General features: G+C 33.7%; 52 protein-coding genes (1 of these 52 running past the window's edge). 27 read left to right on the forward strand and 25 right to left on the reverse strand.

Translation table 11 applies throughout. From position 1 onward, the window contains the following. Positions 1–307: 307 nt before the first annotated feature. Positions 308–1,048, reverse strand: a complete 741-nt coding sequence (locus tag IEV72_RS09485) for a uroporphyrinogen-III synthase (RefSeq protein WP_188458872.1) — start codon at positions 1,046–1,048, stop codon at positions 308–310. A gap of 28 nt (positions 1,049–1,076) precedes the next feature. After that, complete coding sequence (locus tag IEV72_RS13750) at positions 1,077–1,721, reverse strand: DUF4271 domain-containing protein (protein ID WP_373284004.1); 645 nt, start codon at positions 1,719–1,721, stop codon at positions 1,077–1,079. 73 nt (positions 1,722–1,794) lie between these two features. Between IEV72_RS13750 and IEV72_RS09495 the strand changes: the two genes are divergently transcribed. Genes IEV72_RS09495 through IEV72_RS09505 form a run of 3 tightly spaced genes read left to right on the forward strand, consistent with a single transcriptional unit; the run spans position 1,795 to position 4,309 of the window. After that, positions 1,795–2,541 carry a polyprenol monophosphomannose synthase gene (locus IEV72_RS09495; protein ID WP_229731867.1) on the forward strand — a complete coding sequence of 249 codons (747 nt, stop codon included), beginning with the start codon at positions 1,795–1,797 and terminating at the stop codon, positions 2,539–2,541. After that, positions 2,538–3,887 (forward strand): dihydroorotase, encoded by a 1,350-nt coding sequence (locus IEV72_RS09500; protein ID WP_188458874.1) that lies wholly within the window; start codon positions 2,538–2,540, stop codon positions 3,885–3,887. The genes IEV72_RS09495 and IEV72_RS09500 overlap by 4 nt, the downstream gene beginning before the upstream one ends. A 2-nt stretch (positions 3,888–3,889) precedes the next feature. Beyond that, the gene (locus IEV72_RS09505) at positions 3,890–4,309 is read left to right on the forward strand and encodes a DUF4296 domain-containing protein (RefSeq protein WP_188458875.1); all 420 of its coding nucleotides are present in this window, start codon (positions 3,890–3,892) and stop codon (positions 4,307–4,309) included. Between the two features lie 3 nt (positions 4,310–4,312). On the opposite strand, the gene IEV72_RS09510 is transcribed toward IEV72_RS09505, so the two are convergent. Continuing rightward, a complete protein-coding gene (locus IEV72_RS09510; protein ID WP_188458876.1) occupies positions 4,313–5,323 on the reverse strand; it encodes an NAD-dependent epimerase/dehydratase family protein in 1,011 nt (336 codons plus the stop codon). A gap of 73 nt (positions 5,324–5,396) precedes the next feature. On the opposite strand from IEV72_RS09510, the gene tyrS reads away from it, so the two are divergent. Beyond that, entirely contained in the window at positions 5,397–6,689 is a 1,293-nt protein-coding gene (gene tyrS / locus IEV72_RS09515; RefSeq protein WP_188458877.1) for a tyrosine--tRNA ligase, read from the forward strand. Between the two features lie 427 nt (positions 6,690–7,116). On the opposite strand, the gene IEV72_RS09520 is transcribed toward tyrS, so the two are convergent. Both IEV72_RS09520 and IEV72_RS09525 read right to left on the reverse strand, forming a co-directional pair. Next, a complete protein-coding gene (locus IEV72_RS09520; RefSeq protein WP_188458878.1) occupies positions 7,117–7,410 on the reverse strand; it encodes an isoamylase early set domain-containing protein in 294 nt (97 codons plus the stop codon). 202 nt (positions 7,411–7,612) lie between these two features. Then, complete coding sequence (locus IEV72_RS09525) at positions 7,613–8,704, reverse strand: aminotransferase class V-fold PLP-dependent enzyme (RefSeq protein ID WP_188458879.1); 1,092 nt, start codon at positions 8,702–8,704, stop codon at positions 7,613–7,615. A gap of 123 nt (positions 8,705–8,827) precedes the next feature. On the opposite strand from IEV72_RS09525, the gene IEV72_RS09530 reads away from it, so the two are divergent. After that, positions 8,828–9,319: a dihydrofolate reductase gene (locus IEV72_RS09530; RefSeq protein WP_229731869.1), complete on the forward strand. Its 492-nt coding sequence runs from the start codon at positions 8,828–8,830 to the stop codon at positions 9,317–9,319. Between the two features lie 9 nt (positions 9,320–9,328). Then, complete coding sequence (locus IEV72_RS09535; RefSeq protein WP_188458880.1) at positions 9,329–10,174, forward strand: fructosamine kinase family protein; 846 nt, start codon at positions 9,329–9,331, stop codon at positions 10,172–10,174. Here IEV72_RS09535 and IEV72_RS09540 read toward each other — a convergent pair whose 3' ends face one another. From IEV72_RS09540 to IEV72_RS09555, 4 genes are all read right to left on the reverse strand, one after another. Next, the gene (locus IEV72_RS09540; RefSeq protein WP_188458881.1) at positions 10,175–12,205 is read right to left on the reverse strand and encodes a M3 family metallopeptidase; all 2,031 of its coding nucleotides are present in this window, start codon (positions 12,203–12,205) and stop codon (positions 10,175–10,177) included. Positions 12,206–12,288: 83 nt separating this feature from the next. Next, positions 12,289–15,435 carry a S8 family serine peptidase gene (locus IEV72_RS09545; RefSeq protein WP_188458882.1) on the reverse strand — a complete coding sequence of 1,049 codons (3,147 nt, stop codon included), beginning with the start codon at positions 15,433–15,435 and terminating at the stop codon, positions 12,289–12,291. A gap of 87 nt (positions 15,436–15,522) precedes the next feature. After that, complete coding sequence (locus tag IEV72_RS09550; RefSeq protein ID WP_188458883.1) at positions 15,523–15,945, reverse strand: hypothetical protein; 423 nt, start codon at positions 15,943–15,945, stop codon at positions 15,523–15,525. Between the two features lie 240 nt (positions 15,946–16,185). Then, the gene (locus tag IEV72_RS09555; protein ID WP_188458884.1) at positions 16,186–18,045 is read right to left on the reverse strand and encodes a M61 family metallopeptidase; all 1,860 of its coding nucleotides are present in this window, start codon (positions 18,043–18,045) and stop codon (positions 16,186–16,188) included. A gap of 154 nt (positions 18,046–18,199) precedes the next feature. On the opposite strand from IEV72_RS09555, the gene IEV72_RS09560 reads away from it, so the two are divergent. The 5 genes from IEV72_RS09560 to IEV72_RS09580 all read left to right on the forward strand — a co-directional run bounded on the left by IEV72_RS09560 (position 18,200) and on the right by IEV72_RS09580 (position 24,823). After that, on the forward strand, positions 18,200–18,715 hold the full coding sequence (locus IEV72_RS09560) for an Xre family toxin-antitoxin system antitoxin (RefSeq protein ID WP_188458885.1): 516 nt from the start codon (positions 18,200–18,202) through the stop codon (positions 18,713–18,715). Then, entirely contained in the window at positions 18,715–19,173 is a 459-nt protein-coding gene (locus IEV72_RS09565; protein ID WP_188458886.1) for an RES family NAD+ phosphorylase, read from the forward strand. The genes IEV72_RS09560 and IEV72_RS09565 overlap by 1 nt, the downstream gene beginning before the upstream one ends. Before the next feature lie 73 nt (positions 19,174–19,246). Then, on the forward strand, positions 19,247–20,356 hold the full coding sequence (locus tag IEV72_RS09570) for a DUF3810 domain-containing protein (protein ID WP_188458887.1): 1,110 nt from the start codon (positions 19,247–19,249) through the stop codon (positions 20,354–20,356). Positions 20,357–20,463: 107 nt separating this feature from the next. Continuing rightward, the gene (locus tag IEV72_RS09575; RefSeq protein WP_188458888.1) at positions 20,464–23,508 is read left to right on the forward strand and encodes an amidohydrolase family protein; all 3,045 of its coding nucleotides are present in this window, start codon (positions 20,464–20,466) and stop codon (positions 23,506–23,508) included. A gap of 10 nt (positions 23,509–23,518) precedes the next feature. Continuing rightward, positions 23,519–24,823, forward strand: coding sequence for an amidohydrolase family protein (locus IEV72_RS09580; protein ID WP_188458889.1), 1,305 nt, complete (start codon positions 23,519–23,521; stop codon positions 24,821–24,823). A 173-nt stretch (positions 24,824–24,996) separates the two neighbouring features. On the opposite strand, the gene xerD is transcribed toward IEV72_RS09580, so the two are convergent. Then, the gene (gene xerD, locus IEV72_RS09585) at positions 24,997–25,893 is read right to left on the reverse strand and encodes a site-specific tyrosine recombinase XerD (RefSeq protein ID WP_188458890.1); all 897 of its coding nucleotides are present in this window, start codon (positions 25,891–25,893) and stop codon (positions 24,997–24,999) included. Between the two features lie 77 nt (positions 25,894–25,970). Here xerD and aroQ point away from each other — a divergent pair, with 77 nt between their 5' ends. The 6 genes from aroQ (at position 25,971) to pyrF (ending at position 31,296) form a co-directional block, all read left to right on the forward strand. After that, entirely contained in the window at positions 25,971–26,384 is a 414-nt protein-coding gene (aroQ, locus tag IEV72_RS09590) for a type II 3-dehydroquinate dehydratase (RefSeq protein WP_188458891.1), read from the forward strand. Between the two features lie 85 nt (positions 26,385–26,469). After that, on the forward strand, positions 26,470–26,997 hold the full coding sequence (locus tag IEV72_RS09595) for a hypothetical protein (RefSeq protein WP_188458892.1): 528 nt from the start codon (positions 26,470–26,472) through the stop codon (positions 26,995–26,997). A 74-nt stretch (positions 26,998–27,071) separates the two neighbouring features. Then, positions 27,072–28,253, forward strand: a complete 1,182-nt coding sequence (locus IEV72_RS09600; RefSeq protein WP_188458893.1) for an AIR synthase related protein — start codon at positions 27,072–27,074, stop codon at positions 28,251–28,253. A 9-nt stretch (positions 28,254–28,262) separates the two neighbouring features. After that, positions 28,263–29,318: a DUF3078 domain-containing protein gene (locus IEV72_RS09605; protein ID WP_188458894.1), complete on the forward strand. Its 1,056-nt coding sequence runs from the start codon at positions 28,263–28,265 to the stop codon at positions 29,316–29,318. A 56-nt stretch (positions 29,319–29,374) separates the two neighbouring features. After that, complete coding sequence (gene prfA / locus IEV72_RS09610; protein ID WP_188458895.1) at positions 29,375–30,454, forward strand: peptide chain release factor 1; 1,080 nt, start codon at positions 29,375–29,377, stop codon at positions 30,452–30,454. 2 nt (positions 30,455–30,456) lie between these two features. Next, positions 30,457–31,296, forward strand: a complete 840-nt coding sequence (gene pyrF, locus IEV72_RS09615; protein WP_188458896.1) for an orotidine-5'-phosphate decarboxylase — start codon at positions 30,457–30,459, stop codon at positions 31,294–31,296. On the opposite strand, the gene IEV72_RS09620 is transcribed toward pyrF, so the two are convergent. The 7 genes from IEV72_RS09620 to IEV72_RS09650 are packed head-to-tail and all read right to left on the reverse strand — an operon-like array spanning position 31,297 to position 35,870. Further along, a complete protein-coding gene (locus IEV72_RS09620; protein WP_188458897.1) occupies positions 31,297–31,713 on the reverse strand; it encodes a YkvA family protein in 417 nt (138 codons plus the stop codon). Next, on the reverse strand, positions 31,697–32,740 hold the full coding sequence (locus IEV72_RS09625; RefSeq protein ID WP_188458898.1) for an AI-2E family transporter: 1,044 nt from the start codon (positions 32,738–32,740) through the stop codon (positions 31,697–31,699). Before IEV72_RS09625 ends, IEV72_RS09620 begins: the two co-directional genes overlap by 17 nt. Beyond that, a complete protein-coding gene (locus tag IEV72_RS09630; protein ID WP_188458899.1) occupies positions 32,737–33,162 on the reverse strand; it encodes a VOC family protein in 426 nt (141 codons plus the stop codon). The genes IEV72_RS09625 and IEV72_RS09630 overlap by 4 nt, the downstream gene beginning before the upstream one ends. Positions 33,163–33,197: 35 nt before the next feature. Continuing rightward, positions 33,198–33,917: a pseudouridine synthase gene (locus IEV72_RS09635; protein ID WP_188458900.1), complete on the reverse strand. Its 720-nt coding sequence runs from the start codon at positions 33,915–33,917 to the stop codon at positions 33,198–33,200. Positions 33,918–33,927: 10 nt separating this feature from the next. After that, positions 33,928–34,767: an alpha/beta hydrolase gene (locus IEV72_RS09640; protein ID WP_188458901.1), complete on the reverse strand. Its 840-nt coding sequence runs from the start codon at positions 34,765–34,767 to the stop codon at positions 33,928–33,930. Between the two features lie 4 nt (positions 34,768–34,771). After that, on the reverse strand, positions 34,772–35,314 hold the full coding sequence (locus tag IEV72_RS09645; protein ID WP_188458902.1) for a hypothetical protein: 543 nt from the start codon (positions 35,312–35,314) through the stop codon (positions 34,772–34,774). After that, positions 35,301–35,870, reverse strand: coding sequence for a hypothetical protein (locus IEV72_RS09650; protein ID WP_188458903.1), 570 nt, complete (start codon positions 35,868–35,870; stop codon positions 35,301–35,303). The genes IEV72_RS09645 and IEV72_RS09650 overlap by 14 nt, the downstream gene beginning before the upstream one ends. Positions 35,871–35,983: 113 nt before the next feature. On the opposite strand from IEV72_RS09650, the gene IEV72_RS09655 reads away from it, so the two are divergent. Then, the gene (locus IEV72_RS09655; RefSeq protein ID WP_188458904.1) at positions 35,984–36,616 is read left to right on the forward strand and encodes a 7-carboxy-7-deazaguanine synthase QueE; all 633 of its coding nucleotides are present in this window, start codon (positions 35,984–35,986) and stop codon (positions 36,614–36,616) included. A gap of 122 nt (positions 36,617–36,738) precedes the next feature. Then, positions 36,739–38,676: a hypothetical protein gene (locus IEV72_RS09660; protein ID WP_229731870.1), complete on the forward strand. Its 1,938-nt coding sequence runs from the start codon at positions 36,739–36,741 to the stop codon at positions 38,674–38,676. Positions 38,677–38,736: 60 nt separating this feature from the next. Here the strand turns inward: IEV72_RS09660 and IEV72_RS09665 are convergent, their stop codons facing one another. Next, a complete protein-coding gene (locus IEV72_RS09665; protein ID WP_188458905.1) occupies positions 38,737–39,276 on the reverse strand; it encodes a pyridoxamine 5'-phosphate oxidase family protein in 540 nt (179 codons plus the stop codon). A gap of 69 nt (positions 39,277–39,345) precedes the next feature. On the opposite strand from IEV72_RS09665, the gene guaA reads away from it, so the two are divergent. Both guaA and IEV72_RS09675 read left to right on the forward strand, forming a co-directional pair. Continuing rightward, the gene (guaA, locus tag IEV72_RS09670; RefSeq protein WP_188458906.1) at positions 39,346–40,875 is read left to right on the forward strand and encodes a glutamine-hydrolyzing GMP synthase; all 1,530 of its coding nucleotides are present in this window, start codon (positions 39,346–39,348) and stop codon (positions 40,873–40,875) included. Positions 40,876–40,877: 2 nt separating this feature from the next. After that, complete coding sequence (locus tag IEV72_RS09675; protein WP_194428400.1) at positions 40,878–42,815, forward strand: LysM peptidoglycan-binding domain-containing protein; 1,938 nt, start codon at positions 40,878–40,880, stop codon at positions 42,813–42,815. A 227-nt stretch (positions 42,816–43,042) separates the two neighbouring features. Here IEV72_RS09675 and ccoG read toward each other — a convergent pair whose 3' ends face one another. The 5 genes from ccoG to ccoS all read right to left on the reverse strand — a co-directional run bounded on the left by ccoG (position 43,043) and on the right by ccoS (position 48,044). After that, positions 43,043–44,455 (reverse strand): cytochrome c oxidase accessory protein CcoG, encoded by a 1,413-nt coding sequence (gene ccoG, locus IEV72_RS09680; protein WP_188458908.1) that lies wholly within the window; start codon positions 44,453–44,455, stop codon positions 43,043–43,045. 105 nt (positions 44,456–44,560) lie between these two features. After that, positions 44,561–45,448 carry a cbb3-type cytochrome c oxidase N-terminal domain-containing protein gene (locus IEV72_RS09685; RefSeq protein ID WP_188458909.1) on the reverse strand — a complete coding sequence of 296 codons (888 nt, stop codon included), beginning with the start codon at positions 45,446–45,448 and terminating at the stop codon, positions 44,561–44,563. Then, entirely contained in the window at positions 45,445–45,639 is a 195-nt protein-coding gene (locus IEV72_RS09690; RefSeq protein ID WP_188459000.1) for a CcoQ/FixQ family Cbb3-type cytochrome c oxidase assembly chaperone, read from the reverse strand. The genes IEV72_RS09685 and IEV72_RS09690 overlap by 4 nt, the downstream gene beginning before the upstream one ends. 9 nt (positions 45,640–45,648) lie before the next feature. After that, on the reverse strand, positions 45,649–47,850 hold the full coding sequence (gene ccoN / locus IEV72_RS09695) for a cytochrome-c oxidase, cbb3-type subunit I (protein ID WP_188458910.1): 2,202 nt from the start codon (positions 47,848–47,850) through the stop codon (positions 45,649–45,651). A 2-nt stretch (positions 47,851–47,852) separates the two neighbouring features. Further along, positions 47,853–48,044: a cbb3-type cytochrome oxidase assembly protein CcoS gene (gene ccoS / locus IEV72_RS09700; protein WP_188458911.1), complete on the reverse strand. Its 192-nt coding sequence runs from the start codon at positions 48,042–48,044 to the stop codon at positions 47,853–47,855. Positions 48,045–48,213: 169 nt separating this feature from the next. Between ccoS and IEV72_RS09705 the strand changes: the two genes are divergently transcribed. From IEV72_RS09705 to IEV72_RS09715, 3 genes are all read left to right on the forward strand, one after another. After that, positions 48,214–49,278 carry a Fic family protein gene (locus IEV72_RS09705; RefSeq protein WP_188458912.1) on the forward strand — a complete coding sequence of 355 codons (1,065 nt, stop codon included), beginning with the start codon at positions 48,214–48,216 and terminating at the stop codon, positions 49,276–49,278. Between the two features lie 349 nt (positions 49,279–49,627). After that, positions 49,628–50,839 (forward strand): T9SS type A sorting domain-containing protein, encoded by a 1,212-nt coding sequence (locus tag IEV72_RS09710; RefSeq protein ID WP_188458913.1) that lies wholly within the window; start codon positions 49,628–49,630, stop codon positions 50,837–50,839. 154 nt (positions 50,840–50,993) lie between these two features. Beyond that, entirely contained in the window at positions 50,994–52,649 is a 1,656-nt protein-coding gene (locus IEV72_RS09715) for a M1 family metallopeptidase (RefSeq protein ID WP_188458914.1), read from the forward strand. A gap of 32 nt (positions 52,650–52,681) precedes the next feature. Here the strand turns inward: IEV72_RS09715 and IEV72_RS09720 are convergent, their stop codons facing one another. Both IEV72_RS09720 and IEV72_RS09725 read right to left on the reverse strand, forming a co-directional pair. Then, positions 52,682–54,418 carry a DUF6029 family protein gene (locus tag IEV72_RS09720; protein ID WP_188458915.1) on the reverse strand — a complete coding sequence of 579 codons (1,737 nt, stop codon included), beginning with the start codon at positions 54,416–54,418 and terminating at the stop codon, positions 52,682–52,684. Between the two features lies 1 nt (position 54,419). Beyond that, positions 54,420–54,836, reverse strand: a complete 417-nt coding sequence (locus IEV72_RS09725; protein ID WP_229731871.1) for a TlpA family protein disulfide reductase — start codon at positions 54,834–54,836, stop codon at positions 54,420–54,422. A gap of 172 nt (positions 54,837–55,008) precedes the next feature. Here IEV72_RS09725 and IEV72_RS09730 point away from each other — a divergent pair, with 172 nt between their 5' ends. The 3 genes from IEV72_RS09730 to IEV72_RS09740 form a co-directional block, all read left to right on the forward strand. After that, positions 55,009–56,724, forward strand: coding sequence for a T9SS type A sorting domain-containing protein (locus IEV72_RS09730; protein ID WP_188458917.1), 1,716 nt, complete (start codon positions 55,009–55,011; stop codon positions 56,722–56,724). Between the two features lie 8 nt (positions 56,725–56,732). Continuing rightward, positions 56,733–57,275, forward strand: coding sequence for a hypothetical protein (locus tag IEV72_RS09735; RefSeq protein ID WP_188458918.1), 543 nt, complete (start codon positions 56,733–56,735; stop codon positions 57,273–57,275). Positions 57,276–57,437: 162 nt separating this feature from the next. Then, on the forward strand, positions 57,438–57,671 hold the start of the coding sequence (locus IEV72_RS09740) for an Omp28-related outer membrane protein (RefSeq protein WP_188458919.1). 813 nt of this gene lie beyond the right edge of the window; the window shows 234 of its 1,047 coding nt (coding positions 1–234); the start codon lies at positions 57,438–57,440; its stop codon lies off the right edge, out of view.

A 57,671-nucleotide genomic window follows, 5' to 3' on the forward strand; every position in this document is an offset into this window, starting at 1 on the left:
ACAGAGAAGTTAAGCTCATTTGCGCCGATGGTACTGCATTCCGTGGGAGAGTAGGTCGCCGCCTTCCTTATACTAAAAGTCCTTTTAGCAATCACGCTGAAAGGACTTTTTTTTTGTTACTTTTTTCTCTTCCTTAAGATACTGATTCATGTTTGAGCGTCTAGTTAAAAAATATTCGCCATCTTTTAAATACTATCAAAGATTACAAAATAGCTTTTAAATACTCACAAACAACAAAAGCCCTACTTTTTCAAGTAGAGCCATTTTAGCCTATACAATACCCGCTAGCATTAAAACGTGAGTATATTTATTTGTGTTTTTTGATATATTTTTCTAAAGCCATTGTCATAGATGGTGTCTCTGGAGTAGGAGCTTTTATATTTACATTTAATCCATGGTCTTTTGCTGCTTTGATTGTAGTGTTACCAAACACAGCTATTTTCGTATCTTTTTGTTCAAAATCTGGAAAATTTTCAAACAAAGATTTAATTCCACTTGGACTAAAGAATACTAATATATCATAAGTAACATCTTTAAGATGAGATAAATCACTTACCACTGTTCTGTATAAAATAGCTCTAGACCAATTGATGCCCAACTTATCAAGCTGTTTAGGAACAGTTGGTTTTAAAACATCTGAAGAAGGCAAAAGAAAAGACTCTGATTTATGCTTTTTAAGAATATCTATTAAATCTTGGAATGTTCTCTTAGCTACGTAGATCTTTCTTTTTCTGTAAACTACATATTTTTGTAAATAAAACGCAACAGCTTCACTTTGACAAAAATATTTTAATGTATCTGGCACTTCATAGCGCATCTCTTCAGCAATTCTGAAAAAATTATCAACAGCATTTCTACTAGTTAAGATTATTGCAGAAAATTTCTTCAGATCGATTTTTTGTTGACGCACTTCTTTAGTATCAACGCCTTCAACATGAATAAAAGGAATAAAGTCGATTTTTACTTTAAGTTTGTCTTCTAGTTCAGCATAAGGTGAATTTTCAACTTTGGGTTCAGGTTGTGAAATTAAAATAGTTTTCACTTTCATAGACTAGGATTTAGTACTTTTTAAAGACCTATTTCATATACCATATTAGCAGAAATATAGGTAATATTTCAAAGCTGCAAATGTACAAAATAAAATAGAACAAATGATTTGATATTAAACTTCTTGATTTTAAATAAAATAATATAATACGTATGACGTAAAAGCTAGTCAGTATAACAATAAAAATATTAATATAAAGTTCTGATAAATCTGAATAAACTAGAAGTATGAGAGGAATGTAGCTTAATATACTTGCGTAATATAGCAAGCTAAATTTAAAACATAAATATTGGGTAATTATCTTATCAATTTGAAATATGAAGCCTATAAACTTTTGAGTTAAAAATCTAAAAATAAGATATGATGATATTAAAATCAACACTTTTAGTAATAATTCGAAATTAATTTCGTTTACATTTCCTAAGTAATTTGTATAATAGGTGATAAAAAAGAGGGCAACACAAAAGCTAGATAAAACAACTAGTAATCCAGAAAAGTAAAAATCACTTTTCGGCGAGCTAAGCACATGTTTAATGTATTGGTTAGACCAGCCTAATTTGAAAAGATTGGTAAATCTATATGAATTAATTTGCTTTAAAGCAACAATTGCAACAAATACGCCAATTAAAATGTATGTTAGCCAAATGTCTGAATTTGAAAATCTTTCAAGCATTAATCTTCTATATAGCTGCAAATGTAAACTATTCAAAAGATTAGTGTAAGACTTTTGTTCCAAAAAGTTACCTTTGCAAAAATTTAAAATATTGAACTTAGTTGTTATTCCAACGTATAATGAATACGAAAATATCTCGAAAATAATAAACGGGGTACTTTCAAGATATGAAGACTTTCATATCCTTGTAGTGGATGATAACAGTCCAGATGGAACTGGTGAGCTTGTAGAAAAACTAATTGCTGAAAAAGCTAATTTTGAAAGATTACACTTATTAAAAAGAGCTAAAAAAGAAGGTCTTGGTGTAGCATATATTTCTGGATTTAGATGGGCGCTTCAACGCAACTATGAATATATTTTTGAAATGGATGCAGATTTTTCACATCATCCAAAAGACCTAAAGCAATTGCTTTCAGCTTGTAGAGATGAAGGGTATGATATGTCTATCGGGTCAAGATATGTTAAAGGAGTAAACGTTGTGAATTGGCCCATGAAACGCATCTTGATTTCGTGGTTTGCTTCAAAATACGTTAAATTTTTAATGCGTATACCTATTAACGATAGTACCGCAGGCTATGTTTGCTACCGTAAAGAAGTTCTTGAAAAAATTAATCTAGATAAAATTCAATTTATAGGTTATGCCTTTCAAATAGAAATGAAATTTAAAGCTTTGGCCTTAGGTTTTCAATTAAAGGAAGTTCCTGTTATATTTACCGAACGAAAACATGGCAAATCAAAAATGGATGGAAGAATTATTTATGAAGCTGTTTTTGGTGTTATAAAATTGAAATTGAAAAGTATATTTGGAAAAATACAATGAAAACATTAATTAAAAATGCTAAAATAGTCAACGAAAATAAAATTTTTGAAGGTGACGTCTATATTGAAAATGAAATGATAAAAGAAGTTTCAGAATCAATAAGCTTGAAATCTAATACAGTAAAAGTAATTGATGCTGAAGGAAAATACCTTTTACCAGGTTTAATCGATGATCAAGTTCATTTTAGAGAACCCGGATTAACGCACAAAGAAACTATAAAAACTGGATCTATTGCTGCCGCTGCTGGCGGAATTACTTCTTTTATAGAAATGCCCAATACACAACCACCAGCAACCACCTTAAATTTGCTAGAAGAAAAATTTGACATTGCTCAAATAGATTCCTTGGTAAATTTTTCATTTATGTTTGGTGGCACAAATGCAAATTTATCTGAAATTAAAAAGATAAATCCAAAAGAAATTGCTGGTTTAAAGTTGTTTTTAGGTTCTTCAACAGGAAATATGCTGGTTGATGATGAAAAAGCTTTAGAAGAAATTTTTAAAAATTCACCTGTAATTATTTCTACTCATTGTGAAGATGAAGATACCATTAGAAAAAACACACAAGCTTATATCGAAAAATATGGTGAAGACAATATTCCAATTGAAGCTCATCCAGAAATTAGAAGCGAAGAAGCCTGTTATTTATCATCGTCTAAAGCCATAAAATTAGCCAAGAAAACAGGAGCGAGATTGCATGTTTTTCACCTTTCTACAGCAAAAGAATTAGCGCAGTTTTCAAATAAAAAACCTTTAAAAAATAAAAAAATAACAGCAGAAGTCTGTATACATCATTTATGGTTTAATGATAGTGATTACGCAGAAAAGGGAACGAAGATTAAATGGAATCCAGCAGTTAAAACTAAAAAAGACCAAGATGCTTTGCTGAAAGCTTTAAACGAAGATTTTATTGATGTCCTTGCTACTGACCACGCTCCACACACTATAGACGAAAAAAATAACCCCTACTTAAAAGCACCAAGTGGTGGCCCACTTGTACAACATGCGTTGGTTGCTTTATTAGAAATGTATCATCAACGGAAAATTACGCTAACCAAAATTGTAGAAAAAGCTTGCCACAATCCTGCAATTTTGTTTGAAATAAATAAACGCGGATATATAAGAGAAGGATATTTCGCAGATTTGGTTCTAGTAGATTTAAATGCACCTTGGACCGTTCAAAAAGAAAATATTTATAGCAAGTGTGGCTGGTCTCCTTTTGAAGGAAACACATTTCGATCTCGTGTAACACATACTTTTGTCAATGGAAATTTAGTGTATGAAAACTTTAATTTTCCTAAATTAGATAAAAACTATAAGGCAAAACGGCTTACATTCAATAGATAATAATGTTTAGAAATATACTCATCATTTTCATCCTGTTAGTTTTTGGATCTTGCCAAGATGTACAACTTGCTCAAAAACCAAACAACTTACTTAGTCCAGAAGAAATGGAGAATGTCTTAACAGATATGGTTCTTTTAGATGCTATGATTAGTGTAAATAATTTTAGAATAGATAAACATAAAATTGATGTTCGTAATTTTGTCTTTGATAAATATGAAATCGATAGTTTAACGCTATCAAAAAATATTGAATACTACAACGAGCAATATGAAGTTAATACTGAAATATATAAAAATGTAAAGACCAAAATTGAAGAGTTAAAACTACGAGTTGAAAATGATAAAAAGCTTCAAGATAGTATAGAACGAGTTAAAAAAGAAGCCAAAAGATCTACCGATACTTTGTTGAAAAGGAACAGATAAAATCTACTTTTTATAGTCTTTACAACATTCTTTTATTACTTTTTTTATGGGTGTAAATGCTAAACTTAATTCGGTTTTTATTTTTTCATTGCTGTAGGCTCTATCTTCCAATAAAGTTGGAATAACATCAAAGCTTAGCTTCCTTTTTTTTCGAGTTAACAAACCAATAACTACATCAAAAAACCAATACAAATAGAGCATCCATTTTTTTAGTGTAATTTTTGGTTGCTGTACACCAAGATTTTTGGCTATTTCTATTTGTACTTCACTCATTTTTAAATTTTCACTAACAAGAATAAAACGTTGATTTTTAACTTTGCTTTCCATCCCAACCAACATTGCATCAACTACATCTTGTACTCCTATAAATCCAGTTTGTTTATTTATTTTAAAAGGAAAACCATTTGCAGCTTGTTTAAATAGTTCACCTGAGCCATCTTCATAGAAGCCTTGGCCTAAAATTACACCAGGGTTTATAACAAGTACATCTAAGCCTTCCTGGGAACCACGCCAAGCTTCCATCTCACCACCATACTTTGCTATACTATAATAACTAGAATTATTTAAATTTTCTCGATAAGAATCTTCATTTACAATGCCATTGTCTTTGCTTTTTCCTAAGGTAGCAATAGAACTTACATGGCAAAATTTATTTACATTGTACTCTATAGCTAGGTTAACAACATTGGCTGTGCCTTCAATATTTACTTTTCTTAAAATACTTCGCATAGAAGGGCTATTGCTTATTAAACCAGCGCAATGGTAAACAAATTCAATATTTTTAAATGCTTTTTCTAGCTCAGGAATTTCCAGAATATCTGCTTTTTGCCATTCAATATCTAGTGCTAAATCGGCAATTTTTTTACCATAAACCCGATCAATTATAGCTATGCTAAAATCTTTTTTTTCTGAAGACCTAAAAATTCCCCGAATTTGACTAGGTTTCGTTTTTTCTAGCAATTTTGCTAACAAATGAGTGCCTACTAAACCAGTAGTTCCTGTAATTAAAATCATTCTGTAAATATAATTAATTCACCACCCTGAAAGAACAAGCTTTATAATATCTTTGCACGAAAATTTGAAATCGATGAAAAAAGATTTTTTTGAAGAAGTAAACTGGCGTGGAATGGTTCACGATGTAATGCCCGGATTACAAGAACATTTAAATGAAAATATGCGAACTGCCTATGTTGGTATTGACCCAACAGCAGACTCTTTACATATAGGTCACTTAGTTGGGGTTATGCTTTTGAAGCATTTTCAACTTTCGGGACACAAACCCATAGCTTTAATAGGCGGTGCAACAGGAATGATTGGCGATCCATCTGGGAAATCTAAAGAACGTAATTTGTTAGATGAAGAAATCTTACAGCACAACCAAAATCAAATTAAAAATCAATTACAGAAGTTTTTAGATTTCAATGCTGAAAATAATGCTGCCTTAGTAGTTAATAATTACGACTGGATGAAAGATTTCAGTTTTATTGATTTTATTCGTGATATTGGTAAGCACATTACAGTAAATTATATGATGGCTAAAGATTCAGTTAAGAAAAGACTTTCTTCAGAATCTACCGAAGGTATGAGCTTCACAGAATTCACCTACCAATTAGTGCAAGGCTATGATTTTGTTCATTTAAACCAAACCCAAAAATGTACTTTACAAATGGGTGGAAGCGATCAGTGGGGAAATATTACAACTGGAACAGAAATGCTTCGGAAAATACACAACCAAAAAGCATTCGCTTTAACTTGCCCGTTAATAACCAAGGCAGACGGAACAAAATTTGGTAAAACCGAAGGTGGTAATATTTGGCTTGACCCTAATCGAACTTCACCCTATAAATTTTACCAATATTGGTTGAATGTTTCAGATGAAGATGCTGCCAAATTCATTAAAATATTTACGCTTTTAGATAAAAAACAAGTTTCAGATTTAATAAGCGAACACAATGAAGAGCCGCATTTAAGGAAGTTGCAGAATGTTTTAGCAGAAGAAGTAACTTTAATGGTTCACTCTAAGGAAGCTTTAGATAATGCTAAAGATGCATCTAAGGTGTTGTTTGGAAAAAGTACATCTAAGGATATTGAAGCTTTAGATGAAAATACATTTTTAGAAATTTTTGAAGGAATACCGCAAGCTAAAATTTCCAAATCTGAATTTGCTCAAGGAATTGACATGGTAGGTGCACTAGCTGCAAAAACTTCTTTTTTGCCATCCAATTCAGAAGCAATTCGAGCGCTAAAAGCCAATTCTATTTCAGTAAACAAGAATAAAGTTACACAAGATTATAACTTATCAGATACCGACTTGCTAAACCAGAAGTATGTTTTAATAAATAAAGGAAAGAAAAATACGTACTTAATTATAGTAGAATAAAGCAAGGGATTCTTATAAAAACAAAAGCCCAAACTATAAAGTTTGGGCTTTTGCATTAACTAACCAATCTATATGAAAAATTCATATGCTGCAAATATAGTTTTAATGTTGTTCTGTTTGTAATAAGTGGGGTTAAAATACCTATAATGTTATATAAAAGTACCTAAAAAAAGAAAGCTCTGAACGAGCGTTCAGAGCTTTCTAACCAATCTATTATGAAAAACTTCATCCACTACAAATATAAAACTGATTTTGAATTTACCAACATGATGACTGTTAAACAAAAGTTAAAAATAAATTCCATTTAAAAAAATAAGCTTCAAATATTAGTTTGAAGCTTATAAATCATATTGTTATATAAATTTATTCTTTTGTAAAAATCTGATATTTGTTTCAACTAATCCCGAGTTGAATACCTAGCTAAATATTATAAAACAAGTATGCTATTTTCTGTTGCATATTCATTAAATACTTTTGCATCTGCTTCATCATCGTTAGCCCAGTGCCCATCAATTATGTATTTAAATTCGTATTCTTTGTCCTTTTCAAGATTAATAGATCCTTTAAAGACACCATTTTTTAACTTTCTTAATTCAAAGCTGTTTTCATTCCAATTGTTAAAATCTCCAGCAACTACTACTTTCTCAGCTTCTCGTTGAGTAACATGAAAAGTTACTTTACAAATTGGTTTTGTCTTTAAATATTGTTTTTTAATTGCCATAATTTTTGGTGTTTAATTACGACACAAAAATAAATCTATAAATCACTAAAACAAACAAAATAAATAACTTAGCTTAATTTTTATGAAATTAAAAACAATATGCATTTAGGATTGAATTAAAGGAAATACGAAAACGTTATACCAATTGTACTTAGTAATCAATTAGCAAAATAATTATTTTCAAAAATCTATTTTTCTAAATTTATTGGTCTAAACAGTTTAGTAAATTTGCTAAATCTGCCTGGTTATTAAAATATTGAAACCCAACTCGAATACCATCACCACGTTTTGCACATATTATTTTTTGTTGCAGTAATCTTTCTAAAATTAGTTCATCTCCATTTATATTGAATATACAGGAATGTATTTTCCTATTTTGCACATCACTGCTCAATAAGTTTCGACTTGAAAATTGTTTTTTTGCCAAAGCAGAAATACTTTTTATTTGTTTTTCAATTCTATGAATTCCAATATCACTATAATGGAAATCTAGTGCAACTTCCAAACTTTTTAATGAATGCATATCAAAATGTCCAGGTTCTAAAAATCCAATTTTTCGTTCAGGTCCATCTGGTTTAGAAATTAAAGAATTACTTCCTAAAGATTTTGGCTTTAACCCTTCTATGAAATCTGGCTTGAGCATAAAAAAAGCGTTGCCAGTCCCTGCATTAAACCATTTGTATCCACTGCTTCCTATTACCGAAAATGCAGATTCATCAAAGTTGAAATCTTCCGTCCCAAGATATTGTGTTGCATCTCCTATAATGTGAATATTTGGGTATTTAGTTTTTAGTTCTTTCAAAAAATTAAAATCAATCAAAATTCCACTGATAAACTGAACAAGACTTAAAGCGATGAAATCCGGTTTAAAAGCTTCTACTTTTTGTAGGATGTTTTGCTCTAGATGTTCATTGATTTCTGCATAGCACAATTCAAATTTTCGATGTGTAAACGGATAGTTTACCGATGGATAATCACCTTCTAATAAAAGTATCTTCGAATTTTCAGGAAGCGCTTCTACTATTAAATTCATTCCTGTCGAAAAGTTGGCTAGTAAGGCAACTTCAGCTGTTTTAGCATAAAAATAAAGTTGTATTTTATCTCGTAAAACATTAATTTTTTCATCTTCCAGATAATCAATTTTAGTGTAATCATGATGTATACCTTCATTATATTCTCTCCTAAATTCTAGTACTTTTTTAGAAATTAATCCTGAAGATGGTGTATTAAAGTAAGAGCAGGTTTGCAGAATAGGGAAGGAGTTGCTCAATAATTTTTGAAAATCGATAGACATAAAAACATTTTTACCAAATGTACAAAAAGCCTTTATCCGTTTGAGCTTTTCTTGTTTTTTTAGCGAATAATTTAGCTGTTTTCTTACAGTAAAATCTGTACTTTTGATTTTTTAAACTAAGTTATGAGTCAGAAAATAAGTATGATTGCGGCAGCTTCAGAAAACAATGGATTAGGTAAAAACAACGAATTAGTGTGGCATTTACCAGACGATTTTAAACGTTTTAAGCAAATTACATCAGGACACTACATTATCATGGGGCGCAAAACCTTTGAGTCTTTTCCCAAACCTTTGCCCAACCGAACGCATATTATTATTACTCGTGATAAAAAGTATACCGCAGAAAACTGCTTGATTGCTCACTCACTTGATGAAGCTTTCGTTTTGGCAAAAGCAGATAAAAATCCGTTTGTTATTGGTGGTGGCGAAATTTATCATTTGGCTTTACCTTATGCCGATGAAATTGAGCTTACCCGAGTACACACAAAAGTAGAAGCTGATGCTTTCTTTCCTGAAATTCCAGAAAATGAATGGGAATTAGTTGCTGAAGAATTTCATCCAGAAGATGAAAGACACAAACATAGTTTTACATACCAAACTTTCAAACGAATTTAAACCAGTTAAATGCAACTTTTATTTGAAATTGCTGAACAAGAACATTTTCAACTAAAAGGCTACCGAAGATTAACAGGTGGCGATATTAATGCTGTTTTTTTGTTAGAAACTCCAACTGAAAACTGGGTTATTAAACTCAACGATAAATCTGCTTTTCCAGGCATGTTTCAAAAAGAAGCTTTTGCACTTGAAGAATTAACAAAAACGAATAGTTTTAGGATCCCAAAAGTAGTTTGTTCAAGTGAACTAAATAATCATGCTTGTTTAATTCTAGAATACATTGAAACTGGTACAGAAAATGCTAAATTCTGGAAAGATTTTGGTGTTTGTTTGGCAAACTTACACAAAAGTACAAAGCTTCATTTTGGTTGGAAAAGCAAAAATTACATCGGTAGTTTAACACAATACAATTCCTATTGCGAAAGTTCTGCTGAGTTTTATATTTCTCAACGCTTACTGCCGCAATTTAAATTAGCCAGCCAAAATGGATTTCGTTTTCTAAACTTAGATTCTTTTTTTAAAAATGTAAGTGAGCTTATTCCCAAAGCTGAAAAGCCAGCGCTTATTCATGGCGATTTATGGTCTGGTAATTATATGGTAGATGCTCACCAAACTCCCGTTTTAATAGATCCTGCCATTTGTTTTGCATCCCGCGAAATGGATTTGGCTATGATGCAACTTTTTGGTGGTTTTCCAACAGAAGTCTTTGATGTTTATCAAACGCATTTTACATTAGAACCCAATTGGAAATCTCGCATTAAACTATACCAACTCTATTATTTGTTAGTGCACCTAAATTTGTTCGGGAAATCCTATCTAAATAGTGTTCAGCAAATTATCAGGAATTATACCTAACTAATCTACTTTTTCAAGTAATCCAGCACGTTTCAATAAAGCATCTGGATCAGGTTCTTTTCCACGGAAAGCTTTGTACAATTCCATCGGGTCTTTAGTGCCACCTTGGGTTAAGATATTGTTTTTGAATTTTTGCGCTACTTCTTCATTAAAAATTCCTTTTTCTTTAAAGAAAGCAAAAGCATCTGCATCTAAGACTTCTGCCCATTTATAAGAATAATATCCAGAAGAATAGCCTCCTTGAAAAATATGGCTGAAAGCTGTGCTCATACAATTTTCAGCTACACTAGGACACAACTGTGTTCCTTCAAAAGCTTCATCTTCAAATTGTTTGACACCTTCAATATGTTTTGGGTCATTACTGTGCCAAGCCATATCTAATTTTCCAAAACTCAATTGGCGTAGAGTTTGCATTCCTTCTTGAAAATTAGCACTCGCTTTTATCTTTTCAATAAATGCTTTTGGAATTTTTTCGCCAGACTCAAAATGCGTTGCAAACAAAGCTAAAGCTTCATCTTCATAACACCAGTTTTCTAATAATTGACTAGGGAGTTCTACAAAATCCCAATACACATTGGCTCCAGATAAACTTGCATAAGTAGTGTTGGCTAACATTCCGTGTAATGCATGACCAAATTCGTGAAACAAGGTAGTTACTTCGTTAAAAGTAAGCAAGGAAGGTTTGCTAGAAGTTGGTCTAGTGAAATTGCAAACTATAGAAATATGCGGCCGTTCATTATTACCGTTTTTAATTTTCTGATTTTTATAAATAGTCATCCAAGCGCCATCTCGTTTTCCAGGTCTCGGATGAAAATCTGCATAAAAAATAGCAACTAAATTTCCTTTTTGGTCGGTTACTTTATAGGTTTCAACTTCTTTGTGATATACATCAATATCCGTTACTTTTTCAAAATTGAGTTGATATAGTTTTTGGGCAATAGTAAACACACCGTCAACTACTTTGGTCAATTCAAAATAAGGTTTGAGTTGCTCTTCATCTAAATCAAATTTTTTCTGCTTCAATTTTTCTGAATAGTAAGCAACATCCCATTTTTGTAATTGGTCTATTCTGTCTAATTCTTTAGCAAATTGGCTAAGTTCTTCAAATTCTTTTTCAGCCGCAGGTTTTGCTTTTTCCAACAATTCATTTAAAAAAGAATGTACTTTTTCTGGGTTTTTTGCCATGCGTTGTTCCAAAACAAAATCGGCATGTGTTGTGTAACCTAATAAATTTGCTCTTTCGTGTCTTAGTTTTACAATTTCCAACACAATGCTTTCGTTGTTGTTTTTGTTCTCTTGAAATCCTTTTGCTCCAAAAGCTAAAGCCATTTTTTTACGCAACTCCCTGTTTTTGGCATATTTCATAAAAGGTAAATAGCTAGGATAATGCAAACTAAATAAGTAGCCTTTTTTATTCTCATTTTGTGCTAATTGCGCTGCTGCTTCTTTGCTGCTTTCAGGCAAGCCTTCTACATCTTCTTCTTTAGTAATATGCAATTGAAATGCGTTGGTTTCAGCTAAAACATGTTCGCCAAATTGAAGCGAAAGCTTAGCCATCTCTTGATCTATTTCACGTAAACGAGTTTGTTTGTCTTCTGGAAGATTGGCTCCATTTCGAGTAAAATTTTGATAAGTTTCATTTAATAAACGCTCATCTTCTTCGGTTAAGCTGAAGTTTTCTTTGCTTTTGAAAACTGATTTAATTCGATTAAATAAAGCTTTATTCAACATTAAATCGTTGCTGAATTCACTCAGTTTTGGTGAAATGATTTGCGTTATTTGTTGAATTTCTTCATTGGTTTCAGCAGAATTCAAATTGAATAAAATGCTTGAAATTCGGTTGAGTTGCTCGGCAGATTCATCTAAGGCAGCAAGCGTATTTTTGAAACTGGGCTTTTCTTCATTTTGTGTAATAGCATCAATTTCTGCTCTAGCTTCAGCTAAAGCATTTTCAAATGCTGGTTCAAAATGTTCATTTTTTATTTCTGAAAAAGGTGCAGTATCAAATTTTTGCAATAATGGATTTGCCATAGAAGTTAACTTTTTTCGCAAAAATAAGTAACTTCTTATGAGAAAGCTTTAAAGTTTTGTTGAATTATCTTTTTTCTGAAAAACTACTTTTTTACAATCTTTTTAGTGCTGATTAAATTGCCATTTTCGTTGAAAGCCACCACAAAATAAAGTCCAGCAGTTAAGTTGTTTACGTTAATTTCTAAGTGTTCACTATCAACTTCTATTTGTTTTAGTTTTTTTCCTGTAATATCAAAAAGTTGTATGTTTTTAACTTGTAAGACAACAAAATCAATTTGAATTTCTTTTTCTACTGGATTTGGAAAAATTCGCATTTGGTTATTGTCTTCAAATGCATCTAAACTTAAGGTGTTAATTTCAACTTCTTCACAAAATTCTGTTGTTCCACAAGAGTTAGTTACACTAAGGCAAACTTCAAAAGTTCCAGTTTCGGTGTAAAAAATGTCAGGATTTTCTTCATTTGAAGTGCTTTCGTTTCCAAAATCCCATGTGTAAATAATATCATCTTCGCTATAGTCAGTCAAGTTTTCAAAACTTACTAAATTGTCTACTTGGGTAAATTCGAAATTTGCTTCTGGAGCTTCTTCAGTAGTAATTTCAAAACTCATGTTTTTTACACAGCCATTACTGTCTATAATGTTCACGTTGTAATTTCCTTCTTCTAAATCGGTCAATGTAGTTTCTGTAGATTCATCATCCCATAAAATACTTGCTTCATCTGCTATAATTTGGTCTGCAAAATCTAACGAAATGCTACCTAAAGTTCCATCGCAAGCAATTGGGTTTACATTACCAACTACATCTATATCGCAATCTGAACCAATGTTAACACAATAGTCTTCCACTTCCCCGTACGTGAAATTTTCACAAGCTTCTGCAGGTGGAGAAGGGAAAAAGCCTTCGCTAAAATATTTCATGGCAACACGCATTCGTGTAGTTCCGTTTAGAGCATTTTCTGGGATTTCTATTTGACCATTAAATGTTGATGTTATTGGGTTTCCAGGGTCTACTAATAATTCTTCTTCTGTAAATTCTCCATCTTGGTTAAAATCTATCCAGATTCTTGGATATTCATCATATTCATCGTTTGAGTAGCCAGGAGTAATACTAATATCAAATTCATCTCCCTTGGTTAAAAACAATACTGGATTTCCAGTAAAGTCCCCGTAGCCACCATTGTTTCCAGAATTATTTGTAAAATCGCCCACGGAGAAACTTTCAATCCATTCTTCAGAAGAGTTGCTTGCACTTGCATCGCAGTAGTTTAAGCTTGTACACACATCACAACCAGCTGATGTAAAGTTGAAGCTTTCTGAAAATTCTGGAAGTTCGTTTGCTGCACAAATAGTTTGAATTTGAACTTCGTAAGTTTCACAAGAACCTAAATTTTCTAAAGAAAAATCAAGTTCGCTTAAGTTTTCTTCTAAGATCCAGTTTTCATCGCCTTCTAACCTGTATCTTAAATTATAAGCTTCAGCTGCCAAGATGCTACTCCAGCCAATTTCAACGCTACTATCTCCAAAATTAAAAGCTTCAATTTCTTCCTTTTCAGGAGAAACACAACATCCATCAGTTGTAAATAATTCTATTTCATTATCCTGATTTTCTGTGTCTGCACAAATGGCTCTTACAAAATATTCATAGCTGGTGCAAGCTGAAAGGTTTTCAAAATTGAAATTGTTTTCATCTATATTTTCAATTGTCCAATCGGTTTCTCCTTCAACCCGGTAATGAACTTCCCAAGCATCTTCTAGCCCAAAATCTATCCAGCTTAGGTCAGCTTCAGTATCGGTTATATTAGTTAATTGCACATCTGTTGGAGCTAAACAATCTTCATCACTACAAAAGTTTTCTAATAAATAGTCTATTGCTGCTTCTGCATTTAGTCTCCCACCTGTAATAAAAAAATCTTGTAATTGTGGTTTTTGGTCAACGGAGTTTAGTAATGCGTCGCGAACTAAATCTGCCCCGAGTTGCGGATTGTTATTTACAATAGATATAAAACTTGGACACGGAACAGAGTACATTAAGCCAATTACTCCGGCTGTTAATGGGCTTGAAAAAGAAGTTCCAGTTGTTGTAGTATAACCATTATTGCTTGCTGTAGTTCTCACATTTATTCCTGGAGAAACCAAATCTATAGTATTTAAGCCATACCCGCCAGCAAAGTTGTCGTTGTGATCTGAGCGGCCAACACCAATCATATACGGACTTTCGCAAGCTGTTGGTAAATCGCCTTGGGTGTCTACATTTACATTTGAATTGCTTGTTGCACCGCAATTTAAAATTCCAGCTTCTCCCAAAGTGTTATAAAAATCACACCAAATAGGAGCATCTTCAGGGTTTCCACCGTCTAAACCCCAAGATGCGTTAGTTGCTACCACAAAAGCACCACTATTTCCATTAGTGTCATTATACAATTGACGCATGGTTAACGGATAAGAATAGGCTTCTATAACAGCGGCTTCTTGTAAGCTGTAACCTGCCACAACCATTATTTTAACGTCCCAGTTTGCTCCCGCAACACCTTGGTTATTATTTCCTTTTGCGCCTATCATACCGGCAACACTTGTGCCGTGACCACTAGGAGCCATGCCAATATTATCGTTGTTTTGTTGAATATTCCAACCTTCATAATCGTCTACATAACCGTTGTTGTCATCATCAATTCCATTAGGTGTTTGGCTTTCTGAAGTGTTAACCCATTTGTTATCTACTAAATCAGGGTGGTCTAAATCTGCGCTTTCAATTACACAAACTACAACTTCATCTCCAAAAGCAGTAAGACCGCCGGTGGTAACTTCCCAAGCATTTTCAATTGAAGTGTCTGCTCCAGTGGTTCCGTTGGTTTGTCCAGTGTTTTTATGATGCCACTGTTGTGTGTATTGTGGATCGTCTGGAGAAACTTCATCTCGCATATAAACTTTATGATTGTTTTGAGCGTATTTTATTCCATTTAGTTTGTTTAAGGATCTCAAAACTTCTTCGTGCGTAAAATGATCTGAATTGAATTTTGCTAACCAAATGTTCACAGGTTTAGATAATTCTTTTTCTAAGTTTAATCCGTAGTTTGTTGAAAGTTGATTTAAAACAGTTTCAGGTGAAGCATTTTTTTCGAATTGAATAATTACATCACCTTGTATAAAAGGACTCTCTTCGGTTACTCGATTATTTTGTGCGGTTAGAGAAAATGTGATGAAAATTGAAAAAAGGAATATTATTTTATGCATTTTTTAAATTTTCGTTCGAAAATATAGAAAATCATGAAATAAATTGAATTCTTACTGAAAAATTTCACTTGAAAATGCAATTACATCTTATTGTACAGGTATAACTTTGGTAGGAATTTCATAAGATGCAATAAAATTATCAAGGTCGTCTTGGCTTGTTTCGTCTAAAAACATGGCTTCTATTCTAATTTCTTTATTGTTAAAAACAAAGCTAACATCGCCAGCAAATTTCTTTACGTATTTTGCTTTGGTTAAATCTGTTTGTGAAGCAAACCAGCGATTTTTTTTAAACATGCCATTCTTGATTGTGGCAAACACATGAGATTCTATATTGAGCGCTATTACATGTGAAATTCCAAATATGATGCTATACCAACCCAATTCATTTAGCGTGTTTTCAGTAATAATCTGAATGACAACCATAATCAACCAAAATAATCCCATGTATTTAAAATACTTATGGGTGCCATTAACAGCTTCAGGCTTATATTTTAATTTTACATTCTGCATACACAAATGTACTCTAAATTTGAAAAATTGAAAATTTTCTGTTTGTCTTTTGAAATGAAGCTAGAATAGATGCCATATAACTTTATGCTTTATTCTATCCTAGTTTTCCCTATTTTAAGGCAAGAAAATATGCTGATTTTAGCATTATTTCAATGAAAGTATTTACAAATTAGATATAAAAAATCACCCCCAAACAAAAATTTTGTTTGGGGGTGAAAAGCTAATGCAATTTAAAAATACTTAGTTTTTCAACCAGGCTTGTCTTAGTTGGTAGCGTTCATCAGTTTCTTCTAAATCCATTGCTTGTAGACTTGTTTTAACCGTGGTTGGCTGAGTTGTAGTTCCTGTGAATTCTATTTTTTCACTATCACGTTCAATTACTAAACTCAAATCTTCACCTTCTGTCCAAGCCATAGAAGCTGAAATTAAACTATAAATATTATCTAAATTATATTCAGTTCCATTTACTTTTTTAATAACATCGCCTGGCTGGATTCCCATTTCTGCAAATGTAGAATTTACAGGCATTCCTTTTCTAAAAAAGACTTCTTTTGTAGAAGGATTAGCATCAATAAATGGAGTTTGGCCATCAATAAAATAACCTGTTTTGGTTTCTTTTTCTTGCATTTCGATGCCTACTTGCTTAAAATATTCTTCGTAAGGTATTGGTGAGCTTCCAGCTACATAAGTTTCAAAAAAGTCATTTATTTCTGGATAGGTTTTTTCAACAATTACATCAAATAATTCATCGTCTTCAAATGGTTTGTCTACTCCGTATTCTTCAATTAAGGCTTTCATTAAATCTAAAACGCCCATTTTACCTTCGCTTAATTTTCGTAGTTCAATATCTAATGCCATACCGATTAATGCACCTTTTAGGTATACATTGTAATAGCTTGGCGAATATTTTTCATCTAAAATATTTTCACTCATTACGGTAAACGGCATGGTATCATCGAAAGCTTTAGCCGTTTCAATTTTTTCATTGATGCGTTGGTAAAATTCGTCTTCGCTAATTAAACCTTGGTGAATTTGAAATAAATTGGCAAAATATTCAGTCACTCCTTCATACATCCATAAATGTTTAGACATTTTAGGTTCGTTATAATCAAAGTAATGTACTTCTTCAGAATGAACATTTAGCGGAGTAATTATATGGAAAAACTCATGCGAAACTACATCGGTCATCGTGCTTTCTAAATCTGCAATTGGCATACTTTCGGGTAAAACCACAACGGTAGAAGTGTGATGTTCTAAAGCTCCAAATCCACGTGCGTCGGTTTCTTCCATGTCCGATAAATACAGTAAAATAGCGTAAACATTGGTATTATCAATTTCTCCTAAGAAGTTTTTCTGTGCGTTTACCATTTTTTCAATAGCAGGTTTTAAATCTGCTGTACTATGAACATTGTTCGGCGAATACACACTTAAAACTACTTGCATTCCTGAGATGTCGAAATTGATCATGTCTGGTTCTGCATACATAATAGGATGATCAATTACTCCAAAATAGCGATTGGTGTAAAATTGATCTACAACATAGCTTTCTTCTTCGGTTTGCTTGGTGATAGGTAAAGATGTACTTGCCACAAGTTGTGTAGGGCGTTTGATTTCAATTTGGTAGGCTTCTTCTTTTTTGCCTTCAAAATAACCTACAAATCCGTGTAAATTCAATACAAAATTTTCTCCTTTTTCAATATTTGTTCCAGCTGGCGAAAATACTTCGCCTTCTCCTTCAATATCAAAAGTGTCATTGCTGTAATAGCTCAGTTTATCAAAATTTGTAGCATCATAAATTTCCCAAGTATTTTCGTCAATTCGTGATGCATTCATGGTATTTCCCTTGTAATCGTATGCTACTAAGTCTTCAGAAAATTGACCGTATGAGTTTAAAGCATAAGTTCCAGGAACGGTTTTAGGAATGTAAAATCGTAAAGTGTCTTTTGATATTTTACCTGGATCAACTTCAACTTTAATCCGGTCGTTTTCTACATTTACTAAATCTAAATGAGCAAGCACATAATCTTGTTCTGCTTGCTGAGTGGGTTTACAGCCAAATAATAAGGTAATTATACTAAGGCTTATCCAAATTTTTTTCATAAAATTTAATTTTTTGATAAGTCTGCAATTTCTAAAAATTGTTACAAAATGAAGTCTTACTTTTCCTAATTGCTAATAGATTAGTTTAAAAAAGCTATAAAATAATGTGAGCTCAGGAAAAAAGTCTTATATTTGAAGACAAATGTCTAGAGTTATGGAAGTAGAAAAATATGAAGAATATACCACAAATTTAAAAGGTGTAAATGAAGCAATGCTGAGTTACGTTCTGCAAATTGATAACTCTTCTAAAAAACACATCAACGTAGAAGAATTTAATTATTCAAATTTTTTTGAAGACAAAATGCTTATTATACAAGCTATCAAGAAAGGAATTACCTATTCGTTGTTTAATAAAATAAAAAGAATTACTCCTTTTACTGAAGATGATTGGGCGAGTTACTTAAACGTTTCAAAAAAAACATTACAAAGGCACAGCAATGATGATGATTATATTTTTAAACCAATTCACACCGAAAAAATTATCGAGTTAGCCGAAGTAAATCATTTCGGAAATGAAGTTTTTGATACCAAAGATCAATTTTATCTATGGCTCAGTTCTCCTTCCTTCGCTTTAGGGAATTTAAAACCTGCTGAACTTTTAACTAATTCTTACGGTAAAGAATTAGTCATGGCCGAGTTAAACCGTATAGACCACGGAATTTTTGTATAATGAAGGTTTTTAGATTGTCTAGAAAAAAATATGTGAAAGAGTTTAATGGTCGTGGCGCTTCAAAGTTTGGAAATCGGTGGAATTCTAAAGGAATTGAAGTTATTTATACTGCAGAAAGTAGAGCTTTAGCAATGGCAGAAGTTGCTGTACATCTCAACCTAGCCACATTACCATCTGATTTTATGATGTTAGAAATCTATATTCCTGATGAAATTGAAATAGAAAAATTAAGCTTGAAAAGATTAAGCAAAGGTTGGAATATGCATCCGCATTATTTGGAAACCCAAAAACTTGGTGACGAATTTATCAATTCATTAGAAACTTGTATTTTAAAAGTTCCTTCTGCGGTTGTAAAAGGAGATTTTAATTATTTACTCAACCCACATCATCCAGATTTTAAAAAGATTGATATTGCAAGTGTATCCTATTTTCCTTTTGATAAAAGATTGTTTAAGTAAAATACCTTTTTGGCTTAAAACTTGAATGCAACTGAAATAATAAATAGAATAATAATGGGTTATTAAAACGCAAATGAATAATCAAATAAGTAAACTATTGAAGCCTAAAAAACAGAGAAAAAAGATATCAAAATCAACTAAAATTTGGGTCTACGCTTTTCCTATTTTTTTAGTATTTGTACAAGTTTTATCGAAGTTTCCTGTTGCAGTTGAAGCTTTTTACAGCCAAACTTTATTTGTAGGAATCCGAAATATACTACATTTTTTATTGAGCTGGATTCCATTTTCTGTAGGTGATGTTTTTTACATTTCGTTAGTCTTGTATGTTGTGTTTTTTCTTTCGAAGCTAATTCGAAATAAATTTAGCAATTGGAAAAAAAGTCTAGTTTGTAGCATTGCGTTTGTTTCCAAGATCTATATTCTTTTTCATTTGCTTTGGGGCTTAAACTATTATCGTGTTCCAATGCATGAGCAACTTCAAATTGAAGATGATTATAGCACTTTTGAGTTGATTGACTTTACTGAAAAAGTAATTGTAAAAACCAATCAGTTGCATTTGAATTTAAAAGAAAACGATTCACTTCCTGTAAATTTCAAGTATAATGACCAAGAAATTTCAGATTTGATTTTTGATGGAATTGAAGATGTCAACGAACCCAAATTAAATCTTGATTACGGTAGGAGAAATTTAAAAAAATCTCTTTTTTCAGTTCCACTTACTTATGGTGGTTTTGGCGGTTACCTCAATCTGTTTAGTTTGGAAGCACAATACAATAACAATATCCCGCTATTTAAATGGCCAACCACCTTAACCCACGAAGTAGCACATCAAATGGGCTTTGCTAAAGAAAATGAAGCCAACTTTATAGCTTGTTTGGTAGGAATGAATCATAAAGATGAAACATTTAGATATGCCACTCATGGTTTTGTATTGAAGCAATGTTTAAATGAAATTTTTAGAAGAGAACCAGCCTATTTTGAAGAGTTGAAACAGTGTGTAAATTATGGAGTTATTGAAAATTATAGAGAGCTTCAAGAGTTTTGGAAAGACTACCACAATCCCATTGAACCAATTTTAAAAGTGGTTTACGGTTCGTATCTAAATGTAAACAACCAACCCGAAGGAATGGCCAGTTATTCCTATGTGGTTGCTTTATTAGTGAATTACGATTTTAAATTATAAATCAATTAATTTTCACAATTAAAATTAATGACAAAATAAGTCATAGGTCTTACTTTTAAACCATTTTCATTTACTTTAGTCGAAAATAGAAATCAATACATCATTTTATGCGTAAAATTATTTTATTAATTACGCTGTGTTTTGCATCTACAACTTGGGCCCAGGATTATTTCCCTACCAATTCAGGTGTTAAAGCTACAGCTTCTGGACCCGTTGCTTTTACCGAAGCAACAATACATGTTCATGCCAATCAAGTGCTTGAAAACGCGACTTTACTTGTAAAAGACGGGAAAGTTGTGGAAGTTGGGACAAATGTGAAAATTCCAAAAAATGCAGTGGAATTCAACTTAAACGGGAAACACATTTATCCTTCGTTTATCGATTTGTATTCCGATTTTGGTATGAAAGAAGTAGAAAAAGCTTCGTCTGGTCCGCAATACGAACCCAACCGAAAAGGTTATTATTGGAACGACCACATCCGGCCTGAACAACAAGCGGTAAATCACTTCACATTTGATGAGAAAAAGGCAAAAGCCATGCGTGAAGCAGGATTCGGGATGGTCAACTCGCATGTACAAGATGGTGTAATCCGCGGAACTTCGGCTTTAATTGCCTTGGCTGAAGACGAAAACAACCCCAACAAAACCATTGTTAATGGAACAACAGCACAGTATTTAGGTTTTTCAAAAAGCAAGCAAACACGGCAATCTTATCCGAGTTCCATTATGGGAATGACCGCTCTTTTGCGCCAAACTTATAACGATGCCAATTGGTATGCTAAAGGCAATATGAAGCAGAAAGACTTGGCTTTAGAAGCGCTGAATGCACAACAAAATTTACCACAAATCATTCATGCGGGAGATTATTTGAATGTGTTGCGCGCGGATGATGTGGGAGATCAATTCAACATACAATATACCATTGTAGGTGGTGGCGATGAATACAAACGTATTGATGAAATAAAAGCAACTCAAGCCAGATTTATTCTTCCGGTTAATTTTCCAGATGCTTACGATGTTGAAGATCCATTTATGGCGAACTACGTGAGTTTAGAAGAAATGAAACACTGGCAACATGCACCACGAAATTTACAATACTTAGCTGAAGCAGGTGTAGAATTCGCCCTAACTACAGACGAATTAAAGTCGCCTAAAGAACTGCATAAGAAACTGCAATTAGCGATTGAAAAAGGCTTAGACCCAAAAATAGCTTTACGCGCATTAACGGAAATTCCAGCGCAGATATTGGGTATGGAAAACCAAATTGGAAGTTTGAAAAAAGGAAGTTTAGCCAATTTCATCATCACTTCAGGCGATGTGTTTGATAAGGAGTCCAACATTTACGAAAACTGGATTCAAGGACAAAGAAACATCATCAAAGATGAAGATTTACCAAAAATTGAAGGCGCTTATGAGTTGCGTTTTTCAGATTTAGCAATTGAAATCAAAATCAAAGAAAAGTCAGGAAAATACAGCTTAGAAGCCAAAAAGGATAGTTTGAAACTTGGAACTAAAATCACTTTTGAGAAAAACTGGTTGAGTTTTATGTTGACGGAAACCGATTCAGCTTCCACTAAAATGAATCGTTTTAGTGCCTACGTTCCAGATGCTTCAGATGAAATAAAAGGGAAAGTGATTTTGTTTAATGGAAATGAAACCCAATTCACCGCTACCAAAATAAAAGCTGAAAAGAAAGATAGTGAAGATGAAGCTTCAGAAGAAGAAGAAGATTCAGAAAAAGAAGAAGATTCCGAAGAAGACCATAATAAAGAAGAATATTTAAGTGAAATTTCTTTTCCCAACATGGCATTTGGAAGAAGTACTGCAAATCCTGAGCCAGAGCAAATGCTTATTAAAAATGCAACGGTTATTACTGGTGAAGATGAAGGAACTTTAGAAAATACGGATGTGCTCCTACGTGATGGGAAAATCTACAAAATAGGTAAATCCTTAAGCGACAAAAATGCGAAAGTAATTGATGGAACTGGAAAATATTTAACCGCAGGAATTATCGATGAACATTCGCATATTGCAGCTAGTTCGGTAAACGAAGGCGGACACAATTCGTCTGCTGAGGTAACCATGGAAGATGTGGTTAATCCAGACGATATTTCCATTTATCGTGCTTTGGCGGGTGGCGTTACTACCACACAATTGTTACATGGTTCAGCTAATCCAATTGGTGGTAAATCGGCTATTTTGAAAATGAAATGGGGCGCTTCACCCAAAGACATGATTTACGAAGACAGTCCGAAATTTATCAAATTTGCTTTGGGTGAAAACGTAAAGCAATCCAATTGGGGCAATCGTTCTCGTTTTCCACAAACTAGAATGGGAGTGGAGCAAGTGTTTATGGATTACTTTTCCAGAGCAAAAGCCTATGGTGAGAAAAAAGCTTCAGGGAAAGCTTATCGTTATGATGAGGAAATGGAAACCTTGTTGGAAATCATCAATGGCGAACGCTTCATTTCGTGTCACTCATATGTGCAAAGCGAAATCAATATGTTGATGAAAGTCGCTGAACATTTCGGTTTTACGGTGAATACCTTTACTCACATTTTAGAAGGTTACAAAGTTGCCGATAAAATGAAGGAACATGGCGCTGGCGGTTCAACCTTTTCAGATTGGTGGGCGTATAAATACGAAGTGAATGATGCCATACCTTACAATGCTGTTTTAATGCACAATGAAGGAGTAGTTACTGCCATCAATTCAGATGATGGTGAAATGATTAGAAGACTGAACCAAGAAGCAGCAAAAAGCATGAAATACGGCGGAATGAGCGCTGAGGATGCTTGGAAAATGGTGACTTTAAATCCTGCTAAATTGTTGCACATCGACCACCGAGTAGGTTCAATAAAAGAAGGAAAAGAAGCTGATTTGGTGTTGTGGAGTCATCACCCGCTTTCCATTTATACCAAAGCAGAGCAAACCTTGATTGGCGGAGTAGTTTATTTTGACTTAGAAGAAGACAAAAAACAACGCCAAACTTTAAAAGAAGACCGAGCCAGATTAATTGCAGAACTTTTGAAAGCCAAAAACAAAGGAATGAAAACGCAAGCTGTTGTCAAGAAAAAAGGGCGCGATTTGCATTGCGATAGCCTAGATTCGTTTTTAGAAGGCAATTTTACCGAAACCCAACACCATCACTAAAATGAGAAAAATGACAAAATTATATATCACGCTTTGTACGCTGTTTTTTAGCTTACTAAGTGTTGCGCAGCAAACCCCTGCGCCAGCTCAGGAACAAGAAATTATTATTGTAGGTGCCACAGCACACATCGGCAATGGAGAAGTAATTGAAAATGCGGTAATCGCCTTCAAAGATGGAAAAATTACGGAAGTAGCATCCGCTTCTGAAAAGAACTTAGATGCATCTAATGCAAAAGTGATTTACGCCGAAGGAAAGCATGTTTATCCTGGTTTTATTGCACCCAATTCTACTTTAGGTTTGGTGGAAGTTGACGCTGTGCGTGCCAGTGACGACGAAGATGAAATAGGAAGTTTTTTACCTCATATCCGAAGCATTATTGCTTACAATACTGAAAGTAAAATAGTAGAAAGTATGCGACCCAACGGAGTTTTACTGGCGCAAGTTACGCCACGCGGTGGTCGTATTTCAGGAACATCTTCTGTGGTTCAATTAGATGCTTGGAATTGGGAAGATGCTATTGTAAAAGAAGACGATGGAATCCATTTGAACTGGCCAAATCGTTTTGTGAAAAAAGGAGCTTGGTACGACCCAAAAGTAGGCTACAAAGCCGATGAAAAATACGATGAAAAAGTGCAAGAAATCTTGAGTTTTTTTAAACAAGCAAAAGCCTTTTCAAAAGAAGGAAGTTCCGCATTAAACATTCCATTGGAAGCGATGAAAGGGGTTTTTAGCGGAGAAAAAACTGTTTTCATTCATGTAGATGCTGAAAAAGATATTTTAGATGTACTGCATTTTAAAACGGAAATGCAACTTGGAAATGTAGTGATAGTAGGTGGAAAATATGCACACCAAGTAGCAGACGAATTAGTAAAACACGAAGTCCCAGTTTTGGTAGGAAGAGTACACGCTACACCAGAAGCAGACGATGACGATTATGATTTACCATACAAATTACCTAGGTTACTTCATGAAGCCGGTGTTTTGGTAGGTTTGGAAAACAGCGGACAAATGGAACGCATGAACGCTAGAAATCTTCCTTTTTACGCAGGAACAGTCGCTGCACACGGTTTGAATAAAGAAACCGCTTTGCAATTGATTACCTTGAATGCGGCTAAAATTTTAGGGGTAGACCAAAATTTAGGTAGTTTAGAAGTTGGTAAAGATGCTACTTTGTTTATTAGTGAAGGTGATGCTTTAGATATGATGGGCAATGTGTTAACCCACGCATTTATCAATGGAAGAGAAGTTAGCTTAGAAACGCATCAAACTCGACTTTATGAGCGGTATAAGGAAAAGTATGCGGAGCAGGAGTAGTTTTAGTTTGAGATGAATAAGCAAACCAGCAAGGTTTTTGAAACCTTGCTGGTTTTTTGGTAAAATTTAATACAAAATCCGAACAAATTGCGTAGAAATATATCTTTTTTGCTCTTTTTATATTGTTTTTTTTTAAAACAATATTGCATCTAAAATGTTTTTTATCAAAACAATCAAGCCCTGGGATGATATTTCAATACGGTTTCTTTTAAGTGCGAAGTATCCAAATGCATGTAAATTTCGGTAGTGGTAATGCTTTCGTGTCCCAACATTTGTTGGATGGCACGTAAGTCGGCTCCATTTTCTAATAAATGTGTAGCAAAAGAATGTCGGAAGGTGTGTGGACTGATTTTCTTGTTGATATTGGCTTCCTTGGCTAAGTTTTTCACAATGGTAAAAATCATAGCACGGGTGAGTGGTTTTCCGCGTCGGTTCAAAAACAATACATCTGAAGCCGATTTGGCAATGTCTTGGTGTACCCGAATTTCGTTTCGGTAGATGTTGATGTATTTTACCGTGTGGTCGCTAATGGGTACCAAACGTTGTTTGTTTCCTTTTCCAGTGACGCTGATAAAGCCTTCATCAAAATACAAATCTGAAAGTTTCATCGTTATGAGTTCGCTAACTCGCAAACCGCAAGCGTAAAGCGTTTCGATAATGGCGCGGTTGCGTTCTCCTTGTGGATGGCTTAAATCAATGGCTGCTACCAATTGGTCGATTTCTTGGGTAGATAAGGTGTCGGGTAATTTTCTGCCAATCTTAGGCGTTTCGATTAACTCCGCCGGATTATCTGTTCTAAAATCTTCGATGAGTAAATATTCAAAAAAACTTTTTATTCCGGAGATAATTCGGGCTTGACTACGGGCATTTACTGCTTTCGACAGTTCATGAACAAATTCGTAAAGTTGTTTAGAGTTGATGCTTAACGGACTAGCTTCAATTTGGTAATCTTTTAAAAAGTGAATGAGCTTCAATAAATCTAAGCCGTAATTATTAACCGTGTTTTCAGCTAAACCACGTTCGATGCGCAAGTAATTCTGAAATTCTTTTTGAGCCTGATTCCAATTCATTCTTTATAATATATCAACAAAGAAACAGATTCATATTAAATTATTTTCTATTTTTATGAAATATAAAGCAGCTTCACATGAAAATTCATATAATTAATGGACCTAACTTAAACATGTTGGGAATTAGAGAACCTGAAATTTACGGAAAGACTTCGTTTAAAGACTTTTTTTCAGAATTGCAGTTTCAGTTTAAAGATATTGAATTGTCTTATTTTCAATCTAATATAGAAGGAGAATTGATTTCTGAAATTCATGAAGCCAATGATAACGTAGATGGAATTGTTTTGAATGCTGCTGCTTACACGCATACTTCCATAGCTTTAGCCGATGCGATTAAAATTTTAGATATTCCTGTTGTTGAAGTGCATATTTCTAATGTGTACGCTAGAGAAAATTTCAGAAAACACTCCTATATCGCACCACATGCTTTAGGAGTAATTTCAGGTTTTGGCTTACAAAGTTATGCGTTGGCCATTCAAAGTTTTATTTAATTGTAGATGTAAATCTACAGTTTTGAATTTTTAAAATTTTAAATATTGTCTATCATTGTTGCTATCAATCCACAACAATATAAACATGAAATATGCTAAAATTGCTATTATTCTTATTCTATTAATCACTTCATGTACGGCCAAAAAAATAACTGAATTTGAAAATGGAATAATAAGCTTTAGAAATTGTCCTGATGGAGGAATGTGCAATGTAGAACAAATTAGAGATTCACAAATTAGCTTACAAGAAGATACAACAGGCCAGATGTATCCAAAAATAGATAAATCAAACACCTATCATTTATACAAACTAACGTTTACTAAAGAAGTTAAAGAAGATGTTATGGATGCTGAATACCAAGAAGTAATTTATTTTCAAATTGAAAAAAGTAAAACATTTAGAAAATTAAATAACAAGGCATTAGATCGTGCAAAAGTAATTTACGGAAGACAGTGTCATTGCCCTGGAGAAACAGGCTTTGAAGCTATTTTGTCTGGTAGTTTACTTTTTGAAACTTTTAGGCAAGTTACCGAAATACATCTTGAAATTAAACCTGATACTTTACCTGTTGAGATGAATAAAGCACTAACTAAAGTTACTTTTCACGACTAATTAGTTCAGATTAATCTTACTAACTTTATTTAGTTTACTCGGCTTGATGTATTTTTGCAGCGAAATTCTGTATCATGAGTCAACAACCTAAAGAGCGTTACGCCCAACGAGGCGTTTCTGCACAAAAGCAAGATGTACATCAGGCTATAAAAAATATAGACAAAGGTTTATTTCCTAAAGCTTTTTGTAAGATAATTCCCGATTATTTAACGCAAAGCGATGCGCATTGTGTTGTAATGCATGCAGATGGTGCAGGAACTAAATCTTCTTTAGCTTACATGTATTGGAAAGAAACCGGAGATGTTTCAGTTTGGAAAGGCATTGCACAAGATGCACTGATTATGAATATTGACGATTTGCTTTGTGTGGGTGCAACCAATTCTATTTTACTTTCTTCTACCATTGGTAGAAATAAAAATTTGATTCCAGGTGAAGTTATTTCAGCTATTATTAACGGCACAGAAGAGTTATTAGCCGATTTAAAAAAATACGGAGTAGAAATTTTTTCTACTGGTGGCGAAACAGCCGATGTTGGCGATTTGGTAAGAACTATTATTGTAGATTCTACCGTAACTGCCCGAATGAAGCGCGAAGATGTAATTGATAATGCTAATATTCAAGAAGGCGATGTTATTGTAGGTTTAGCATCTTTTGGACAAGCTACTTACGAAAAGCAGTACAATGGCGGAATGGGAAGCAACGGATTGACATCTGCAAGACATGATGTGCTTCATAAAAGTTTAAAAGAAAAATATCCTGAGAGCTTTGATCATGCTATACCAGAAGATTTAACTTATTCTGGAAGTAAAAATTTAACCGATTCAATTGAAAACGTGGACCTAAACGTTGGGAAGCTTATTTTATCTCCAACTCGAACTTACGCACCAATCATAGCCGAAATTTTTAAGCAATTGGAGCGAAAGAATATTCATGGAATGGTGCATTGTTCTGGTGGTGCACAAACTAAAATTTTACATTTCATAGATTCGCTTCATATTATTAAAGACAATTTGTTTCCAACACCACCACTTTTTGAATTGATACAAAAGGAAAGTCAAACCGATTGGAAAGAAATGTACCAAGTTTTTAATATGGGACACCGAATGGAATTGTATGTGAAAGAAGATGTAGCTAAAAGCATCATTGCAATATCTGAATCATTTGGAGTTGAAGCTCAAATTGTTGGACGTGTTGAAGCTTCAAAAGAAAAAAAGTTGACAATAAATTCTAATCATGGAAGTTTTAGCTATCAGTAGCGGTAGTCTATGAAAAAGTTGTTATTTTTTATTTTATTTATTCTGGGGGTACAAGAAAGTATTTCCCAGCGTAATCCGCTTTTTTTTAAAGAAAGGCCACTTCGCGTTTTTTTACGTAAAAGTCAACCCATTAAAATGGTAAAGGACTACACGGATCGAGATTATACAATTAATCACGTAACAGAATTATTGCCCATAGAAGCACCAGTTACTTTTTGGAAAAAAATAAACCGCTATTCAGTAGATTTTACTCAAGTTTCTTTTACCAATTGGAATGCTGGTGGACAAAGCTCTATATCAGGCTTAACCGATTTTCTTTTCAGAAGAACTTATGATAAGGGCTTTGTACGTTGGAATAACGAAATGTTGATACGTTACGGAATTACTAAACAAGAAGGTCAGCGACTGCGAAAAACAGATGACGATTTTGAATTGGTTTCAACTTTTGGTTATAAATTCAGTAAAAACTCCAAATGGTATTATACCGTAAGGTCTAGTTTTAAAACACAGCTAACACCTGGTTATAATTACCCTAACCGTGATGAAAGCATTTCACAATTTATGGCACCAGGTTATTTCTTTCTAGGAGCTGGTGCTGAATTTTCTGAACCTAAAAAAGAATTGATTTTTTATGCATCACCATTAACCCAAAAAACGACATTGGTATTAAACCAACGGCTTGCTAATCAGGGTTCTTTTGGTGTTAGGGCAGCAGAACTTGATGCAGATGGCAATATAATTAGAAAAGGAAGTCAGGTAAGAAATGAAGTAGGTATTTTCTTAAAAAATGAATTTAGAAAAGAAGTTTTAGACGATGTAATTTTATTTAGTAGAATTAGTCTTTTTACAGATTACATCAATAATTTTGGGAATATTGATGTAGATTGGGAAGTAGTTCTAGATTTTAAAATAAATGAATTTATAAAAGTTAGACTTGGTTCACATCTAAGGTATGATGATGATATTAAAGTTAATATTACAAATGAAGAAGGCGAAGAAGTAGATGGAGGTCCAAGCATTCAATGGAAACAACAATTGGGCGTAGGAATCTTAATTGAATTGTAACTCCACTTGCAGCAATGTCTGTTTATTTACGTAAATTTGCCAGATAAATTAATTTCATGTTAGACAAACTTAATATTGTAAAACAACGTTTCGACGAGGTAAACGACTTGATTATTCAACCCGAAATAATTAGCGATCAAAAGCGCTATGTAGATCTTTCTAAAGAATACAAAGACTTGAAAGATTTGATGGTCAAACGAGATGAATATCTTACGCTTACTAACAATATTGAAGAAGCAGAAGAAATTATTAAAGATGGCAGCGATCCAGAAATGACTGATATGGCAAAACTTCAGATGGAAGAAGCCAAAGAAAGATTGCCAATTCTGGAAGAAGAAGTAAGAATGATGCTTATTCCTAAAGATCCAGAAGATAGTAAAAATGCAGTAGTTGAAGTTAGAGCCGGAACAGGCGGAGACGAAGCCAGTATTTTTGCGGGTGATATTTTTAGAATGCTAACCAAATATTGCGAAGGCAAAGGCTGGAGTGTAAGTACAGTAGATTATAGCGAAGGCACAAATGGTGGCTACAAAGAAATTCAATTTGAAGTTTCTGGCCAAGATGTGTATGGAACACTAAAATACGAAGCTGGAGTGCATCGTGTACAACGTGTCCCACAAACCGAAACTCAAGGAAGAGTGCACACCAGTGCGGCAACCGTTATGGTTTTTCCAGAAGCAGAAGAATTTGACGTAGAAGTAGATCCAAAAGATGTAAGAATAGATTATTTCTGTTCATCTGGTCCAGGTGGCCAATCGGTAAATACCACTTATTCTGCAGTGCGCTTAACACACGAACCAACTGGAATTGTAGCCCAATGTCAAGATCAAAAATCGCAACATAAAAATAAAGAAAAAGCATTTAAAGTATTGCGTTCCCGTTTATATGAAATGGAATTGGCTAAAAAGCAAGCTGAAGATGCTGAAAAACGTGGAAATATGGTTACTTCAGGAGACCGAAGTGCGAAAATTAGAACTTACAATTATCCCCAAGGTAGAGTAACCGATCACCGCATCAACCTGACTTTATACGATTTAGATAATATTATTAATGGTGGTGAAATACAAAAGATTATCGATGAGTTAAAACTAGTTGATAATACAGAGAAAATGAAGCAACTATCTGATTCTTTGTAAAAATGCAAATCCAAGATTTAGTAAAACACATCAAAGAAAAAAAATCGTTTTTATGCGTTGGCTTAGATCCAGATTTAGACAAGATGCCAAGCCATTTAACGGATTCACCCAATGCTATTTTTGAATTTAATAAACAAATTATAGATGCTACTCATACATTTTGCGTAGCATACAAACCCAATATGGCTTTTTATGAAGCACATGGAATTGAAGGACATGTTGCTTTACAAAAAACCATTTCTTATTTAAACGAAACCTATCCTAAACATTTTACAATTGCAGATGCTAAACGTGGCGATATTGGAAATACTTCCAGAATGTATGCAAAAGCTTTTTTAGAAGATTTAGATTTTGATTCTATTACCGTTGCACCTTATATGGGAATTGATTCTGTTGAACCTTTTTTGAAAGTGGATAATAAGTTTACTATTTTGTTAGCATTAACATCTAACGAAGGCGCTAAGGACTTTCAGTTGAAGCAAATGCAATCTAGAAACAAGAATTCGATTGACTTTGAAGAAATAAGCTTGTTTGAACAAGTTATAAAAACATCTCAGACTTGGAGTAACGCTCATCGATTAATGTATGTAGTTGGGGCTACTCAAACTGAGCATATTCAATCGGTTAGAAATTTAGCGCCGGATGCTTTTTTATTGGTTCCAGGAGTTGGAGCGCAAGGAGGAAGCCTAAGCCAAGTTTGTAAATATGGTTTAAATGAAAATATCGGTTTGCTGGTAAATTCTTCCCGTGGTATTTTGTATGCTTCTAAAGGCAAAGATTTTGCTGATGCAGCTGCGGCTCAAGCGCAAAAACTTCAACTAGAAATGGCAGATTTTTTATAATTAAGCCGTTTCAGATTCTTCGTTTTCATTAATAAAGTCTTGCTTTTCTTTCCATAATAGATATGATTCTATATCATTGCCAACCATTTTTAAGGTTAAAGCAAGAACACTAGCATCGTCTAAATAGCCAACAAAAGGAATAAAATCAGGAACAAGGTCTAATGGGTTTAATACGTAAAGCAAGGCAAAGCCAATGGCTGCAATGCTTAACCAAGGTGTTTCGGTGTATTTTTTACTTCTGTAATCTTTCAGCATTTGAAAAAGTGTAAAAACACGATCTTTTAACTTAACAAGATGCTTCAACTTTTGCTTGATGGCCGTTTCATTATCAAAAACGCGATCAATATCTTCGTCTTTAATATTTTTTACATTTTCGTCTATGTAATCTTCGTCTATTTCTTTAGATGACTTTTTCATGTTCTGCAATGCTAGATTTTTCTCCGTATTCTTCTTTATAAATTTTTACCACTAACAAAAATAAGGATATTAATAGAGGACCAAAAATCAATCCTATAAAACCAAATAGCGGAACACCTATTATAACACCAATTAATGTGATTAAAGGATGTTCATTAGACATTTTTTTTAGTATATATAATCTAATTAAATTGTCACTTGCACCAACCACAACAGCTCCGTATATTAAAATTCCAATTCCTGATGCAGTTGCGCCATCTGCAAAAAGGATAATACTTACTGGAATAATTCCTAATGCTGTACCAACAAAAGGTAAAATAGAACCTACAGCGGTAATAACAAACCAAAACCAAGGATTAGAAACGCCAAATATCCAAAATCCAATTAAGGCTATAATACCTTGAAATAAAGCTACCATAGGTATACCAATGGCATTTGCTCTAACTTTTTGATATGCTTCCCGGCCTATTCTTTTAAAATTTTTAATTCCAATAGGAACATAAGCTTCTAGAGTTGTTTCTAGCTTTTTATGGTTAATAAGCATGTAGTATAACAAAAAGTACATAATGGTTAAAGCTATAAAAACATCAAAGGTTCCAACGGCTAGGTTTTGAAGACTTTTAGAAACCCAATCTGTTATAGAACTAGCATCTATCTGAGAAGACAAGTTGTATCCTAAGTAATCTTCTACTATACTGAGTTGGTTTTTAAGTGCATTGACCAATTGTTCAGAATTTTTTACAGCTTGACCAATTTTACTCGTTAATAAATAAACAATCAAAAAAATGGGTAATACAATGAGTAAAGTCGAGATTAAAAGTATGATAGAACTAGCTAAATTAGAATTCCAATTTCGTTCTTTCATCTTCACCATACTTTTTTTAAAAATAACAAACAAAGTAATGGCACCTAAGACTCCAGAAAAATAGGGTAGTGTTTTGCTTAAAATTAATCCACCTAAAACAAAAATGAGCAGCAATATAAAAACTTGCCGTATTAAAGAAGTACTTATTTTTTGTCCTTTCATTTTGCAAAAATTTGTCGTTCATCTTTAAAAGCTTTAAATTCTAAAGCATTTCCTGATGGATCGTAAAAAAACATAGTTGCTTGTTCGCCTACTTGTCCTTCAAAGCGAATATAAGGTTCTACTTGAAATTTTATATTTTTAATGCGAAGCATTTCTGCAAAATTATGAAACTCTTTCCAATCTAGTACTATTCCATAATGCGGTATGGGAACGGTTTTGCCATCAACAATATTGCCAACTTTTGAGTTGTGGTGCGAGTTTTGGTCTTCATGTACAACTAACTGATGACCAAAAAAATCGAAATCTACCCATAGTTGATCACTTCTGCCTTCGGGGAGTTCTAAAATTTCACGATAAAAATAACGGGCTTCATCTAAACGATGAACAGGTATTGCCAAATGAAAAGGGCGAAGATTTCGCATACTTGTAGTTTTGATTTACAAATTACAACAAAGTTTTAGTTTTTTCTGGCTAAAATAGATTTTAGGCGTTCAACTTCTTTTGGGTTCAATTCTCTGTATTCGCCTTGAGGAATATCCAATAGCAAATGCATGATTCTAATTCGCTTTAGTGCAACAACTTTATAATTTAAGGCTTCACACATTCTTCTAATTTGTCTATTTAATCCTTGTGTAAGCACAATTTTAAACCTGTAATTATCTACTTTCTCTACTTTACAAGGTTGAGTAACGGTATCTAAAATAGGTACTCCACTTCCCATTTTGGATAGGAATTCGTCTGTTAAAATTTGATCTACTTTTACTAGATATTCTTTTTCATTTTTATGTTTTGCGCGTAAAATCTGGTTTACAATATCGCCATCGTTGGTTAACATGATTAAACCTTCACTCATTTTATCTAGCCTACCTATTGGGAAAATCCGTTTGGGATAATTAATAAAATCAATAATATTATCTTTTTCTACTCGAGTATCTGTAGTACATACAATTCCCTTGGGTTTATTGAGAATAATGTAAACGTGTTCGTTTTCTTTTTGTTGAATAGGCATGTTATCTACCAGAATTTCTTGACCGGGTATAATTTTAGTTCCTAATTCAGGTACTTTGCCTTCAATTTTTATTCTTCCTTGGTTAAGTAAGTCGTCTGCTTTTCTTCTAGAACAATATCCTATCTGGCTTAAGTATTTATTTATTCTTACGGGTTTATTTTCTTCCATTGTGTAATTTTTATCTAGCCAAAAAATCAATGATATGTTGATGGATGTAATCTCTGTTTAGTGAATGTCCAGCGCCTTCAGTTTCAATAAAATTTGAGTTGGGAAGTTGTTGGTGTAAAGCTTTTCCAGCTTCAAAAGGAACTACCTTATCGTATTTATCATGAATAATTAAGCATTCTTGATGAACTGATTTTACAAAATTTTGGGTGGCAAAATCAACAAACTTATATTCAAATTTGTCTGTGAAATATTCTTCTACATCCTTCATTAGTTTCGGCTTCAAGCCTAATATTTTTTGTAAATCGTCTATAATTTTTTTCATTTCAGCAGGAGCACCTAAACTTACAATTTTTTCAACAGAATTCGATTTTTGTTGGTGTTCATTAAAAAATATACTCATGCCGCCCATGGAATGACCTACTAAAAATTTTGGTTTATACATTTTTATCATCTTAGCAACGCACTTGGAATAAAGCGGAACATTTAAAAGTTTTCCGCCAGAATATCCTTGCGCAGGAGCATCAAAAGCAATGATATTAAAATTTTGTTTATTCAATAATTCAATCAAATCTTTCCATCTGCTAGTGTTGCTATCCCAACCGTGAATTAATAAAAGCGTTGGTCCGTCATTTTTCCAGTGGTATGTTTGTAGTTGTATGCTTCCGTGATTAATTTTAGTTGCTTTTGCGTTTCTAAGGAAGAGTTCTTGATTTGGCTTTACTTTACCGCCACGTGGAGTACAGAAAATTCGGTACACTTTTATAACCGCCTTTTTCTTGTTGATACGGTAGAGAGAATTCAACTGAATTCCAATGATTTTGGGTAAATATTTATTGATTAATTTTTTCATATGCTTATAAAGCCTTATTTATCTTCCACTCCAAATAATCTTCATCATACCAAATCAATTTAGATTTTAAAGTTCCATCAGGAATTTCAAATTTATGTTGAAGCTTATTTTTTAATTCTCTATGGTTTAGTACAAAATCTTCAAAATTGGTTATATTGGAGTTTACATCTGCATAAACATGCCAGTCTATGGTATGTTTTTCTGTTTTTAACCTAGCCAAAGCAATGGGTGTTGTGCTTACTATGCTACCTGTTTTGCTGGTTTCTCCAAGTACAATAGCTTGGTGTAAAGCTTTTTTTCCAGCTATGTAACCTGTGTTCGCAATGCTGTTTAATGAGTACTTTTTTTCGGTTTTAATAAATTGCTGACTCACTGAATCAAATGCAATAAAAGTTTTGTTTTGGGATGGAGTACTTACTAAAATCTGAATATTTCCATTCATATCTTTGGTTGAAATATCAGGAATATGAATCCTTTTTTTTTGGCATGAAATAAAACCTATTACCAAAACAGAAATTGAAATAATCAGGTATTTATTTTTCTTCATCTAGCGTAAAATTCATCCAAAAATGTTGGATTTTAGCATCATCAGGAATTTGGCTTGCTCTAATTTCAATTTCAGAACCTGTTCTTAATTGTTCAGGAAGTTGTTTCTTATTAATACTAACAAAAGCATCGATACCTTCAATGCTAATTAAAACAGACATAAATGTATTTTGAATCTTTCCAATTTCATAATTTTCATATATGTCTTTAAAAGTAGAGTCAGGGCCTAAACCTTTTTCAGTTTTAAAATTAGCATGTACTACTTGTACTTGCTTAAAATTAGCTGTAGAATCTTTTTCTTTTCTAGGTTCTAAAACCATTAATTTTTCTCCTTCAGTATTGTAAATTTCTAAATCTTGTACCTGTGTTCTAAATCTGTCCTCTAAATTCATTCTTACAACAGAATCACTTTCAAACAAAGCATCTATTTCATGTACTTGGGTGTTTGCGTTTACCAGTCCAACTTGATTTTTAGCAAGTAAAAACTTATCTTTTTTAGCATCTGAACAAGATGTCAAGCCAATAAATGCAACTAGAATTAAAAATGTATATTTCATAAAGTATATTTTTTCGTTTTGCAAAAATAAGAATTGCATACGGGTAACTCGGTTTCTTTTTGCTAAATCTTATCGCTTTTGTATACAGATATGAAGTAGTATCTTTGCAAGCTATGAATAAAGAAAAAATTGAAGCGCTTGTTCAGGAAGGTAAAATGCTACCTTTAATGGAAGCATTCTACACCATACAAGGCGAAGGTCATCATACTGGCACTTCTGCTTATTTTGTTAGAATTGGAGGTTGCGACGTAGGCTGCCATTGGTGTGATGTAAAAGAAAGTTGGGATGCAGAAAAACATCCGCCAACGGTAACAGAAAAAATAGTAGACGAAGTAATAAAGTATAGCGACACAGTTGTGGTTACTGGTGGCGAGCCTTTAACTTGGGACATGACTTACTTAACCCAGATGCTAAAGCAAAAACAAGTAAAAATACATATTGAAACTTCTGGAGCTTATCCTTTCTCTGGAATTTGGGATTGGGTTTGCCTTTCTCCAAAAAAAAATAAACTACCTACAAAAGAAGCTTACCAAAAAGCGCAGGAATTAAAAGTAATAATTTTTAATAAACACGATTTTAAATTTGCTGAAGAACAAGCCAAACAAGTAAATGAAGATTGTTTGCTTTATTTACAACCGGAATGGAGTGTTAGAGAAAAAATGATTCCATTAATTGTAGACTATGTAATGAAAAATCCAAAGTGGAAAATTTCATTACAAACCCATAAATATCTAAGAATACCTTAAATGTTACTATAATTAGGCTTCAGTTGTTAAAAAACGTTAATTGTTCACATTATCGTTTTGTTAAAGTGAACCATCAACCTAATTTCTTACGTAACTATGTTGAACATAAAAACATAAAAACTATGAAATTATTAAAATTAAGTTTACTAATGGCAATTATCACCTTATTTGTGAATTGCTCTAGCGACGACGACAATACTCCTGTCGGTCCAATTGATCCAGATACCAAGATGTATACGCTGGCCGAAGTTGGAGATTCGGGCGTTTCTGGCTTAGTTCTATTAGAAGATCAACAAGACGGAAGTACAAAAATTACTTTAGAATTAGATGGAACACTTTCAGGTGAAACTCATCCATCACACATTCACATGAATTCTGCTGCTGAAGGTGGAGATATTTTAATTTCATTGGCTCCTGTAGATGGTTCCACTGGAGTTAGCTCTACCATAGTAAGCGAAACTAATGGAGGGAATGCCATTTCTTATGACGATTTGCTTTTTGTAGATGGTTACATTAATGTACATCTAAGCGATAGTCAACTTGATGTAGTTGTAGCGCAAGGCGATATAGGCCAAAATGAGTTAACGGGAGAATCTAAATCTTATACCTTAGAAGAACGTGCTGTTCTAGGAATCAGTGGTAGTGTGTTATTTGAAGAACGTCTTAACGGTGAAGCTTTAGCTACCATTCAATTAGATGGAACACCAAACGATGGTATGCACCCAGCACACATTCATATGAATACTGCTGCAGAAGGTGGTGATATTTTATTCACATTTAACCCAGTTAACGGTGCTACAGGAATGAGTAAAACCAACGTTGGAGAGCTTGATGGCGGTTCATCATTTTCTTATAGCGATGTGCTGAATGTTGACGGTTACGTAAATGTGCACTTAAGTGCAGACGATTTAGGAACCATTGTAGCTCAAAACGATATCGGTCAAAATGAATTGACTGGCGAAATGAAAACCTACAACTTAGACGAACGAGCTGTACCAGGAATTAGCGGAGAAGTTACTTTTGAAGAGCGAGTAAACGGAGAAGCGCTTGCTACTATTAGTTTGATGGGAACTCCAGCAGATGGTGAGCACCCAGCACACATTCACATGAATACCGCTGCAGAAGGTGGTGGAATTTTATTCACTTTTAATCCAGTTAATGGAGAAACAGGAATGAGCATGACCAATGTAAGTATGTTAGATGATGATTCTAATTTTGGTTATGAAGATGTATTAGCTGTAGACGGTTATGTAAATGTACACTTAAGTGCAGATGAATTAGGAACAATTGTAGCACAAGGCGATATTGGTCAAAATGAGTTGACTGGCGAAATGAAATCGTATAACTTAGACGAAAGAGCAGTGCCTGGCATTAGTGGTGATGTTACTTTTGAAGAGCGAGTAAACGGAGAAGCACTTGCAACTATAAGTTTGATGGGGACTCCAGCAGATGGTGAACACCCAGCGCACATTCACATGAATACCGCTGCAGAAAGTGGTGGAATTTTATTCACTTTTAATCCAGTAAATGGAGAAACAGGAATGAGTATGACCAATGTTAGCATGTTAAATGATGATTCTAGTTTTGGTTATGAAGATGTATTAGCTGTAGATGGTTACGTAAATGTACATTTAAGTGCAGATGAACTAGGAACAATTGTAGCACAAGGCGATATTGGTCAAAATGAATTGACAGGTGAAAGTACGACGTATCCTTTAGGAGAATTAGATGTGCCTGGCATTAGTGGCGACGTTACTTTTGAAGAAAGAGTAAACGGTGAAGCACTTGCTACTATAAGTTTAATGGGAACTCCAGCAGATGGTGAACACCCAGCGCATATTCACATGAATACCGCTGCTGAAGGTGGAGATATTTTATTCACTTTTACTCCTGTAAATGGAGAAACAGGAATGAGTATGACCAATGTTAGCATGCTAGATGACGATACCAGTTTTGGTTATGAAGATGTGTTGTCTGTAAATGGTTATGTAAATGTACACTTAAGTGTGGAAGACCTAGCAACCATTGTAGCACAAGGAGATATTGGAATGAATTTCTAAGGAAATACAATCAATAGCTTATTAAATTTTAAAGCTGCTTCAATTTTGAAGCAGCTTTTTTTATGGATTTAAAAATTTGCCTTCCCAATTGTCATTTGCAGAAAATAGCGCGCGAATATGATGAGGTCTTTTTAATTGTAAATATTCAATTTCAGTGGGAACTAATTTTAAAAGACAAAAGTGATGTTTATCATCTAAAAATTCCACATCATCTGGATTTTTAAGTTGGGTGCCAGGTGCTTTTTCCGTAATAAAATCTTTTCTAGATTTGCCTTGAATTTTACTCCAATACTCTTCATATACTTTTCCAGATGTCACTATTTTCATTTTGCCCATGACTTTAATTTGCAAAAGTTTTTTGGGGTGATAAAACAAAACACTCGCATTTGGGTTGTGTATAAAATCTTCAATTTTATTACTTCGTTCATCGGTGTAAAAAATCAACTCAAAATCGGTTGTGGTATCTCTTAATACAACTGTTCGTTGATTCGGAAAATCTTTTGTAAGGCTTGCTAAAGAAGGATAACGGAACGGATGTTTTTTCTTGAGGTAGCCAAATTTAATTTCTTGTTTGGCTTCTTGTAAAATGTCGTTTAGCATTTTTATTTCAAATGTCTAAAAATAGGTGATTAAAATGCTTAATTTTAGCGTAAATTTTTACTTTTGCGCATGCAAAAAAACCTTCTCATTCTCGATTTTGGATCTCAGTATACGCAGTTGATTGCTAGACGTGTTAGAGAACTCAATATTTATTGTGAAATTCACCCCTTTCACAAAATACCCAAAAATTTAAACGAATTTAAAGCGGTAATTTTATCAGGAAGTCCATTTTCAGTTCGTGCTGAAGATGCTCCAGAACCCGATTTAAGTTCAATAAAAGGCAAACTTCCCGTTTTGGCAGTATGCTTTGGAGCGCAATACATCGCTCATCATTTTGGTGGCGAAGTGGCTCCGTCTAACACACGCGAATTTGGTAGAGCCAAATTGAGTGTGATTAAAGATGCGGAAACATTGTTTAAAAACGTAAAGGAAGGTTCTCAGGTTTGGATGTCGCACAGCGATAGCATCAAAGAATTACCTTCAAAAGCAGTTCGTTTAGCTAGTACAGAAGACGTTTTAAACGCAGCTTACCGTATTGAAGGCGAAGATACCTTTGGACTGCAATTTCATCCTGAAGTATATCACACCAAAGATGGTGCTCAAATTTTAAAAAACTTTTTAGTAGAAATTGCCGGTGTGCCACAAACCTGGACGCCAGCCCGATTTGTAGATTTAACCGTTGCCGAACTCAAAGAAAAAATTGGAAATCAAAAAGTAGTCCTTGGTTTAAGTGGTGGTGTAGATTCTAGCGTTGCCGCCGTATTGCTTCATCAAGCCATCGGTGAAAACCTGTATTGCATTTTTGTAAACAATGGTTTGTTACGTAAAGACGAATTTAGTTCTGTTTTAGAACAATACAAAGGCATGGGATTAAACGTGAAAGGAGTAGATGCTTCTTCACGATTTTTAGATGCTTTAGCAGGAATTAGCGACCCAGAAACCAAACGTAAAAAAATAGGAAACACATTTATAGATGTTTTTGACGATGAAGCTCATCAAATTCAAGAGGTAAGTTTTTTAGCACAAGGCACAATTTATCCAGATGTAATTGAATCGGTTTCGGTAAACGGACCATCGGTTACCATCAAGTCGCATCACAACGTAGGTGGCTTACCTGATTTTATGAAACTAAAAGTGGTAGAGCCTTTACGTATGTTATTTAAAGACGAAGTACGCAGAGTAGGAGCAGAATTGGGCATTTCTAATAAATTATTAGGTAGACATCCATTTCCTGGACCGGGTTTAGCAATCCGAATTTTGGGTGATATTACTCCAGAAAAAGTCCGCATTTTACAAGAAGTAGATGCCATTTTTATCAACGGACTCAGAAAATGGGATTTATATGATCAAGTTTGGCAAGCTGGAGCCATGTTGTTGCCTGTTTCTTCTGTTGGAGTAATGGGAGACGAAAGAACTTACGAAAAAGTTGTAGCTTTACGAGCAGTGGAGTCTACAGATGGAATGACCGCAGATTGGGTAGATTTACCCTATGCATTTTTGCAGGAAACTTCCAATAAAATTATAAATCAGGTTAAAGGAGTAAATCGCGTTGTGTACGATATTAGCTCAAAACCACCAGCAACAATAGAATGGGAATAAAGATGATGAACTTTTTGATAGGAATATTTTTTTTAAGCCTTACGCAATTTTCTCTTGCTCAAGAATATGTTGCTCACCCAGTACAAGAAGGAGAAACCATTTCTAGTATTGCCAAAAAATACAATATTCAAGAAAGTGCAATTCTGAACCTAAATCCCGATGTAAAAAAGGGAAAAGAAATCAATGTACCTAAACTAATTATTCCGGTAAAGAAAGTTCCTGAAGGAGCTAAAAAAGTAGATTTTACTTTATATGATGTGAGCCCTAAAGAAACTTTATACAGCATTTCTCGATCCTTTGGTATTTCTATAGATGAAGTAAAAAAGTACAATCCATATCTATATGAAAGAGAATTAGATATGAATGATGAACTTCGGATTCCGGTGACTAAACTATCTGAAAATGAAGAAGAACACATCACTAAAAATTTCAACCAAAGTGTGACCAATTCATCATTTTCTAAGTTGAAGCATTTGGTTTTACCAAAAGAAACCAAGTTTAGTATAGCTAAAAAATATGGTATTACTATAGCGGAATTAGATAGCCTAAATCCTGATATAGAAACCTTACAAGCTGGACAATTTGTGAATATAGATCGTTCTAAAAACAAAAAAGAAAAAGGCGAAATAGAGAAGGCCGATATTAGAAAAGAAGAAATTAAATATTACGTAGTTCCAAGACGTGAATCCCTGGCTTCAATTTTAAAGAAAAATGAATTTAGCAGAGAACGCCTAGAAGCTTTAAATCCAGCTTTGCGCTATGGCGGTCTTTCTGAAGGAATGGTGTTGAAGCTGCCTACTAAAAGAAAATCTTTATTGCTACCAGGTGAAAAATCCATCAATTTAGAAAACTTTATCGATAAAGATATTACCGAAGAAATCAACTTGAGTTTGTTGCTTCCATTCAATTTAAAAGCTTTTGAAAACGATTCTATTGATAAGGAATTGTTGTTGAGAAGAAGCCAACTTACCAGAATAGCAATCGATTTTTACACTGGTGTAGAAATGGCAGTAGATTCGGCTAAAGCTAAAAACATCCCAGTTAATTTACAGGTTCATGATATTGAACAACGCAATGCAGGCAAAATAGAATCTGTATTTAACGGCAATTCATTTTCATCAACCCATGCGTTTATTGGGCCTTTATTAGAAAGTCAAATTCAAATGGTTTTAAATGAAATTGATAATCAGGAAACCTTGCTTTTTTCACCTTTAGTTAATCCTGATTTTTTTCATAAAAACTTGGTTAAAACCGTTCCGAGTAACGATTTAAAGCAAGAAGTAATCATTACCTATATAGATAGTATTATTTCAGATGAAATCAATTTAGTTGCTTTAACCGATTCAACAGGTCTAGAAATGCGCGACAAATTGAAATATACTTTTCAAGATGTAAAATTTGTTGAATTAACAGAAGATTATTTACAAAAGGATGATATAAAGCCAAAGCTCAATAAAAATAAAATGAATTGGTTTTTATTAGAAACTACCAATTATGGTAAAATTGAAACAGCAATTGCTAATTTAATTTCGCTACAAAAAGAAGATTATAACATACGTTTATTTACTTCCAATCGAAGCAGTTTTTTTGAAGATGAAATTTCTAATGCCTATTTGAGTTCACTTAATTTTACATTTGTTAGTGCTTCAAAAGAATTAATTCAACCAGCTCCAGAAAGTTTCTCTGAAGCCTACAAAGAAAAACATGGTTATTATCCAAATCGTTTTGTAGTTCGCGGATTCGACTTGGCTTACGATTTAATTTTGCGTTTGGCTTACTCCGAAAATAATTTTCAAAAAACCCTAGACTTAGAAGCCCAAACCGAATATTTTGAGAGTAAATTCAATTACCATGCTTTCGATTTGTCGGAAGGCTATTACAACGATTCTCTTTTCCTGATACAGTATCTTGATAATTTAGAAACAGAAGTAATCGATTGATTTTGTTCGTCTAGCTCAGCCAAGCTTTTTCCTATTGCTCAGCAAAGTCTGAGACTTCGCTATACAAAGCAGTTGTACTATTTTTGAAGCAGACTTATATCAGTTGCAGCCAAGTTTTAAACTTTGCTATGCTTAGTTATTATTGGGAATAGAAAAAAAACACCCCTGCAAGCGTTTTAAACGCTTGCAGGGGTTTAATTTAAGAATAGAAACTTATAAAAACGAAACTAAAAAGTTTTGGGTCCCATAAAATTAGCGGTAGTTGTTTCCAGGAGTTCTCCTCTGCTGTAAATGCCTATTTTCACTTTGTTTTTATGTCCGTCTAATTCCATTGGATGGATGTTGATAAACAAACTTCCTTTGTCCAAATCTTGAGCGGGAACTATTGTAAAATAATTTTTCACCAGTTTGATTTCTCCTTTATGCGAAAGCAATTTAAAATATACGGAGTCTTTTTCTATATTGGTTTTGTTTACCAGTTTGTAGGTGTATACATTTCTAAGTTCGCCACTTTCGGTGGTTTCGTACAAGTTTCCAGGTAATCTTAAAATACGTGCTTCTACATCACTTCTAATAAATAATAAACCGATTAAAATTCCTATTAAAATAGTTAATACTCCAGTGTAAGCTTTCATTCTTGCCGTGAACTTAAACTTGGCTTTCTTTTCAATATTTTCTTCGGAAGCATAACGAATTAAGCCTTTTGGAAGATTTACTTTTTCCATGATATCATCACACTCGTCTATACAAGCAGTACAGTTTACGCATTCCAATTGGGTTCCGTTTCGGATATCAATTCCGGTAGGGCAAACGTGTACACATTGTTTACAGTCAATACAGTCTCCGTAACCAAGTGCATCTCGATCTTCGTTTTTTCTGAATTTTTTTCTTCCGTTTTCGGCTTCACCACGTTTATGGTCATAGGCAACTACAACTGATTTTTTATCAAGTAAAACGCCTTGTAATCTTCCATATGGGCAAGCGATAATACAAACTTGTTCTCTAAACCACGCAAATACAAAATAGAAAACAAGGGTAAATATCAGTAAAGGAATAAAAGTGCCTAAGTTGGCTGTTGGTCCTTCGGTAATATAAAGTAAAAGCCGGTCGCTTCCTATTAAATACGCCAAGAACACATTGGCTATTAAAAATGAAATGAAGGCAAAAACCGCCCATTTACTTCCTTTTTTAATAATTTTTTCTTTGTTCCATGGCATCCGATCGAGTTTCATTTGTTTGTTTCGGTCGCCTTCAATAGCATATTCAATTCTTCTAAAAACCATTTCCATAAAAATAGTTTGAGGGCAAATCCAACCACAAAAAACACGTCCAAAAGCTACAGTAAACAATGCCAATAAGACGATTAACGTAATCATAGAAATAACAAACAAGTAAAAGTCTTGTGGCCAAAACGAAAACCCAAAAATGTTGAATTTACGCTCTAGTACATTGAACATCAAGAATTGATTTCCATTGATTTTGATAAACGGCGAAGCAAATAAAAACAACAATAAGAAGTAGCTTACCCACTTTCTGTATTTGTAAAAAACACCAGATGGTTTTTTAGGATAAACCCAAGCTCGCTTGCCTTGGTCATCCATAGTGCCAATACTATCTCTAAAGTTTTCTTGATCGCTCATTTTTATACTTTTCTATATGGTTAAGCAAAAGCTAGTTTTATTTTTTTTGATAGATGAACATGGAATGCTCGACGCTAACTAAAACCTAAATACACAATGAAACTTCTACTCTTCTTGTTCGCCTTCCCAAATTTCTCCTTCCGGCGCTTTTCCATCTGCAGGATTGTTTTCCTGTAAGGTTAATACATAAGAAGCGGCTTGTTGCATTTCTTTAGCTGTTAAATCGGACTTCCAAGAAACCATTCCTTTTCCAGGTCTACCGCCTTCGCTAATGGTTTTAAACACATTTTTAATTCCACCGCCTAAAATCCAATGTTCATCGGTTAGGTTCGGACCAATTCCACCGCCACCATCGGCTCTATGGCAAGCCACACAATTGGTAGCATAAATTTTTTCTCCAGCTTTTAAATCGCTTGGTTCTTCTAAAGCTACAACTGTTTCGTAATCGATTATATTTTCTGCTGTGGCTAAATATTCTTCAATCTCTTTATCGGCTTGAGCTACTTCTTGCTGATATTCTTCTGCTTGGGTATAGTCTCCAATAACATGGAAACGTACTAAATATACCACTGCAAAAACAATGGTAGCGTAGAAACCGTATAGCCACCATGGCGGAAGTTTGTTGTCTAATTCCTTGATTCCATCATAATTATGGTCTAATATTATTTCATGTTCTTCTTCCACTTCTTTAGACTTGGTCATATCTTGTAAGAAGCCTTCAATTTTTTCTCCTATTTTGCTTGCTCTTGCTGCTTCAGCTTCATCAAACTTTTTCTGAGCTTCTTCCGAAAGGCTCATGTATAAAATATTTTTTAACGAGCTGATGGAAGCTTCAATAGCCAATGCAAATAAAAACACGATGCCAATGAAAATTCCTGCAAAAGGATATTCTAAAATAGCCCATTGACCCGGTTCAGTTTCGGTTAAGTATTCTGTGCCTAGCCAGGCTAAACCAACCAATACAATAATTCTGATGTAGGATTGTGTCTTCATAATTTACTTGTGTTTTCAGTTTCTTCATCGGTTAATGGAATGTCACTCATCTTTTGGATGTAATCTTTTTTGGCGGTAAAGACCCACCAAAAAAGAATTACAAAAAAGCTAAAGAATATCAAAAGCGAAATAATTGGATAAAGCTCAATTCCTTCTATGGTTTCTAAATATTGTTTTGCGAATTTCATGATTTCAAAAGTTTAGTTAGAAGATGCTGATGCTTCTTCGGGTTGAACAATTTTAATATCGGTTCCTAGGCGTTGTAGGTAAGCAATTACTGCAGTAATTTCTCTATTTCTCATTTCAACAAAATCCATGTTGTTTTCTTCCGCATACTTTTTAGCCGCTTCGTAAGATTTTACAAAATCTGGATCGTTGTACAAGTTTTGTTCGATTTCTATTCCTTGTTCCAACATGCTTTGTTGTGCATTAGCGATTTCTTCGTCAGAGTATGGAACGCCAAGCTTAGCCATTGTCTCGAGTTTAGCTTCTGTTGAAGATTTGTCTAATTCATTTTCAATAAGCCATTGGTATGCTGGCATAATAGAACCTGAACTCGTGCTTTGTGGATCGTACATGTGGTTAAAGTGCCAGTTATCTGAATATTTTCCACCTATACGCAATAAGTCTGGTCCGGTACGTTTACTTCCCCAAAGGAAAGGACGGTCGTACACATATTCTCCACCTTTTGCATATTCTCCATAGCGTTCTACTTCCGAACGGAAAGGACGCACCATTTGTGAGTGACAACCTACACAACCTTCACGGATGTAGATGTCTCTACCTTCTAATTCTAAAGGAGTGTAAGGCGTAACGCTACTTATGGTTGGTACATTTGATTTCACCAATAAAGTAGGAACAATTTGAACCACACCACCAATTAAAATGGCAATGGTAGCCAAAATGGTTAATTGAATCGGCTTACGCTCTAACCAAGAGTGGAACGCTTCACCAGCAACTCTACCACTTTTAACACGTTGTAGTGGAGCAGCTTCAGCTAATTCATCAGTAACTGGTGAACCTGCACGAATGGTCATAACTACGTTATAGAGTAAAAGGAACATTCCTGAAATGTACATTGTTCCACCAATGGCTCGCATCCAGTACATGGGCATAATTTCAGAAACGGTTTCTAAAAAGTTACCATATACCAAAGTTCCGTCTGGGTTAAAGTCTTTCCACATTAGTGCTTGTACAAAACCAGCCACATATAAAGGTAAAGAATATAAAACTATACCTAAAGTTCCTACCCAAAAGTGAGCGTTGGCTAGACCAACCGAATGCAATTTGGTTTTAAATAGTCTTGGTACTAAAAAGTAAATCATACCAAAAGTTAAGAAGCCGTTCCAAGCTAAGGCACCTACATGAACGTGTGCAATAATCCAGTCGGTAAAGTGAGCAATAGCATTAACATTCTTAAGCGAAAGCATTGGTCCTTCAAAAGTAGCCATACCGTATCCGGTAATTGCAACTACCATAAATTTAAGCACAGGATTGGTTCTTACTTTATCCCAAGCACCTCGAAGCGTTAGTAAACCGTTAATCATTCCACCCCAAGATGGCATAATGAGCATTACCGAAAAAGTAACTCCTAAATTTTGAGCCCAATCTGGTAAAGCGGAATACAATAAGTGGTGAGGTCCAGCCCAGATGTAAATGAATATGAGCGACCAAAAGTGAATAATGGATAGTTTATATGAATATACAGGTCGATTGGCTGCCTTAGGAACAAAGTAATACATTAAACCTAAAAACGGAGTAGTTAAGAAAAAGGCAACTGCATTGTGTCCGTACCACCATTGTACCAAAGCATCTTGAACACCGGCATAAGCCGAATATGATTTTAATGCTGAAACTGGTAGCGCTAAGGAATTAAAAATGTGTAATACGGCAACTGTTACAAACGTAGCTAAGTAAAACCAAATGGCAACATACAGGTGGCGCTGTCTACGTTTTAAGATAGTACCGATTAAGTTCCACCCAAAAGCTACCCAAATTATAGCAATAGCAATGTCTATCGGCCATTCTAATTCAGCATATTCTTTAGAACTAGTGAAACCAAGTGGAAGTGTAATTGCAGCCGCAACAATAATGAGCTGCCAACCCCAAAAGTTAATGTTACTTAAGGCATCGCTGAACATTCTGGCTTTTAATAGTCGTTGCGAAGAATAATATACTCCAGCAAAAATGGCATTACCAACAAATGCAAAAATTACGGCATTGGTGTGCAATGGTCTTAAACGGCCAAAGCTCAACCAAGAAATTCCGTCGGTGAGTTGAGGAAAAATAAACATAAAAGCGAGCAAAAGCCCAACGGTCATTCCGATTATGCCCCAAAAGATGGTGGCATATAAGAATTTTTTTACGATTTTATTATCGTAATGAAACTGCTGTACATCCATAATTAATCTTGTTTTTGTTCTTGGGTAGATGATTTTTTAGAGTCGTCTTTTACTAACTCATCATCAAATAGCATGCGTACCGAAGGCGTATAACTATCGTCATATTGTCCGCTTTTCACCGAAAAAATAAAAACGATAAGGAATACAAGTGCTACTAAAATGCTAATGGTAAGAAGTCCGTAAATTACACTCATGATTCAAAATTTCCCACAAATGTAAATGCGAAGTTAAAATTGAAAAATGACGATAATCAGGTTTGATAGACTAAAATAGAATTCGGTAAAATTAAGTTGATTTTATGGGAGATAATTTTTTTTTCAACAAAATAAATGACTAAATTTGTCATGAAATAATTTGTCAATAATGAAATTAGTTAGTGCCAAACGAAAAGAATTAAATCTGAAAATCTGTGATTTAGCACAGCAAGTAGGTATTGACTCAAGTTTAATGAGCAGAATTATTTCAGGTAAACGTCATCCTACTTTACCACAGTTGAAAAAAATTAGCGAAGCAGTAGGCTTAGATTATTATGAGCTTCTCAAAGAATTTTTAAGTAATCAGGTAGTCGATTTGTTAAGTTCATACCCTACTGTAGCCGAAGATGTTATTGCAGCTGCTGAAGAACGCATTGCTTACCTTACTGGTAAAGAAAAGTTTAAAGTCATTGAACTTGATCAACAAGTAACTAAATTATTGAATGAAGCAGATCAACTTCATAAAAAGTGGCAAAGCAAAAAACCTTTAGATGGTTTACAAGTTCAGAAAATGCAAGAATTCTTCCATACTGCATACACTTATGAAAGTAACCGTATTGAAGGAAACACCTTAACTTTAAGTGAAACACACCTTGTTATTAACGATGGAATTACCATCGGCGGAAAAAGTATGCGCGAGCATTTAGAGCTTATCAATCATAAAGAAGCAATTGATTTAGTTCAGGATTTTGTGAAAAATAAAATTCATTTTAATGCTTTTTATTTGAAGCAAATTCATCAATTGGTTTTAAAGGGCGTCGATAAAAAAAATGCAGGTGTTTATCGTTCAGTTCCTGTACGGATTTCAGGTAGTGCACATTTCCCACCTGAGCCGTATAAGATTGATAAATTAATGGAAGATTATTTTCTGTTTTATGAAATGCAAAAGAAAGTTTTGCACCCCATAGTTCTCGCTGCCGAAATGCATGAGCGATTAGTTTCTATTCATCCATTTATAGATGGTAATGGAAGAACATCGCGCTTGGTAATGAATTTAATTTTGCTTCAACACGGCTACACGCTGGTTAATTTAAAAGGCGATCCTGATCAAAAAGAAAATTACTTTAAAGCGCTTGAAGCTGTTCAGGTAAATCATGAAAATAAACATTTTCACAAATTAATTGCCGAATGTGCCATTTCATCGCTTCAAGAGCACGTTCATTTAGCTGGATAAATAAAGTTGCTTCATTTTTTGGAGCAACTTTTTAGTTTTGCTGCTTTAGTTAAATGGGAAGTAAATATGAGAATTGACTCGTGTTCTAAAAACTAATTATCTTGATGCTAAACTGAAAAACTCAGTAGAGTAAGCTCTCAATTCAAATAATTCTGTGCAAGCGGGGATGCCTTTTCATTATTTTTTTACGGGAATTATGCTATGTGTTTTTAAACAATACTAAATTTTTAACACTTTAATAATGAGTAACTAATTGATTATTATTTTATGTTTACATCAAAAAAATTGTGTAAAAATTATTCAATTTTCAAATATTGAAAACTGTTATAGTCTATTTTAAATCAACAATATGAAAAAAGTAATTGTCCTTTTTGTACTAATTTGTGTGTGTACCATAAATGCACAAACTTCTACACCTGTTTTGTTCCATCAAAATGTAGCAGATTATGAAGTTTACCCACGTTCTATAGCTTACTATAATGGTGAAATTTATATCCCAGATTTTTCTAATAATCGTATCCTAAAAACTTCAGCTACATCATCTAATGCAGCAGTTATAGAGGTTTTAACCAACATTCAATTTCCTTCAAGCTTGACTATTATAGGAGATGAATTATTTTTCTTGCAATCTATCACCACTGCAAACCCAACCAACAACTCAGGAAAATTATCTAAAATTGACTTAACTCAAACCAACCCAAGTGTGGTTGATGTCTTAACAGGTCTTAATCTTCCATTAGTTTTAGCAGGAAACGCTAACGAATTATTTGTCACGGAAATAATAGGAAATTTCTCTTCAAATAACTTTGATGATTTCAATATACAAAGCACCAGCATTAGTAAAATCGATTTAACTGGAACGCCTTCCAAAACAGTTTTACTTCAAAATCGAGAGTTTATTTTGGATATGAAATGGGGTGATTCAAACTTGTATTGGTTAGAAGAATTTGATGACTCAGATGAGATTATTAAATATCAAACAAATGGTCCTTCTGTGCCACCAGAAACAATTTACGCTTTCAATTATAATGAAGATGATGAGTTTGCTGAACGGCTTTTTATTTACAATGACCAATTGTTGTATACCAGTGCAGAATTTGATGGTATTGTTGAATATGGAAGAGTTAAATCTATTGATTTAAACAACAGCCAGAACGTTTCTGAAGTTTCAACTCCATTTGTTTTTGCTTCTAATGAAGTGTATGCAACCGCCATGACTATTCATAATAATGAGTTATTTGTTTCTGCTACAAGTTATAATTTTAACACAGGTAATGAAAATGAATTGTTATACACAGTAGATATTTCTACACTTTCAACCCAAGAAATTAATGAACCCAATTTTGGTATAAGTTTCTATCCTAATCCTGCTGAATTTCAAATAGAATTCAACCGCGAATTAGAAGAATTATCCGTTTTTGATCTAGCAGGTAAACAAGTAGCTTTTTTTGAAGAAAGGTCAACTACATTTAATGTTTCTCAATTGTCTGAAGGTATTTACATGTTAAAGGGAAGAACTACGGCTAACAAATTCCTTCATCAGAAATTGATCAAGAAATAAGGAAATTTCATGTTAGTTAAAAAGTGAAAAACCTGCTAGTGTAAACAAAGTCATTTAGTTAAAAACAGTACACGTTAAATTTTATTGCTGATAGAAAAACAAACAACTATAAGGATATAGCTTAGGTTTGTTTATATTTATCAAAAAAATATCCATGCCCAAGTTTTTTGTTTTTTTACTATTTTATTCATTATCCTTTTTTTCAATTGAAGCACAAATCTTAAAAGATACTTCTTCATTTACAGAAAAAGATAGTTTGCGCGGAAGTCTACGCCCAGAACGATCCAACTTTAATGTCCTGCATTACGATTTAGAAGTGAAGGTTAATCCAAATGAGCGATTCATCAGTGGAAAAAACAGCATCCGTTTTGAAACCTTAGATAAGTTGCCTAAAATGCAATTGGATCTATATGAAAACATGCAAATTGACTCCATTATTTCTGGAAGTCGAAAATTGACTTATGAGCGCAAATTCAATGCTTTCTTTATCACTTTTGATGAAGCTTTAGGGGCTAAAGAAGAACATTTAATCAGTATTTATTTTAGTGGAAATCCCATTGTAGCAAAACAAGCGCCTTGGGATGGTGGTTTTGTTTTTAAAAAAGACCAGAACGGAAAACCCTGGATTGGCGTAGCTGTACAAGGCGATGGTGCTAGTTTGTGGTTTCCAAACAAAGACCATTTAAGTGATGAACCCGATGAAGGAGCAGATATAAAAGTAAGTGTTCCCAACGGATTGATGAACGTTTCCAATGGAAAATTAATTGCTGAAACCCCACAAGAAAATGGCTATACACAATGGCATTGGCGTACTGTAAATCCGATTAATAATTACAATATTACTTTGAATATTGGCGATTATGTTCATTTTGAAGATCAGTTTCAAGATTTAAGCCTGGATTATTATGTTTTACTTTATCATTTAGAAAAAGCCAAAAATCAATTTGAACAAGTAAAACCCATGATGCAATGTTTTTATGAAAAAATGGGCGAGTATCCTTTTACAGAAGATGGCTTTAAATTAGTAGAAACTCCATATTTGGGAATGGAGCACCAAAGTGCTGTTGCTTATGGCAATCAGTTTATGAATGGTTATCTAGGAACCGATTTATCAGGAACGGGATACGGATTAACTTGGGATTTTATCATCATTCACGAGTCGGCTCACGAGTGGTTTGGAAACAGTATTTCGGTAGCAGATATCGCCGATTTGTGGATTCATGAAGGCTTTACCACCTATGCAGAATCTATTTTTGTAGAATGTACTCAAGGTAAAGATGCAGCCTTGTCTTATTTATATGGAATTCGGAAAAACATTAAAAATAAGCGGCCTTTAATTGGAAATTATGGCGTAAATCATTCTGGTCCTAACGATATTTATTACAAAGGAGCAAACCTACTAGGCACACTTAGAAGCATTGTTAATGACGATGAACTATGGTGGCAAACCATCAAGTCTTTTGTTGAAGATTTTAAACACCGCGTTACCAACACAGAAGAAGTTGTTGCTTATTTTAATGAAAAATTAGAAGCTGATTATACTTCTTTTTTCAATCAGTATCTTAATTACGCTAAAATTCCTGTTCTTGAATTTAGGAAAAACAATAAAAGAGTAGATGCGCGTTGGAAAGCTGAAGCCAAGAACTTTGAAATGCCAATAGATGTTGGTTTTGTTGGCGACGACCAAGCTTATAGATTACATTTAACTAACAATTGGATAAAAACCAATTTACGAATGAAAGATTTAGAAAACTTAAAAATTGATATCTTTCATTTTTATATCGATTTTGAGTTCTTAGATGAAGAATAAGCGGTTTTTTTATCTTCTAGGTCAATACCAATTTAAAACGATGTATTAAAATTAAGCGTTAAACCAGAACTTTCAGGAACAAACCTACAAACTCCTCCAACACAAACTAAACCGCCACGTTGTCGACCATAATTTAATGCTATTCGGTAGGCTCCAATTCGATAAGCGCCACCTAAGTTGATGTAATGTACTTGTTCACTTTCTTTTTTACTACCATAGTTCCAAATATCCCATAGGTAAACAGATAAGTTTTCATTAAAGTTAAATTCAATTGTTCCGCCAACCCAGTCTTCACGGTCGCCAACTGCCCACATTTTTTCCAATTCAACACGTATAGATTGTTTAGAATTGAAGTTGTAGGTGGCTTCAGAAGTTATAATATCAGCTCTAACCAAATCGCCACCACCCAATAAGCGTTGGTCATAATATTGATTGATGTAGTTGAAGCCTAAGTGCCAAGAATCATCTACTTTCTTTTTAATTTCGATGCTATAATCCGAGAAATATTTATTTCCTCTTCCAAAGAAGTCAACATCATAATCAGGAGGATTATAGGTATACACGCCAGGTAAATTATACCAACTCGAAAAGTTGAGGTAAACATGTGTTCCATATTTTCCTCCTAAAAAGCTATCTTCTTTAAATTTATAAAAAAAATCAATTTGTCCTCCAGTTTCGCCAGCACGCATAACTTGAGCATCTTCAAAAAGTGTATTTTGCTGAGCTTGAAAAACATAGATATTAGCCAACAAAGAATGGTGTTGTTTAGTAAGTGCAGGAGTAAAGTTTACAAATGTGTCTAGGTAATCAAAACTAGTGGAGAGTTCTCCTTGAAAGTCAGTAAATACAGAAGGTTCACGTTGTGAATAAAAACCCATGTTTTCCATTCGGCGTAAGCTTACATCTACTCCTAAACCTGATTGAGAGTAACCAAAATTGAAAGTAACGGCATTTCCAGAACGAGCAGAATTATCAGACAATCTGTTCTGAATGTTTAAAATACCATCTTTAGATTTATAATTAACTTCGGCATTAGCATAAAAAGACCCAATTAAGTAATCAGCACGAAGTGAATAAGCGTTTGTTAGTTCGTCAAAACTTGGATTTTGAAGTTGCGGATATTCCTCAAAAGATTCATGTCTTCCTAAATAACTAAAACCTAAACTTAAATCTTGATTTTTTTCATATAAGTTTAAATATTCTGCTAAAAATATATTTGCATCAAATCCAAATAAATCTCCAGATGTTACACTAAAACCAGAACGTTGTCTTCCGTAAAAAGCGGTAAAATCTATATTATAGTTTGGGCTAAACTTCACTTTTGCTCCACGAACAGCAGAATTTATACCTAAAGCTCTATCTTCCCAAGCTCTAAAAATCATGCCGTTACCAAACTGTTCATAGAAATGTCCAATGGTAATATCCCATTTTTCATCTTTATAGTTAAGGTAGTATATGCCTAAATCTGTTCCTTTAAATTGTGGATTGTAATTAAGGAGTGCATTTGGTTCGTAGGCTTCAACTTGAATACCTGCAGTCCATCTTTTATAATTGTAATTAGCATAGAGATAATTGTTCGAACGAAACGGATTATCAGGTACAATGGCGCTTTCAAGACCATCATCTTCTACATAATACTGCATGTTAGATTCAAGGCCACCATAAAATCTACCGTAATCTTTTTTTTCTTCTGAAGTTTTTTGCGCATGCAAAAAAGTGAAGTTAACTAAGACAAATAAAATACTTGTCTTGGCGAAATTTATACTCATATTAAAGTGCTTTCAAGGATTGGTATAACTCATCTTCTGCACCTTGACTGTAGCCATTAAAAATCAGCTCAATTTTTTGATTTTTCACAACTACCATATACGGTATATTAACAATAGATAAAGCTCTTTTTAGTTTTTGATTGGTGTCCATTAAAACACGATATGGCCAATTTTTTCCATTTAAAAGCGGTCTAACTCTTCTTTGTGTTCTAGAATCGTCAGTTGAAACTGCAATTAATTCCATATTTAATTCTTCAGACCAATCTTGATAATGTTCGCTTATGGCTTCCAATTCACTTATACATGGAGCGCACCATGTAGCCCAAAATGAAAAAACATAAATTTTGTCAGTTTCGTTAAAATCATTAACAATATGTATAGGTTTATTCTTCAGATCTTTAATGCTAATATTAGGCATTTTTTCTTGCGAAAATGATTGAATACTGATAATGAGAAAAATGAAAAGGATAAATCGCATATAAGTTTTGTGTTTAATTACAAATTAAGTTAAATTTTATTTTTTCAAATTAACTAAAATTTAATAATAAAATCCTACTTTTGATGATAATTAAATCAAAAAATCATTAAACATGCTTAAAAAACTACTTACAAGTTGTGCAGTGTTCGCTTTTGCTTTTTCTGCTTTTAGTCAAACTATGGTTAGTACTACACCAGAAAACAAAAATGTAATTTTAGAAGAATTTACGGGTATTAACTGCCAATTTTGTCCTCAGGGACATGCCATTGCCCAAGGTATTCAGGAAAATAATCCAGGTGACGTATTTTTAATTAACATCCACGTTGGAGGTTTTGCTACACCAGGTCCTAGTCAACCTGATTTTCGAACTCCTTTTGGTACTGCTATAGATAGTCAAGCCGATGTTTCGGGTTATCCTGCAGGTACGATTAATCGCGCTTTATTTCCATCATTCTCCCAAAATCCTGGCGGCACATCTATGGGAAGACAGCACTGGGTTAATGCAAGTAATCAAGTTTTAGGTCAATCTTCTTACGTAAATGTAGCCACAGAAGCTGAAATAGATATAAACACCAATCAGATAACAGTTCATGTAGAAGCATATTATACAGGTAATAGTCCAGAAGATTCAAACAAGTTGAATGTGGCTTTGTTACAAAATAATACCTTAGGACCCCAATCTGGTGGAGGTATGGGAGACAACTATGTTCACATGCATAGATTAGTACACATGCTAACTGGACAATGGGGAGTTGATATTAACACAACCACACAAGGCAGTTTTATAGACCAAACTTTTACATATACAATTCCTGAAAATTACAATGGTATTTCAGCTGATGTATTTGAAGGTGAGTTTGAAGTTGTAGCTTTCATCACAGAAACACAAGAAAATATAATTAGTGGTAGTGGAGCAAGTGCTTCCTTAACAGGTTTTGCTAACAGTAATGATGCAGTTATAAAATCTGTTGACGAATTTGATAATCTATGTGTTGATAGCGTTGCTCCATCTTTTGAAATTTTAAACTTTGGTTCCAACCCTTTAACTTCTGTAGATGTTGAGTATGATATAAACGGTGGTACAACAGAAGTATATACTTGGACTGGAAATCTTGCTCCTGGTGAATTTGAAAAAATTGATCTACCAGAAATGGAATTCACTCTTTTAGAAACAAATGAATTCAATATTAATTTGTCTGATGATGACGATAATTCAAATAACTCGTATTCCTTTAATTTTGATGCTTCTGAAATTTTTGAAACAAATACTGTTGAGTTGAATATTCAATTAGATCAATACCCAGAAGAAACCACTTGGAATATTACCAATTCTGCTGGTGGTGTTGTTCATTCAGGCGGACCTTATAATGGTCAACAAAATCAAAGCGTACAGCAGACATTAAACTTAACAGAGAATGATTGTTATACCTTTACTATTATGGATGCCTATGGTGATGGTATTTGCTGCGATTGGGGGGATGGGTCGTATAGCTTAGAAACTTCAGATGGAACAGTTATTATTCAAGGTGGAAGTTTTGGATCTCAAGAATCTAAAACTTATAGCAACTACAATTCGCTTTCTGTTCCAAATTTTGATGTTTACAACTTTAGTATGTACCCAAACCCTACAAGCGGAAAAATAAATTTATCTGCCAACGAGAATTTTGGATATGAAGTGTTTACACTTCAAGGTAAAAAAATACTGACTGGCGAATCTAAAAACATGCTCTCAAATCAATTAGATTTGTCTAATTTTACAAGTGGAGTTTACCTGATTAAAGTGAATATCAACGGAGCTTCTAGAACACAAAAAATAATTTTAAAATAAAAAACAATATGAAAATTAAATCAAACCTTTTCTTTCTTACATTTCTAATTACCGCTGGTTTAATATTTACATCCTGTAGCAGTGACGATGACACTCAGGGAGAAACCGGAGAAGATTCTAGAGTGTTGAACGTAGAAAAAGCTGATGGAACTTTATACTCAGATGGTGAAGTAATTACCTTCAATAAAGCTGGAGGTAATGGCACTCGTCCTGAAGATGTTCAATTAAAATACTATTTAAAGAATGTTGGTAGTGAAGACATTAATGTTAAAATAGAAGTATTAGAATTTAGAGGAACAGATGGATCTGATTTCACTTTTTGTGTGCAACCACTTTGTATTTTTGAAGTAACCGAAGGGCAATCGTATCCTCCAAATGGTACGGTAATTTCACCGGGTGAATATAATAGTCAAGATGATTATTTCATTAATAATGATATTGGTGATGAAAACACAACATCTATTGAGTATGATATGCGTTTTTATGTAGAAGATGACAATGGTAATCAAACTAACGATTTGACTATTACTTATCAATACATGCCAAACTAGTTCATGCCTCATAAACCAATTTCACACTAATTGGTAGATATTCTTTTAAACAATGTAAATTGTAAAGAAAAATGAAAAGAGAAGAATCCTTGGATTTCCAATGTGATTCTTCCTTTTTTAAGTTATAATAACATGTAATTGTGTTTATAAAATTCATTAAAAATGAAAATTAAAAGTCCTAGTTGTATACTCATGATGCTCCTATTAATTTTTGTGAGTTGTAGTGAGAAATATGAGATAAATGTAGGAGAATCTGGAATTTTTGCAATCCACAATGCAAGCACTAGAGTAGTAGGTGAAGAAACACTTATCCGTGTGTTTACAGAAGAAGGAACAGAAGTTACCAGCGAATCTGTTATTTATGTAAATGGAGAAGAAATTCAGGATAACAGCTTT

Source organism: Psychroflexus planctonicus (genome assembly GCF_014640195.1).
GTDB lineage: Bacteria > Bacteroidota > Bacteroidia > Flavobacteriales > Flavobacteriaceae > Psychroflexus > Psychroflexus planctonicus.

Bases quoted from the DNA above. Each gene is read 5' to 3' on its own strand.
- IEV72_RS09485 (WP_188458872.1), bottom strand. From the start codon at position 1,048: ATGAAAGTGAAAACTATTTTAATTTCACAACCTGAACCCAAAGTTGAA.
- IEV72_RS13750 (WP_373284004.1), bottom strand. From the start codon at position 1,721: ATGCTTGAAAGATTTTCAAATTCAGACATTTGGCTAACATACATTTTA.
- IEV72_RS09500 (WP_188458874.1), top strand. From the start codon at position 2,538: ATGAAAACATTAATTAAAAATGCTAAAATAGTCAACGAAAATAAAATT.
- IEV72_RS09505 (WP_188458875.1), top strand. From the start codon at position 3,890: ATGTTTAGAAATATACTCATCATTTTCATCCTGTTAGTTTTTGGATCT.
- IEV72_RS09510 (WP_188458876.1), bottom strand. From the start codon at position 5,323: ATGATTTTAATTACAGGAACTACTGGTTTAGTAGGCACTCATTTGTTA.
- tyrS (WP_188458877.1), top strand. From the start codon at position 5,397: ATGAAAAAAGATTTTTTTGAAGAAGTAAACTGGCGTGGAATGGTTCAC.
- IEV72_RS09520 (WP_188458878.1), bottom strand. From the start codon at position 7,410: ATGGCAATTAAAAAACAATATTTAAAGACAAAACCAATTTGTAAAGTA.
- IEV72_RS09525 (WP_188458879.1), bottom strand. From the start codon at position 8,704: ATGTCTATCGATTTTCAAAAATTATTGAGCAACTCCTTCCCTATTCTG.
- IEV72_RS09530 (WP_229731869.1), top strand. From the start codon at position 8,828: ATGAGTCAGAAAATAAGTATGATTGCGGCAGCTTCAGAAAACAATGGA.
- IEV72_RS09535 (WP_188458880.1), top strand. From the start codon at position 9,329: ATGCAACTTTTATTTGAAATTGCTGAACAAGAACATTTTCAACTAAAA.
- IEV72_RS09540 (WP_188458881.1), bottom strand. From the start codon at position 12,205: ATGGCAAATCCATTATTGCAAAAATTTGATACTGCACCTTTTTCAGAA.
- IEV72_RS09545 (WP_188458882.1), bottom strand. From the start codon at position 15,435: ATGCATAAAATAATATTCCTTTTTTCAATTTTCATCACATTTTCTCTA.
- IEV72_RS09550 (WP_188458883.1), bottom strand. From the start codon at position 15,945: ATGCAGAATGTAAAATTAAAATATAAGCCTGAAGCTGTTAATGGCACC.
- IEV72_RS09555 (WP_188458884.1), bottom strand. From the start codon at position 18,045: ATGAAAAAAATTTGGATAAGCCTTAGTATAATTACCTTATTATTTGGC.
- IEV72_RS09560 (WP_188458885.1), top strand. From the start codon at position 18,200: ATGGAAGTAGAAAAATATGAAGAATATACCACAAATTTAAAAGGTGTA.
- IEV72_RS09565 (WP_188458886.1), top strand. From the start codon at position 18,715: ATGAAGGTTTTTAGATTGTCTAGAAAAAAATATGTGAAAGAGTTTAAT.
- IEV72_RS09570 (WP_188458887.1), top strand. From the start codon at position 19,247: ATGAATAATCAAATAAGTAAACTATTGAAGCCTAAAAAACAGAGAAAA.
- IEV72_RS09575 (WP_188458888.1), top strand. From the start codon at position 20,464: ATGCGTAAAATTATTTTATTAATTACGCTGTGTTTTGCATCTACAACT.
- IEV72_RS09580 (WP_188458889.1), top strand. From the start codon at position 23,519: ATGACAAAATTATATATCACGCTTTGTACGCTGTTTTTTAGCTTACTA.
- xerD (WP_188458890.1), bottom strand. From the start codon at position 25,893: ATGAATTGGAATCAGGCTCAAAAAGAATTTCAGAATTACTTGCGCATC.
- aroQ (WP_188458891.1), top strand. From the start codon at position 25,971: ATGAAAATTCATATAATTAATGGACCTAACTTAAACATGTTGGGAATT.
- IEV72_RS09595 (WP_188458892.1), top strand. From the start codon at position 26,470: ATGAAATATGCTAAAATTGCTATTATTCTTATTCTATTAATCACTTCA.
- IEV72_RS09600 (WP_188458893.1), top strand. From the start codon at position 27,072: ATGAGTCAACAACCTAAAGAGCGTTACGCCCAACGAGGCGTTTCTGCA.
- IEV72_RS09605 (WP_188458894.1), top strand. From the start codon at position 28,263: ATGAAAAAGTTGTTATTTTTTATTTTATTTATTCTGGGGGTACAAGAA.
- prfA (WP_188458895.1), top strand. From the start codon at position 29,375: ATGTTAGACAAACTTAATATTGTAAAACAACGTTTCGACGAGGTAAAC.
- pyrF (WP_188458896.1), top strand. From the start codon at position 30,457: ATGCAAATCCAAGATTTAGTAAAACACATCAAAGAAAAAAAATCGTTT.
- IEV72_RS09620 (WP_188458897.1), bottom strand. From the start codon at position 31,713: ATGAAAAAGTCATCTAAAGAAATAGACGAAGATTACATAGACGAAAAT.
- IEV72_RS09625 (WP_188458898.1), bottom strand. From the start codon at position 32,740: ATGAAAGGACAAAAAATAAGTACTTCTTTAATACGGCAAGTTTTTATA.
- IEV72_RS09630 (WP_188458899.1), bottom strand. From the start codon at position 33,162: ATGCGAAATCTTCGCCCTTTTCATTTGGCAATACCTGTTCATCGTTTA.
- IEV72_RS09635 (WP_188458900.1), bottom strand. From the start codon at position 33,917: ATGGAAGAAAATAAACCCGTAAGAATAAATAAATACTTAAGCCAGATA.
- IEV72_RS09640 (WP_188458901.1), bottom strand. From the start codon at position 34,767: ATGAAAAAATTAATCAATAAATATTTACCCAAAATCATTGGAATTCAG.
- IEV72_RS09645 (WP_188458902.1), bottom strand. From the start codon at position 35,314: ATGAAGAAAAATAAATACCTGATTATTTCAATTTCTGTTTTGGTAATA.
- IEV72_RS09650 (WP_188458903.1), bottom strand. From the start codon at position 35,870: ATGAAATATACATTTTTAATTCTAGTTGCATTTATTGGCTTGACATCT.
- IEV72_RS09655 (WP_188458904.1), top strand. From the start codon at position 35,984: ATGAATAAAGAAAAAATTGAAGCGCTTGTTCAGGAAGGTAAAATGCTA.
- IEV72_RS09660 (WP_229731870.1), top strand. From the start codon at position 36,739: ATGAAATTATTAAAATTAAGTTTACTAATGGCAATTATCACCTTATTT.
- IEV72_RS09665 (WP_188458905.1), bottom strand. From the start codon at position 39,276: ATGCTAAACGACATTTTACAAGAAGCCAAACAAGAAATTAAATTTGGC.
- guaA (WP_188458906.1), top strand. From the start codon at position 39,346: ATGCAAAAAAACCTTCTCATTCTCGATTTTGGATCTCAGTATACGCAG.
- IEV72_RS09675 (WP_194428400.1), top strand. From the start codon at position 40,878: ATGATGAACTTTTTGATAGGAATATTTTTTTTAAGCCTTACGCAATTT.
- ccoG (WP_188458908.1), bottom strand. From the start codon at position 44,455: ATGAGCGATCAAGAAAACTTTAGAGATAGTATTGGCACTATGGATGAC.
- IEV72_RS09685 (WP_188458909.1), bottom strand. From the start codon at position 45,448: ATGAAGACACAATCCTACATCAGAATTATTGTATTGGTTGGTTTAGCC.
- ccoN (WP_188458910.1), bottom strand. From the start codon at position 47,850: ATGGATGTACAGCAGTTTCATTACGATAATAAAATCGTAAAAAAATTC.
- ccoS (WP_188458911.1), bottom strand. From the start codon at position 48,044: ATGAGTGTAATTTACGGACTTCTTACCATTAGCATTTTAGTAGCACTT.
- IEV72_RS09705 (WP_188458912.1), top strand. From the start codon at position 48,214: ATGAAATTAGTTAGTGCCAAACGAAAAGAATTAAATCTGAAAATCTGT.
- IEV72_RS09710 (WP_188458913.1), top strand. From the start codon at position 49,628: ATGAAAAAAGTAATTGTCCTTTTTGTACTAATTTGTGTGTGTACCATA.
- IEV72_RS09715 (WP_188458914.1), top strand. From the start codon at position 50,994: ATGCCCAAGTTTTTTGTTTTTTTACTATTTTATTCATTATCCTTTTTT.
- IEV72_RS09720 (WP_188458915.1), bottom strand. From the start codon at position 54,418: ATGAGTATAAATTTCGCCAAGACAAGTATTTTATTTGTCTTAGTTAAC.
- IEV72_RS09725 (WP_229731871.1), bottom strand. From the start codon at position 54,836: ATGCCTAATATTAGCATTAAAGATCTGAAGAATAAACCTATACATATT.
- IEV72_RS09730 (WP_188458917.1), top strand. From the start codon at position 55,009: ATGCTTAAAAAACTACTTACAAGTTGTGCAGTGTTCGCTTTTGCTTTT.
- IEV72_RS09735 (WP_188458918.1), top strand. From the start codon at position 56,733: ATGAAAATTAAATCAAACCTTTTCTTTCTTACATTTCTAATTACCGCT.